A 56,859-nucleotide genomic window follows, 5' to 3' on the forward strand; every position below is an offset into this window, starting at 1 on the left:
GGATGAAGGGCGCCTTCATCCACACCAGGTGGAGGAAGGCGCCCTTCATCCACCTAACTGACCGGCAGGCGGGTTACGGGCAAGACCTCTGGCGAGGCGCTTGGAACTTCAGGTCGGCGAGCACGGCGCGCGCCGCCCGGCGGCCGGAGTGCAGCGCGCCCTGGATCGAACTGGTGTCGCGGTGGTCGCCGCACACGTACCGGCGGCCGCCCGCGCGGACCGACCGGCGCAGCGGGTGAGGTGCGTCCATCGCCGGCAGTGCTCGCGGGATCTCGTACCGCCGCAGGACCTCCCATCGGCTGGTGTCCGTGCCGTACAAACGGTTCAGGTGGGCGCGAACGTCCTGTTCGGACGCCTGGTCCAGCACGGTGGCCTGCACCAGCGGGGCGCGCGGCGAGTACGGGCGGGAGACCTCCGACATCACCGCGGTGTTCACGACCGGGCCGCCGTTCGCGTCGACGACCAGGCACCCGTCGCGCAACGGGGAGCGGGGCGGCCGGAAGTACCAGGTGGTCACGCCGTTCCACCGCGGCTCGGCCAGGCCGGGCAGCAAGCGCGACGCCGTTGTGCCGTCCGTCGCCACCACGACCGCGTCGGCGTCCACTCGCCCGCCTTCCTCCAGATCGACCCCGTTGTCGTGCACTGCCCGCACTGCGCTCTGCAGCTGCACGGTCCCGTCGGGCAACCGCGCTGCCATCGCCTTGGGCAGCTCACCCATGCCCAGCGCCGGGACCGCCGCTCCCCCGCGCGCGAAGCTGCGCCACACCAGGTGGAAGAACCGCGACGACGTCCTCAGCTCCCGTTCCAGGAACACCCCGGACAGGAACGGCCGGCACACCTTCTCCACCGCGCGCTCGGTGATCCCGAGGCTGCGCAGCTCGTCGTACGCCGGGCGGTCAGGCGCGGTGAGCAACGGCCGGACCGGGCCGAACGCGTCGCGTGCCGAGAACCCGGCCAGTGCCGTCAGGTCACGCGCGCCCAGGACGTGCTGCAACAGCAGCCCGTTCCACGCCGAACGCCCGCTGCGCGGGTCGGCGAGCAGGTCGTGCCTGCCGTGGTCGTGCACGAACACACCGGATCTCAGGCGGCGCAGCGGAAACGGCCCGAGGTCGAGGCGTTCCAGTTCCGGGTAGGCCGGCAACAGGATCTGGAAGCCCCGGTCGAACCGCACGCCGTCCTCGACGTCCGTCCGCACCCTGCCGCCGACCTCGTCCGCCGCCTCCAGCACGGTGACCTCGGCACCGGCGGCGGTCAGCTCCAGCGCGGCGCTCAGCCCCGCCAGGCCTGCTCCCACCACCACGATCACAACGTCCTCCAACGGCGGGCCACCCCGCGCAACAACGGCACGCGGCCCTGCCGAGGCACGGTCCACAGGTCGGTGCCCGCGACACCCCATTGCCCCAGGAGGTGGTTGGCCGCCGCGAAGCCCGTGGTGGCGGCCCGTTCCATCAGCGCGACCGGGAGATCGACGCGCACCAGGTCGCCGGCGAGGACCAGGAAGTCGTCCGGGGTGCGCACGCCCGGCCGGTCCCGGTAGCCGCCCGCGGGGAAGAGCGGGCAGTCCTCGCGCAGCTCGTGCCGTTCGTCGACCACGCCGGCCGGTTTGGTCTCCGGGTACACCTCGGTGAGCTGCTCCCAGAGCCGGGCACGGGCTTCCGCCTCGCTCACGTCGGAAGGGAGCGCGTACCCGTGCAGCTCCACCACCGCGCCGCCGGTGCGCGCGGCCCACGCCCGCGCCTCGTGCTCGTAGTGGTTGAGCACGCTGATGTTGTCGAGCAGGTCGTGCCCGCTCGTGCCGAGGAACCCCGGCCGGTCCGGGTCCACCGGCCGGTCCAGCCAGTACCGCGACACCAGGAACCGCGGTGCCGTGCGCAGTTCGGCGACCTGCCCGCGCCACCGCGCGTCGCCGAGTGCGGGTGAGGCGCCGATGATCGCGCGCAGGCCGGACACGTCGGTGGCGAGCACCACGGCGTCCGCCTCGATCGAGCCGCCGCCGATGGTCACCGCGAACCGCTTCTGCTCACCCGGCCGCACGGACCGGACGTCCACGCCGGTGCACACCGCGGCGCCCAGCGAGGTGAGGTGGCGGCCGAGCGGTTCCCACAGGCCGTGCGGGAACGGGTCCGCCGCCACGTCGAACAGCAGCCCCTCGCTCGATCCGAGGAAGTAGATGTGGAACATCACCGCGAGCTCCGCGGCCGACATCCGGCTGGGGTGCGCGAAGAAGCTGCGCGAGAACACCTCGAACGCGAGCGCGTGCGCCGGGCGGGGAAAGCGGAGCCGTTGCAGGTAGGAGGCGGCGTCGAGGCCGTCCAGCTCCTCGTAGACCCGCGGCACCGACACGTCCAGCAACGACAACGCCGCCCGTGCGTCGACGCCCGGCAGGTCGCGCCACCGGAACGTCGGGCTGTCGCGCAGGAACGCGAGCGCGTTCCACGGCACGGAAGTCGGCAACCCGGCGAAACCGTCCCGATGCCCGGAGGCGTGCAGCAGCGGGTAGTCCGGCAGGCCGACGAGCGCGCGGCCGGCCGGATCGACCCGCCGCAGCAGCGCCCTCAGGTTGTAGTACTGGCGGAAGAACGCGTGAAAGCCGCGGGTCATCGTGACCTCGCTGCCGTCGGCGAGCCGCGTGCTCCAGCCCCCGACCCGGCCGCCGAGGTACTTCTCCCGTTCGCACAGCACGACCCGCGCACCGCGCTCGGCCAGCAGCGTCGCCGCGGACAGGCCCGCGATCCCGCCACCCACCACGACCACGACCGGCGCCTCGCCGCTGAACTGCGCACGTCCCCGCGGCGCGGGGACCCGCACCGCCCTGCGATCCCTCACCGCTGCTCCCGTTCCGGCCTGCGGCCGACGAAGGTGTGCACCATCCCGAGCTGCAGACCCGGCACCGGTGCGCTGCGCACGCCCACGAAACCGTTGCGCCGCAAACGGTCGCGCAACGCACCGGCACCGTCGAAGTCCATCACGCTGCGCCACAGGTAGGTGTAGAGCGAACGGTCACCGGTGGCCAGCCACCCCGCGGGCACGATGAACCCGCACAACACCGTCCACAGTGCCGTGCTCACCACCGAGTCGCGTACCGAATACTCGTGCAGCACCAACGGTCCGCCTGGTTTCAACAGGTCCCGCACGCGCCGCAACGCACCATCCGGCTCGGGCAGGTTGCGCACCAGGTAGGCGGCGAACACCGCGTCGAACTCTCCCTCGTCGACGTCCTCGGCGCGGCTGTGCACGAACCGCACGGTGGCCGGCCAGCGCTTGTCCCGCGCCCGCGCGAGCATGCCCTCCGACGCGTCCACCGCGACGATCTCCACCCCCGGCGCGGCCGCCACCAGAGCCGCGGTCGACGCGCCCGTGCCACAGCCGAGGTCGAGCACCCGCATGCCCGGCCGCAGCCCGAGCGCACGGGCCGAACGGCGCAAAGCCTCGTGATAGCCCGGATTCAGCCCGACGAGCAGGTCGTAGCCTCGGGCGGCCCGGTCGAACTTCCCCGGCACCTCAAGCTTGTTCACGTGCCGCCCTTCCCCGCTCCCACAGCAACAACACGGCGGTGACCATCGCGAAGCCGTAGAGGAAGTCCTCGACCGGGATGTCCCAAGGCATCCGCACCCCGCTGATCGCCCAGTCCGCGTACACCACGACCGGCGCCTCGAGCTTGGTCAGCCACCCGTCCACCGGCACCTGGAACGCCAGCACGATCGCCATCGTGACCCAGTACGCGGGCCGGAGGAACAGCCCGGTGCGCAACACCAACAACTCCAGAGCGACCACGAGCAGCACCGCCGCGCACGCGGCCACCAGGTACTCCTCAACCATCGCTCGACCAACGCGCCGAACGTCCGCGCACAGCCTCGTAGGTCAGCACCGCACAGATCGGAATGGCAAGGAAGAACAGGACTTCCTCCACCGGCAGCAGTCCGCCGATCGCCACGCCCGTGATGGCCTCGGGGTGAAAACTCCAATGCCCGCGCGCAATCGCGATGACGTCCCAGACCACGAGAACGGTCATCACGGGAGCGACAGCGCGCACCAGCTCCCCGGCACGCCGGTAGACGCCACTGCCCAGCCACTCCAGCGGCACCGTGATGAGCACGGACACCGCCAACACGGCGAGGTACTCGTACTGGCTTCGCATCTCGACCTCCCGCATTGACCGTATGGGCGGGGCGGCGGGTCTGCACAACGGCAGCGCGTCAGACCGGCAGAGGGGAACGTCGGCGGAACCGCGCCGTCGCCACGGCGGTGAGCAGGAGCGCCACCGCCGCGATCGCCGACAGCACGGGTTGCCGCGCCTCCGCGGTGCCGACCACCACCGCGATGAGCGCCCAAGCGACCGCGAGCCCGTACGGCAGCAATCCGGACGTGCGGCGCAGCAACGCCACGGCGGTCGCGGTGGCTCCGGCGAGGATCGCGATCTGACCGGCCAGGCCGGCAGGTCCGTCAACGGGCGCTCCGCTGCCGACGAGGGCGGTGGTCAGGTTCACCCAGATCGCCACGCTGCTCCACCCGGTGTACACGCCCAGCATCGACCACAACAGCAACCGGGGTGCGCGCGCCCACCGCGCGATCTCGGCGCGGTGGTCCAGCGCGATGAAGAGGGCTCCGAGCAACCCGGCGAGCATCACGGCGAAGATCACGACTGTCGTCCACAGCGGTTCGAGCTCGGCGGCGATCAGCCAGGCGGTGAAACCGGCGAACACCAACGACAGCGGCCGTGCCAACCGGTCGCGCAGCTGCTGTCCGGAAGTCCGGGTCGCCAGCGCCCACACCGCGTACGCGAGGCACAAAACCTCGACCAGGCCCCAGATCGAGAACGCGTACCCGGCCGGCACGATCGGAGGCTCCCCGGCGCGGTTCGCCGTGGTGAACTCACCTCCGCCCACCGCGGCCACGACCAGCGGGCTCACCACCTGTCCCAGCGCCGTCACCACCAGCAGCACCCGTCGTGCCAGACCCGACTTCCCACCAGGCAACACGTGCTCACTCCTCTGCTCCCGTGACCGCACAGCGCGACGACATCCATGTTGGGAGGGCAGAAGACGGGCCGCATGACAGACGACCGATCAGCGGTGTTCTCCCCGGAAACACCTCGCTACAAACGAAAGGTGAGCGGTACGACGCACATCGATCCCGTCACCTACCCGTTCGGCTCGGCGGCGGGGCTGGAGGTTCACCCGGCTTACGCACAGGCGCGCGACGCGCCCGGAATGATGCGGATCCAGCTCCCCTACGGCGAGCCGGCGTGGCTGGCGGTCCGCTACGACGACGTCCGGTTCGTGCTGGGCGACCGGAGGTTCAGCCGGGCGATGGCCGTCGCGGCCGACGTGCCGAGGATGACACCGGGCAAGCTCGACAGCGGGATGATCGTGAAGGACCCGCCGGACCACACCCGGCTGCGCAAGCTCGTGGCGAAGGCGTTCACCGTGCGCCGGGTGGCGCAGCTGCGGCCGCGGATCCGGCGGCTGGCCGAGGAGCTCGTGGCCGAGATGGTGGCCAGGGGCCAACCGGTGGACCTGGTGGAGCACTTCGCGTTGTCGCTGCCGGTCGTGGTGATCTGCGAGCTGCTCGGCGTGCCGGTGGCCGACCGGCCGAAGTTCCGGGCGTGGAGCGACGCGTTCCTGTCCACGAACAAGACCACCGCCGAGCAGTTCGCCGCGAACCGCGAGGGTTTCCGCGAGTACATGAGCGGACTCATCGCCGCACGGCGCGCCGCGCCCGCCGACGACCTCATGACCGCGTTGATCGAGGCTCGCGACGAGCACGACCGGCTCTCCGAGCTGGAACTGATCGACATGTGCAACGGGCTGCTGGTCGCCGGGCACGAGACCACCGCCTCGCACCTGCCCAACTTCGTCGTGGTGCTGCTGGCCCACCCCGAACGGCTGGCCGAGCTGCGCGCCGACCTCGACCTGATGCCCGCCGCGGTCGAGGAGCTCATGCGGTTCACGCCGCTGAGCTACGGACCCGGTTTCCCGCGTTACGCCACCGAGGACGTCGAGGTCGGCGGCGTGCTGGTGCGCGCGGGCGAACCCGTGGTGGTCGACTTCGCGTCGGCCAACCGGGATCCCCGGCAGTTCCCCGGCCCCGACGTGCTGCGCTTCGACCGGGGCGAGAACCCGCACCTCGGCTTCGGGCACGGCGTGCACCACTGCCTCGGGTCGCAGCTCGCCAGGATCGAGCTGCAGGAAGGCCTGCGCGCGCTGCTCGGCGGCCTGCCCGGCCTGCACGTCGCCGGGGAGGTCGTGTGGAAGACAGAGATGCCGGTGCGCGGCGCCCAGCGCATGCCGGTCGGGTGGTGAGACGCTCCCGGGTTGCGATTGTCGTTTGAACGGCTAAAGTTCAGGGTGAGCAGTTGAGCCTGCAGCTGTGTTCTGCTTCCGACGTCCGGTCGTGAGGGGCTCAGCGATGGCGAACACCTTCCACCTTCCACTGCACGTGCAACGCGAAGTGCACGGGCTCGCGATCGTCGTGCGCGCCGCCGGTAACCTGGACCAGGACACCGTGCCCGCGCTGCGGCTCGAACTGCGGACCGCGCTGGCGATGGCGACACCACCGTTCCCGGTCGTCGTCGACCTGTCCGAGATCACGTTCTTCGGGTCGGCCGGGCTCAACGAGCTCCTGAAGCACCAGCGCCGCGCCCGCGAGGCGCGGATCCCGTTGCGGATCGCGGCGTCGCATCGTGCGGTGCTGCGCACGATCACGGCATCCGGGCTCGACCAGGTGCTGGAGCTGTACCCGGACGTGGAGCAGGCCCTGCACGCGGCTCGGAGCGCCAGGTCGGCCGGCTGAGGAACGCGTCAGGCCGGGTGCGGCGAGTCGAACGAGAACTCGGCCCAGACCGTCTTGCGGTCACCGCGGTTCAGCACACCCCACCGGCTCGCGATGCACTCGACCAGCGTCAGGCCGCGCCCGCGGAACGCCCCGGCCGACGACCTGCCCGGTGCGGGCAGCGCCTGCGGGCTGCCGTCGTCGACCTCCACGCGGACCACCCGGCCGCCCGCCTCCAGCTCGACCCGGACATCACGCGGACCGCGGGCGTGGTCGTAGGCGTTGCTGACGAGCTCCGTGCACACGAGCAGGATGTCGCCGAGGAGGTCGTCCGGAAAGCTCACGAGCTTCGCCCGCAGCCACCGCCTGATCTGCACCAACGGGGGCGACACGTCGGGGAGCCCGTGGCTCGTCATGTCACCTGCTTCCGACGGCTTCTTCTCACCTGACTCACACGTGTCCAATGCCCCGCCCCGCTGTTCTCCGCAGATGGAGGAAGCAACCGGGTACCCGGTGCGCAGGCGGGCAAACGGAGCAGCGTCAGTCCTCGTCGTGCACCTGGCGAAGGGTGCTCCTGGTCTCGCGGTCGATCTCGGCCTGTTCACGATCAGTGCGGCGCTCGGCGCGCCGCAGCGCGGCGTCCGCCCGCTCCAGCCGCTGCTGGGACCGGTGGATCGCGGCGCGGGCGAGATCCAGGGTGTCCTTGCTCCGGTCGATGTGGCTGTCGGCGGCGAGGCGCATCCGGCGGCCGCGTTCGTCCAGTTCGGCCTGCCGTTCGGTGAGCCGGTGCTCGCGGACGTCCGCTCTGTTCTCGCGCTCGTCAGCGGTCTGCTCGCGCACGTCGGCGAGCCGCTCCCGCTCGTCCGCCATCCACTCTCGCAGGTCGGCCGCGCGTTCACGGCTGTCCGCCGCGTGTTCGCGGTCGACCAGTTCCCGCTCCCGCCGATCTTGGGCGTTGTCACCATTCACTCAGAGCTACCGCCCGTCAGTGCCACAAGACACCTGACCTTACCCGCTCGGTCCGGCACCGGTCTGAAATTCCCGCCCGACGAGGAGCAAAACCCGACGTGGATGAAGGGCTCCTTCATCCACCTGGCGTGGATGAAGGGCGCCTTCATCCACGTCACCGCGCGCCTGGCGAGGCCCGAGCCTGCCCGCGAAGGCCGGCGCAACGTGTCGCCGCTTGAGTTCCTGGCATTGCACCCCAGGTGGAGGAAGGAGCCCTTCATCGAGCACCGGCGACGCCGCGGCGGACTCAACGGCACAGTTCGAGCTGGTGCCGCAGTTCGTCGACGTCCGCGCCGGGCAGCGCGAGCGCCGCGTCGAAGTCCCGCATCGCCAGCTCCGCCTGTGCGCACGCGAGGTAGGCCATGCCGCGGTTGAGCAGGACGTCCGGGTCGGCGCCGACCACGTCCAACGCCACGGTGAGGTCGTCGACGGCGGTCGCGGCGTTGCCCAGCCGGAAGTGCGCGACCGCGCGGTTGACCAGCGCGGCGGGATAGCGCGGGTCACCGGCGAGCGCGGCGTCCAGATGCGGCAGCGCCTGTTCCGGCTGGTCCTGTTCGAGCTCGATGGTGCCGAGCATGGCGAGCAGCCGCGGCTCGTCGGGGGCCAGCCGGAGCCCCGCCACGACGTCGGCGTGTGCCGCCGCCACGTCACCACCGGCGAGCAGCAGTTCCGCGCGGGTGAGGCGGGTGTCGACGTCACCGGGCTCCATCTCCAGCACGTAGTCGAAGTCGGCGAACGCGCCCTCGACGTCGTCGACCGCGAGCCGCGCGGTTCCCCGGTTGTAGTACAGCTCGGGGAACGGCGGGCCGATCTGCACGGCGCGGTCGTAGTCCGCGAGCGCGGCCTGGAGGTCACCGCGTTTGCGGGAGATCTTGGCCCGCTCGCTCAGGTAGTCGGTGTAGAGCGGGTCGAGCTCGATGAGCTCGGAGAACTCGGCGTAGGCCTCGTCGGTGCGGCCGAGCGCGGCGTGCAGGCGCGCGCGGTTGTAGAACAGCTGCGAGCGGTGCAGCACCCACTCCTGGTCGTCGAGCTCCTCGTCGAGCCGGGCGATGCCGCCGTCGACGAGCTCCAGCGCCCGCGCCAGGTTGCCGCGGTGCATCTCGACCAGCGCCAGCCCGTTGGCCTGGAACACCGAGTACGTGCGGCGCTCGTCGGGGTCGGGCAGCAGCGACGCCAGCGTGTAGGCGTTGTTCTGCCAGCCGACCGCGGCCTCGTGGTCGCGCGGGACGAAGAACCTGGTGTGCAGCATGGCGATGCTGTAGCTGGCCGTCATGTGCACCTTGGCGTCGGTGTACCGGGCGCGCAGGTCCAGGTACAGCTCAAGAGACTCGGTCAGCCGGTCCAGCGCCACCAGCGCGGAGGCCGCGTGCTGGGTGAACCGCAGGAACAGCTTGCGCTCCCGCACCGGGTCGATGACCGCGCGGCCACGCAGGCCCAGGTCCACCACGGCGGCGGAGAACCCGGTCTCGACGCAGAACTGGAACGCCCGGTCGAGCGCGTCCCGGCCGCGGCCGTGCGGGTCCGCGCCGCGTTCGCGGTGGTAGGTGACCGCGCCGATCAGCGTCCCCCAGCCGGCACCGGGTTCCAGCTCGTCCGCGCGTTCGTCGTGCAGCCGTTGCAGCACAACGGGATCAGCTGCGTGGTAAGCGTCGATCTCCGCCTGGTTGTCGCTGGTTCCGTCGGACCGGACGTAAGCGGCGACCAGCTGATGTCGACCGCGGTCATCATGCTCCGGCTCGGCGTCGCAGCACTCGTCGTCGGCGACTCGGTCCAGCACCTCGGCCAGTTCCGGCGCGACTTCGTCCGCAGTGGACACGACGACCCGCAGGGTGGCGGGGTCGCAGCGGCGGGCCAGCAGTGCGACGAACTCGCTCGTGGTCGGCTCGGCGGCGTGCATGTCCTCGAACACCAGGCACAGCGGCGCTTCCCCGGCCGCGGACCGGCCGCGGGCCAGCTCGATCAGGAACGTGACCACGCCCTGGCTCATGCACCGGATCATCTGCGCGCCGTAGAAGCGGGTGCGCTGGGCGAACGGCCCGGCCGACGCCAGCGTCGAGGGCGCGGGCCCGATCAGGTCGGCCAGCTCCGGGATTCCGTACAGCAGCTCCACCCGGTGGCGGGCGACCAGCTCGGGCCGGCGCCGCTGGGCGTCCGGCAGCACCTCGCGCAGGACCGTGTCCACGCCCGTGTACGGGCCGCGCAGCCGGTGGTGGCAGATCGCCGTGATCACGTGGGCGTCGCCGTCCCGCAGTGCCGCGAGGTGCCGCTGACGGTCGGCGCGCCGGCCGCCGCGCAGTCGCAGATGCCGTTGTGGTGAAGGCATGTCAGCTCACTTCTCTTCCGATCCGGCGCTTGCGCCGGGCGAGATGGGCGACCAGCGCGAGCTGGCCGACGTTGATCACCAGGGAGACCACCGCGTCCCAGAAGTAGAGGTCCAGCCGTCCGCTGGAGAGGTTGCGGCCGACGATCTCCACGTACTGCACGACGACCGGCAGCGAGCCGAACACCGCCAGCGCCAGCATCACCGCGATGCCCACCACGACGAACGGCCCGTACCAGCGGCCGGCCTTGCGGTCGTGCTCGGTCCACCGCCCTTCGTCCACCACGCGCTCCGGGCGGCCCAGCACCCGCCACATCCTGTTGCGCAGCAACGTGACGCTGGCGTCGTGCAGGTCGTGGCAGTGCAACGCGGTGGCGAACACGTAGTAGAGGTCGGTGCGCAGGTAGAGCTGGAACTGCCAGACCAGGCGCATCACGACGGTGAACCCCAGCGCGATCGCGACCCCGCCGGTCAGCGACAGCGCGCCGCTCGCGTCGCGGGTCACGTGCGCGAGCAGCCCCAGCAGGCCGAGCACGACGACGTCGGCGAGCATGCCGGACAGGAACGGCAGGTACCGCTTCCCGCTCGGGACGCTGAACAGGCCGTTCATCCGCGTCTCGAACACCACGTACATGAACCGGTTGCTCATGCCGAGCTTGCTGGGCAGGCCGAGCCGCCGTCCCGCGAGGGTGTGGAAGCCCTCGTGCAGGAAGATCAGCGGCAGCTGGCCGAAGGTGATCACCACCTGCACCACCAGCGCGGACTTCACGAAGAAGAACTGGCTCGGGTCGGGCAGCAGGTCGTCGTGCCGGGCACCGAGCAGCAGCCACGTCACCGTGATCGCGAGGTAGGCCACCCAGGCCACCGGTGAGAACGCCGCCGCGCCGAGCCGCTGGAACCGGACCGGGCGCGCCTGCGCGACCGGCTCGCCGGTCCGCACGAAACCCAGGTCCCGCAACGTCTCCAGGAAGTCCTCGATGTCGATCGGTTCGCCGAACTCCGTCTCGTACCACTGGGCGGCGCGCTCCGGCGACATGCCGTCGGCCATCCTGCCCAGCAGGGCCGCGCCGTCGGCGGGCAGCACCGCGTAGGACCCGGTGTCGAGGCGGCCGACGACGGTCTCGTCGCCTTCGGGGACGAAGCTGAGGTCGTGGAAAAGCACCGGCGTGTCGCCGCTCATTGACGCCTCCTGGTGGCCGGGGACCGCGCACGGCGGCGCGGTCCCCGACTGGCTCAGCCGATCAGGCCTCGACGCTGTACGGACACTTGCAGGTGGCCGTGGTCAGGCGGACGTCTCCGGTCCGGCGGACGGTGATCTTCTTCATCTTGGTCGTCGTCTTCACGGTTTCCTCCCTGAGAATTAACGCGGCGGGAATTTCGGCCGCACCAAATTCCTAACACGCCGCCGACCGCGTTCTGCGGCAACAGAACAAGTTCAGAACAGCAGGAGAACACCTCGATACGACCGCTGAACAGTACCCATAGGAGATCCTGCTACCTCGTAGCCCGTTCGGCTGATGCAGCATCCGACGGCCCGCGTCAGTATCAGACGCGGCGAACGGGGGAGGGAGAAAGAAATTGGGGGGCGCCTACAAACTGCTCGGCCAGGAATTGCTCCGCCTGCGGCTCGAACGCGGACTTTCACTGCGCAAGCTCGCCCGGCAGCTCGGGATGACCGCGCACAGCGGAATGGTGGACTACGAGCGAGGAATTCGAATTCCGCCGCCGGATCTCATGTCTTCGTACGTGCAGGTTCTGCAGCCGGACGGCAACCACCTGACGCAACTGTACGAATCCGCCATGGCCGATCGCGCACAACAGCGGATCCACAACTCGGTCCCCACCGGCGCTCCGCCGGGCACCGCCGACCTGGAACAGGTGGCCCGGCAGTACGCAGAGCAGATCGCGGCGCTCAACGACGTCGTGCGCGCGTTGGAGGAACTCACGCGCAAGCTCTGCACCGCCATCACCTGAGCGTTCTGCCACCCTTTGTGCGCACGCTGTCAGCGCCTGATGCGCGCCGTGCCAGCGATCCGGACCAATCTCGGAGTGTCGCCGAGATTCGGCTTCGGAAAGGGATTTCGAGATGCATGACGTGGTGATCGCGGGCGCGGGCCCGGTCGGCCTGCTGCTCGCCTGCGAGCTCGGCCTCAGGGGCTGTTCCGTCCTCGTGCTCGAACGCGAGCCCGACTCCGGCTCCCCGTGGCGGGCCGCACCCCTGGGCATGCGGGGCCTGTCCACCGCCTCTGTCGACCTGTTCCACCGTCGCGGAGTGCTGGACCCGCTGCTCGACCGCGGACACGCCGATTTCGGCATGGAGGGGCCGGGAAGGCCGCGCGGGGCGGGCCACTTCGCCGGCATCGTGCTCGATCCGGCCGACGCCGATCTCGACGCGCTGCCGTTCCGGCTGCCCAGCACGACGCCGGAGATCGTGATGACGAGCCTCGCCGCGGTCGAGGAGGTGCTGTCCGAGCGGGCCGTCAAGCTCGGCGTCGAGATTCGGTACGGCGTCACGGTTTCCGGTATCACCCAGGACGAGGAGACCGTGGTCGTGAGCGACGGCCGGCACGAGTACCCGGCGCGGTGGGCCGTGGGCTGCGACGGCGGGCGCAGCGCGGTGCGCAGGCTCGCGGGCTTCGACTTCAGCGGCACGGAACCGAACTTCACCGGTTACGTCATGCTCGCCACCGTCGCGGAGCCCGAGCTGCTCAAGCCGGGGTTCAACCTCACGCCGACGGGCATGTACCTGCAGATGCCCGCCACCGGGCACATCGGGATGATGGACTTCGACGGCGGGGCGTTCGACCGCTCGCAGGAGCTGACCCGCGACCACCTGCAGACGGTGTTGCGCCGCGTGTCCGGCATCGACGTGACGCTCACCGACGTCCGGCTCGCCTCCAGCTTCACCGACCGCGCGAAGCAGGCGACGACCTACCGGCGGGGACGCGTCCTGCTCGCGGGCGACGCGGCGCACATCATGTCCCCGTTGGGCGGGCAGGGCCTCAACACCGGCATCGGCGACGCCGTGAACCTGGGCTGGAAGCTCGCCGCGACCGTGCGGGGAAACGCACCGGAGGGTCTCCTCGACACCTACGACCGGGAACGCCGCCCGGTCGGCGCCCTGGCGCTCGACTGGACCCGCGCCCAGGTGGCGATCATGCGACCGGACCCGCACGGTCAGGCGATCCAGGCGGTGGTCAGGGAGCTGCTCGCGACCGGTGCGGGGACGAACTACGTGATCGCGAGGATCACGGGGTTGTCGACCAGGTACGACCTCGGCAGCGAGCAGCCGCTGGTCGGGCGCAACGCCCCGCGCTGGCGCCTCGAGGACGGCACGCACCTCGGCGAGTTGATGCGGGACGGGCGCGGGGTCGTGCTCGACTTCAGCGCCGACCGGCGGCTGGCGGGTCCGGTCGCGGCCTGGGAGCACGAGCTGCGGTACGCGGCCGGTGCCGCCGTCGACGACCTCGGAGCCGGGGCCGTGCTGATCCGGCCCGACGGCGTCGTCGCCTGGGCGGGCGAGCGCACACCTGACCTGGAATCGTTCGAACAGGCCGTCCTCCGGTGGTTCGGGAGTGAACGCGAAAATAGTTCAACTGCGTGAGGCCGGATTCTTCGCATGGCTCAGTGAAATCACCCAATTGGACCCAAACATCGTAGTTCGGCGAACCGGGGCGCGATTGGTTCGGACCACTTGAGCCTCAATTCCGCAGGCCACGACGGCGCCTTCCACCTAGCGGGAGTGGAATACCGGACGTCGTTGCTCCATCCGATCTCCTTTGCTGCGGGCGGAAGGGGTTGCGCGCACAGCTAGGCTTGGCGACCTCGATTGCACCTGGGATTGACGAACCTTTTCGTCCAGATGCATGACAAAAGACACGGAGTCACGGGGACCTCCGCATTTAGGCACGTCAAAAATGCGTACAGGAAGTGTTCACACCCGATGACCGAGGCCAGCGGCATACGCTCCGTTGTCGAACCCGGGCTGCCTCCGATCTGAGGGTCGTCAACCCCTCCCCCACAACGGAAACTCACAGGAGTTCGGTTTGTTCTCCCGCCGCATCAACCGTTTTCTGGTCGCACTGGTGTTGTTGTTGCTGTGCGGCACGGCCTGCACCTCCTCCCCCGCGACCGCGGGCAAGATCACGCTGGGATTCAGCGCGTGGCCCGGCTGGTTCCCGTGGCAGGTCGCGCAGGACCAGGGGTTCTTCCGCCAGAACGGCGTCGACGTCGAGCTGAAGTACTTCGACAGCTACACCGACAGCCTCAACGCGTTGTCGAGCGGCGCCATCGACGCCAACAGCCAGACGCTCAACGACACCCTCGCCTCGGTCAGCGGTGGCGCGCAGCAGACGGTCATCCTGGTCAACGACAACTCCACGGGCAACGACCAGGTGATCGCCCGTGAGGGCATCTCGGGGGTCGCCGACCTGAAGGGCAAGAAGGTCGCCGTCGAGCAGGGCACCGTCGACCACTACCTGCTGCTGCTCGCGCTGACCGAGGCCGGTCTGTCGCAGAAGGACGTCGAGCTGGTGCCGCTCGCCACCGACGCGGCGGCAGCCGCCTTCGTCGCGGGCAAGGTCGACGCGGTCGGCGCCTTCGCGCCGTTCACCACCACCGCCCTGCAACGCGCGGGCAGCCGCGCGATCGCGACCTCCGCCGAGTTCCCCGGCGCCATCCCCGACCACCTCGTCGTCTCCGGCGCGTTCGCGAAGAACCGCCCGGAGGCGGCGCAGGCGCTGGTGAACACGTGGTTCGACACGCTCGACTGGATCAAGCAGAACCACGACCAGGCCGTCGAGATCATGGCCAAGCGCGGCGGGGTGAGCACCGGCGACTACCGGACCTACGACGCCGGCACCACCATCTTCACGTTGCGGCAGAACATCGACGCGTTCACGCCGGGCGTCACCCCGACGCATCTCAACCACCAGGCCGGGCAGATCGCGGACTTCATGACGAGCACCGGTCTCACGCCGAAGCGACCGTCCCTGGACGGGCTGTTCGACGACAAGTTCGTCAAGGCGGTGCAACGATGAGCGCCGCGCTGGCCGACCGCGCGCCGGGCGTGCGCGCCGCGTGGCCACCGCTGCCGCGCCGGACCCGTCCGCCCCGCACGGTGCTCACCATCCGCACGCCGATCTCGCGCCGGGCCGCGACCGTGCTCGCCGCCGGATCGCTGGCCGTGCCGTTCGCCTGCTGGGTCGTGCTCAGCGCGAGCGGTGCCGTGCCCGCCACGTTCCTGCCGTCGCCGGGCGCCGTGCTGGCCGCGGGCTGGGAGATGGCGCGTTCGGGCGAGCTCGCGGTCGACGTGGGGACGACCACCCTGCGGGTGCTGGAGGGCTTCGGCCTCGCGGTGCTGGTGTCCGTGCCGCTCGGGATCGTGATGGGCACGTTCCACGCGGGGCAGGCGTTGTTCGAACCGGTGATCGGGTTGCTGCGGTACCTGCCCGCGAGCGCGTTCATCCCGTTGCTCATCATCTGGCTCGGGCTGGGTGAACCCTCCAAGATCGCGATCCTGTTCCTGGGCACGGTCTTCTTCAACACGCTGATGACCGCCGACGTCGTCCGCGGTGTGCCGCGCTCGCTCGTCGACGTCTCGTACACGCTCGGCGCACGCCGCGGTGAGGTGCTGCGCAAGGTGGTGGTGCCGCACTCGGTGCCGGGCGTGATCGACGCGGTGCGGGTCAACGCCGCGGCGGCGTGGAACTTCGTGGTGGTGGCGGAGCTCGTCAACTCCACGGCCGGACTCGGCTACCGGATCGTTCGCGCGCAACGCTTCCTGCAGACGGACAGGATCTTCGCGGTGCTCGTCGTGATCGGCGTCATCGGCGTGATGATCGACGTTGCCCTGCGGCTGGTGCGCGCCCTGGTGGGGCGGTGGGCCGCGTGACGCTGGAACTGGTCGACGTCTGCAAGGACTACCGGGTGCGCGGTCAGCGGAAACGCGCGCTCGACGGCGTGAGCCTCACGGTGTCCCCGCGCGAGTTCCTCTGCGTGGTCGGCGCGAGCGGCTCCGGGAAGTCCACCCTGCTGTCGCTGGTCGCGGGCCTCACGACGCCGACGAGCGGCGAGATCACCGTCGAGGGCCGTCCGATCACCGGCCCGGGACCTGACCGCGGGCTGGTCTTCCAGACCGGATCGCTCTACCCGTGGCGCACCGTGGAGCGCAACGTCGCTTTTGGACTCGAGCTGCTCGCGCTGGACACCGCGGAACGCCGCCGCAGGGTCGACTGGTACCTCGCGGAGACCGGACTCGCGGCCGTGCGGCGGTCGCTGCCGCGCCAGCTCTCCGGCGGCCAGCAGCAGCGCGTCGCGATCGCCAGGGCGCTGGTGTGCGAGCCGGACGTGCTGCTGCTCGACGAACCGTTCGGCGCGCTCGACGTGCAGACCAAGGAGGACATGCAGCTGTTGATCAGGCAGATCTGGCGCGACACCGGCACCACGGTGCTCATGGTCACCCACGACGTCGAGGAGGCGGTGTTCCTGGGCACCAGGGTGGTCGTGCTCGCCAGCGACCCCGGTCGCGTCGCCGCCGAGACCCGCATCCCGCTCGCGGACGACAGGGACCTCACCGCCAAGCGGACACCGGTGTTCCACGAGCTGCGCGCGTCCGTCGAGGATCTCGTGCGCGCATCGCACCGCCGTGAGGTGATCAGATGAGACGGGTACGAAGCCTGCTCCACGGGCACTCCATCGGCCGGAAGCTGAACCTGCTGATCGTGCCGGGACTGGTCGCGGCCGTGCTCGTGGCGGTGCCGTTCCTCCTCGGCCAGGCCGGGGACGCGCGGTCGTCCGCGACCACCGCCGAGTCCGCGCGGCAGGCACGCGAGCTGGGCAACCTGATCTGGGAGCTGCAACGGGAACGCGTGCTCACCGCCGCGCACCTCTCGTCGCCCTCCGACGACGGTGCGGACCTGAAGCGCCAGCAGAGCGCGGTGGACTCCGCGGCACAGAGCGTGCGCACCGAGCTCGGGTCCGACATGTCCGACGAGCTCGCGAACGCGTTGGTGCGCCTGGGTTCGCTGACCGGGCTGCGGCAGAACGCCCTGCGCGGCAGCGCCTCGTCCGACAGCGTCACGCGGACCTACCACGCCGCCGTCAGCGGGATCATCGACGCGCTGCGGCTGGTGCCGCAGCGGACCGGCGACGCGGAGGGCACGAGACAGCTGACCGCGCTCGAAGCGCTGCTGCGCGCCACCGAGCAGCAGTCGTTGCGCGACACCGGCCTGATCATCGCCGCGACGAGGCGGCAGACCGGGCAGGAGCTGCTCGGCGACGCGGTGATGCAGGCCCGCGCGTTCACCGAGCGGTTCGTGCAGCAGGCCGACCCGGACCACGCGGCCCTCGTCGTCGCGGTGGAGGAAGGCACCGAGGGACGCCGGGTCGACGAGCTCGCCGCCCGGCTGCCTGGCCAGCCGAGCCCGGCGTTCGCGGCGGAGGCGCTCGCCGCGGTGAGCGCGCAGGCCAAACTGCGCAAGGCGGCGCAGGACGAGGTCACCGACGAGATCACCGCCGAGGCCGCGGCACGGGCGAGCCACGCCAACGCCGTCGCGTGGGCGGTGGGCATCGGCGGCGCCCTGCTGTTCGCGCTGGTGGCGTGGCTCGCGATCGTCGTCCGCCGCTCGATCTCGCACCCGTTGCGCAGCCTCACCGACGCGGCGGGCGCGGTGGCCGACCTCGCCGGCCGGGAGCTGGTGCGCGTGACCGACACCGAGGAGGCCGACGACCAGGTGCCGCGGTTGCGCGACATCGACGTGGCGTCCGGCGACGAGCTGGGCAGGCTCGCCGAGGCGTTCAACCGCGTGCAGGGCACGGCCGCGCAGCTCGTGGAACGGCAGGCGATCACGCGGCGCAACGTCAGCCTGATGTTCGCCAACGTCGCCAAGCGCACGCGCAGCCTCGTCGGCAGACAGCTCGCCCTCGTCGACGAGCTGGAGCGCGACGAGCAGAACGAGAAGCTGCTCGCCGGCCTGTACCAGCTCGACCACCTCTCCACCCGGTTGCGGCGCACCGCGGACAGCCTGCTCGTGATCGCGGGCACGCGCGAGGACAGCAAGATCTCCGGCCCGATGGAGGTCGGCACCGCCCTGCGCTCGGCACTCGCGGAGATCGAGGACTACCAACGGGTCCGGCTCGGTGCCGTCGGCAAGATCGCGGTCGCCCCCGCGCTCGGGGCGGACCTGATCCAGCTGTTCGCCGAGCTGCTGGACAACGCGACCTCGTTCTCGCCGCCGCAGTCCTCCGTGGAGGTCGAGCTCGCCCGCGGAGCCGACGGGTCCTGCGTCGTGGCGATCGCCGACCACGGCATCGGCATGACCGAGGCCAGGCTCGCCGAGGAGAACCTGCGGCTGGTGGAGCGCGAGCGGCTGGACATCACGCCGACCAGCGTCCTCGGCCTCTTCGTGGTGGGACGACTGGCACGCAGGCACTCGCTCACCGTCGAGCTGCTGCCGACGACGGGTGGCGGCGTGACCGCGCGGGTGACGGTGCCACCCGCGCTGCTGACGCGGGAGAGCCTCACCGCGCCACCACCGGCCGCGCCGCCGAAACCGGTGCGGGACCCGGACTTCGGCTGGTTCATGGGCGACGACGAACCCACGATCACGCTGGCGAGCGTGCCCGCGGAGCCCGACCACCTCTCCGGCGAGCTCTCCACGGAGATCACGCTGGTGACGTCGGCCATCGCCCGCGTGGCGGTTCTGCCGCAACCCGCCGCACCGTCGGCGATCGCGCCGGAACGGGAAGGCCGCGCGGGGCTCACCCGGCGGGTGCCTGGTGCCAGCCTCGCACCGAGCCTGCGCGCCGACACCCCCGCGCCGCCGGCGAAACACGCTCTCGAGAACACCGCCTCCTGGCAGCAGCGCGACCCCGCCGCCGAACGCGCGTCGCTCGACGCGTTCGCGAACGGTGTGGCGCTGGGCGCCGCCGCCGGAGCAGGCACGCAACCGACGAAAGAGGACAGTGAATGAGCGCCCTCCCCGCAGCACGGACCAGCGTCGAGGCACAGAACTTCAACTGGCTCGTGACCCGTTTCGCGCAAGGCACTCCCGGTGCGCTGGCCGCGATCGCCGTGTCCTCCGACGGTCTGCTCATCGCGATGTCGTCGGACCTGGTGCGGGAGAACGCCGACCGGCTGGCGGCGATCGCGTCGGCCGTGCTGAGCCTCGCGGGCGGTGTGTCCGACTGCCACCCGCTCGGCGCGCCGGACAAGGTCATCGTCGAGCTGGCGCACGGTTACCTGGTCGTCTGCACCATCAGCGTCGGCTGCGCGCTGGGCGTGCTGGCGTCCAAACAGGCCAGTCTCGGCACGATCGGCTACGAGATGGCGATGTTCGCCAACCGCGCCAGCGCCGTCCTCAGTCCGCAGGTGATCGAGGAACTCAAGTTCACGGTCGGGCGGTAGGGCATGCCGGACCGAGACGTCTCACTGCTGCGGCCGTACCTGCTCACGTCCGGGCGGACCGAGCCGATCGACCGCAACCTCGAGCTCGAGGCCCAGGTTCAGACCAGTGAGCTCGGCGCGGCATCTCACCCGAGCCTGACGTTCGAGCGCCGCGACATCGTGGCGCTGTGCCGCAGGACGATGTCGGTGGCCGAGGTCGCCGCGATGCTCGGGCTGCACCTCGGTGTGGCCCGGGTCCTCGTGGCGGACCTGGCCGCGCTCGGCTACGTCGTCGTCCACCGGCCGCCCGCCGCCCTCACCGGTGACCCCGCCATGATCGAGAGGATCATCCGCCGCCTTGAAGCCATCAGCTGAGCCCCGCACCCCGACGCCGGTCAAGATCATCATCGCCGGTGGTTTCGGGGTCGGCAAGACGACCGCGGTGTCGTCCATCTCCGAGATCACCCCGCTGCGCACCGAGGCGGCCATCACCACCGCGTCCGAGGAGGCGGACCGCACCGGCCTCATCCCGGACAAGACCACCACCACGGTGGCGCTGGACTTCGGCTGCATCACGATCGACGACGACATCAAGCTGTACCTGTTCGGCACGCCGGGACAGGACCGGTTCGGCTTCATGTGGCGCGACCTGGTGCTGGGGGCGTTGGGAGCGCTCGTGATCGTCGACACCCGCCGCATCGACGAGTGCTACCCCGCCGTGGACTACTTCGAGAAGGCGGGCCTGCCGTTCGTCGTCGCCGTCAACCTCTTCGAGGGCAAGCTCAGCCACGCCGTCGCGGACATCCGCTGGGCGCTCGCGATCGGCGACCACGTCCCGCTGGTCACCTTCGACGCCCGCGTGAAGCTGTCGGTCCGCGACGCGCTGCTGACCGTCCTGCGCACCACGCTGGAACGAGCGACCACCGCTACCTGAGGGCATCCGTTGATCTCCATGAAGGGCGCCTTCATCCACGTGAGGTGGAGTAAGGCGCCCTTCATGGAGATCAACTAGAGCTGCGCGCGGTCAGCCCTGTTCCGCGCGGCGCTCCCGGAACGCGATCATGTTCATCCGGTTGCCGCACCGCACGCTGCAGAACCGCTTGAGGCCGTTGCGGGACAGGTCCACCAGCAGGCCGGCGCAGTCGTCGGCCGCGCAGATCCGCAGGCGGTCCATCTCGTTCATGCGGATCACGTCGATGAGGGCGAGCGCGGACTCGACCCGGATCCGTTCGGCCAGCGGTGAGTCCGGCTCGGTGGCGTGGATGTGCCAGTCGAGGCCGTCGTGCCGCGCGAGGTACGGCAGCGCCTTGGCGTCGCGCAGCATCTTGTTCACGACGTCGACGGCGTCATCGCGATCAAGGGTCCACACGTGCCGGAGCAGCGCACGTGTGCGATGAACGTCGCGCAGTTCCGCCTCGTCGTAGTCGATGCGGCCCGTGTACGGGTAGCGGCCGAGCAACGCCTTGAGCTCCTCGACCGTGGCCAGCTCGTCCTCACCACTGCGCGAGGCCGACGGATCGGTGTTGCACAGCACCACGACGAAGGCGAGCGACTCCTCCGTGTCAGGGGCAAAACGCAAATTGACTCCTTACGTCGACCCGCCTAGCGTCAGGGGTGTCGATCAGGTTAGGCCATGACACGGCTGGAGGCGCGAGCATGGGGATCCCGTCCAAGTCCACCGGTCTGTTAGCCGCCGTGGTGTCGTTCACCTCGTTCGGCACCTCCGGGGCGTTCGTCAAACCGCTGCTGGAAGCGGGCTGGTCTCCCACGGCCGCCGTCACGGCCCGCGCGCTCACCGCCGGACTCGTGCTGCTCCCGTTCGTCGTCCTGTCGCTGCGCGGCCGGTGGTCCGTGCTCCGGCAGGCCGGGTGGCCGGTGCTGGGCATGGGCCTGGTGGGCGTGGCGATCACCCAGGTCCTCTACTTCGCGGCCATCCAGCGCATCCCGGTGGCGACCGCGCTGCTCATCGAGTTCCTCGCGCCTCTGCTGCTGGTGGGCTTCACCTGGGCGACCACCAGGCGCACGCCCGCCCCCGTCGTCCTGGCCGGCTCGGTGCTCGCGGCCGGCGGCCTGGTGCTCGTGATCGGTCCCGGCGCGATCCGGGCCGTCGACCCGATCGGCCTGGCGGCGGCCTTCGGAGCCGCCATCGGCTGCGCCGGGTACTTCGTGATCGCCGCACGCCCCAACAACGGCCTGCCGCCCGTCGCCCTCGCCGGAGGCGGACTGCTGCTCGCCGCGCCCGTACTCGCGCTCGTCGGGCTGACCGGCCTGCTGCCGTTCACCGCCAGGTTCGACGATCTGCCTCTGCTCGGCACCACCGCGCCCTGGTGGGTGCCGCTGCTCGTCGTCGCGGTCTTCGGCACGGCGCTCGCCTACGCGACCGGCATCACCGCCTCCGGGATCCTCGGGTCGAGGGTCGCGTCGTTCATCGCGCTGCTGGAGGTCGTGTCCGCCTCCCTGTTCGCCTGGCTCCTGCTGGGCGAGGCGCTCTCCCCGCTGCAGCTCGCGGGCGGCGCGCTGATCCTGGCGGGCATCGCCGCGGTCCGGGCCGAACGACAGCCGGCCGAACCGTCCATCTCCGTTGCCCACCTCGCAACCACCGCGGATCGCTAGTGCGCGCCCGACGTGGATGAAGGGCTCCTTCATCCACGTGAGGTGGAGGAAGGAGCCCTTCATCGAGCCAGGCCAGGCCTCAGGCGAACGGGCTCTTGTCGATCCCGCACGTCTTCTGCGTCGGCAGCACACCGGTGAAGAGGTAGTCCCGCTTCACCTTCTCCGCGCACGTGCTGTGCACGAACATGGTGCTGTGGCCGTAGCCCTCGACGGTGAGGAACCCGGTGCGGGCCATCTCCGCCGCACCGTCGTGCGCACCGTGCAGCGGCGTCGACGGGTCGTACCTGTTGTTGATGAACAGGATCGGCGCCGACGTCCAGCGGTTCCACGGGCCGGTGTAGCGGTCTTCGTCACGGGCCTGCCAGAACGCGCAGGCCATCATGTCGAAGACCACGGGACGGCCCCAGTACGGCACGCGCTCGTCCTCGCTCTTGCCGTACTTGGTGTACGCGGCGGTGTCGCGCGGGAAGTCGCTGTCCGCGCACTGGATCGCGTTGAACGCCTCGGTGCGGTTGGTGATGTAGGGCTCGGACGCCGCGCGCAGCGACGCCGGCGCCTCCCACACGCCCTGCAGGATCCTGGCGGTGTCCTGCCAGGTCTCCGGCTGCGCGAGCGCGTCAGAGACGGTGCTGATCAGCGCGACGCGGTCGAAGGTGCCGTCCGGCGTGGTGACGGGCGACGCCGCCACCTTGGCCACCAGGTCCGCCCACTTCTTGTGCAGATCGCCACCGGCGAACGCGCACTTCGCTCCCGGGGCCGCGCACAGCCGCAGGAACTGCTCGAACGTCTCGGCGATCCCGCGCGGCACGTCCTGGCGGGTGTCCAGCGGCACGGTCGTGCCCTGGTCGCCGTGCCCGGTGGCGTTGCCGACGAAGTCGAGCGAGCCGTCGAACGCCATCGCGCGAACCTTGTCCGGGAACAGGTTCGCGTAGATCGCGCCGAGGTGCGTGCCGTACGAGATGCCGTGGTACGTCAGCTTCTTGTCGCCGACGGCCTTGCGCAGCAGGTCGAGGTCACGCGCCGTGTTGGCGGACGAGACGTGGTTCAGCAGGTCGCCGGACTTCGCCTGGCAGCGCCGGACGAACTCCCGGTAGGAGTCGTAGAACGCCGGCTCCTGCGCGGCGGTGTCCGGGTAGACCGGGATCGAGTTGAGGAAGTTCTGCTGCTCCTCAACGGTGTCGAAGCACCGCACGGTCGCGGACCGCCCGATGCCGCGCGGATCCCAGGACACCAGGTCGAACCGTGCCCTCAGTTCCGGCGAGAACAGCCACTCCCACTTGCCGCGGCCCCGCAGCCGGTCGACGCCGGACGCGCCGGGACCGCCGAAGTTCACGAACAGCGAGCCGATCTTCTTGGACGGGTCGGTCGCGGGCAGCCGGATGACCGCCAGGTCGATCTTCGCGCCGGACGGCTGGTCGTAGTCGAGCGGCACCTTCGCCGTCGAGCACTGGAAACCGTCCTGGCAGTCCTGCCACGTCAGGACGGGTGTCGCCGCGTCCTCGGCCGCGCCGGCCGCCGGGGCCAGCCCGATCAGCAGCGCGGCCGTGACCAGTATTGATCTCAAATAACACTCCCCAGTTCAGACCTCTCGATCAGGCAAGACGCCGGCGAGGTCCACCGGGTTGCTTCGCAACAGCGATCAGCTCAGCCCGTGCGGCAGGCGTCGGAGCTCGGGCACCGCACGTACGGGCCTCCGAGCAGCATGAAGAAGTTCTGCGGATCGTCCCTCACCGTGACGTGATCACTGTCGGAGACGTCCAGTCCGATGCCGTAGGAGCCGGAACCGTCGTTGGTGCACGCGAGCTGGACCTGACCCACCCCGACCTTGGCGGCCGGTACCGTGCACGCCTCCTGTCTGAAGCCCGTGCCGACCCCGAGGTTCTGCGGGGTCGCGACGACGACCCAGTGGAAGACGAGCTGCCCCGCGTCCTCCTCGACGATCATGACCGCGTGCTCGTTCTTCCACTTGCCCGTGATCACGGCGGCGCCGGGGGCCGGTGGGAGCACCGCGTCGCGGTCCTGCGGTCCGGTCGTCCCGGCGGGCCGGTCGAACGCCGTGTTCGTCTTCGGGTCGACCATGGTGAAGGTCGTGATCTCGGCCTTCGCCGCCCGCACGACCGTCACGCCGCCCGCGGAGAAGCCCGGCCAGCTCGGCCCCGTGTAGCGGCGGATCCGGTTCTCGACCGGTGGGCTCAACGGGTTGCCGCAGAAGCACTTCGCGACCGGCAGGCCACGCCGGTCCACGAGCACCGCCGTGCCGGCCTGGAGCACGGCGGGCACGGGCGTCGCCTTGCCGTCGCCGAACCCGTGGTTGGTGACGTAGGTGTCGGAGCGCAGGACGGCAGGCGTCAACCGCGAGACGAACTCGGGGATCTGCTCCGGCCGGATGCCCGCCACGCCCGCCCAGGCCACCGCCTTGTCCGGATGCTGCTGGAGGAACTGCACCATCTTCCCGGGATCGCAGGACGACTCGCTGCGCGTCCCGCCGTACAGCCCCGGCTGGTTGCCGGCGAACGCGCCACCGGTGTCCGACGGCGCGGTGACTCCCGCCCGGTCGGTCCCCACCGAAGCCATGAACGGCTGGTCACCGGTCGTGCCACCCGGTTCACGGGTCACGGGGATCGACAGCACGTTGAGATAGAGCCAGGTTCCGGCGACCACGAGAACGGCGACCAGTGCGGCCGCGAACCAGATCCGTCCCGTTCTCCGACGCACTCGGGCCCCGGCGGCATCGGGCTTCGGCTCCTGGCCCAGCACCTCCGCGGCGACGGCGAGACCGAACTTCACCGCGCGTTCGGCGGCGACGGCCTGCCAGCCGGTGTCGTCGGCGTAGGTCGCCCCGTCCGCCTTGTCGCTGATGCCGCGAACGGTCAGCACGGGCAGCGACCGGTTCAGATGGCCCGCCTGGGACACCCCGGCGCTTTCCATCTCGACCGCCACGGCGTCGTTGTAGTTGCGGCGCAACTGGCGGGCGAGCGGCGTCTCCCTCGAGTTGAGCACGACCTCCCCGGCCGCGACCGGTTTGAAGTGCACCTGCGTCGCCCAGGTGCCCGCTCTGGCGACGTGCCGGGCGATCTGCTCCAGTTCGTGCGGTGCCTGCCAGGCCTCCGGCCGTGCCCCGAACCCGTCGTCGCCTTCCGCACCACCGTGGTAGCCGTAGACCTTCGTCGCCACAACGACATCGCCGAGGCCGATGTCCTCGTTCAGCGCACCGCCGACGCCGACGAACAACAGTGCGCGTGGCCCGAACATCGCGATCGCCCGCTCGGCCAGCACCGCGGCACCGGGATTGCCCTTGCCCGTGATCGCGACAGCGATCTCGCCCGTGCCGTCGGCCAGATCGCCGACCTCGAACCAGGTACCGGCGCGGTGGCGCTGGACTCGGACGTGCGCGAGCCGATCACGCACCGCCCGGTACTCGAGTTCCAACGCGGTCAGCACCACCACCGTGGCCATCGGCACAGGCTTCCGGAGACGTCCGGCCGAATCAATGACAACTGGTGGCCAACTCGTCGCTCACCCGATCAGCTCAGCGCGTGCGTGGCGGTCGCCCCTCCGTCCACGACGAACTCGGCGCCGGTGCAGTACGCGCTGTCGTCACTGGCGAGGAACAGCACGACGTTCGCGACGTCGTCGGGCTGGCCGACCCGCCGCAGCGCCACCTTCTTGCCGATCGGGGAGATGTCGATCGGACGGCCCAGCGCCTCACCGATCATCGGCGTGTCGATCGCGCCCGGATGCACCGAGTTGACCCGGATCCCGTGCTGGCCGAGCTCCATCGCGGCCACCTTCGTCATACCGCGGATGGCGAACTTGCTCGCCGTGTAGGCGACCAGGTACGGCATGCCGCCCAGACCCTCCACAGAGGACACGTTCACGATGGAACCACCACCGGCGCGCGTCATCGGCTCCACGACGGCGCGCATGCCGAGGAACGTGCCGACCTGGTTGATGCCGATCACCCGCTGGTAGTCGGCGAGTGCGGTGTCCGCCAGCGCCGAGAAGTGCAGAACGCCCGCGTTGTTCACGAGAACCGTGATGTCGCCGAACGTGCTGACCGTGAACGCGACCGCCTCCGCCCACTCGTCCTCGTTCGAGACGTCGAGGTGGCAGTACTCCGCACCCAGCTCGGCGGCCAGTTCCTTGCCCTGGTCGTCGAGCACGTCCGTGATCATCACCCGTGCGCCCTCGGCGACGAACCGGCGCGCCGCCGCCGCGCCCTGACCACGCGCCGCGCCGGTGATCAGGGCGACCTTCCCGTCGAGTCGCATCTACATCAGCTCGTCGGTCAGCGGCATCATCACGGTCTTGAGCTCGGTGTAGGCCTCGTAGGCGCTCTGCCCGCCCTCGCGGCCCAGACCGGACTGCTTGTAGCCGCCGAACGGCACGTGCGGTTCGAGCTGGAAACCGTTGACGCCGACCATGCCCACGCGCAGCCTCTTCGACACGCGGAACGCGCGCCGGACGTCGTTCGTGTAGACGCCCGCGCCCAGGCCGTACTCGGTGTCGTTGGCGAGCCGGATCGCTTCTTCTTCGTCGTCGAACGGCACCACCGTGAGCACCGGACCGAAGATCTCGTCACGGGCGATGGTCATGTCGTTGCTCGCGTCGGCGAAGATCGTGGGGGCGACGAAGTTCCCGGACGCCAGGTCGCCTTCGAGCCGGGTGCCGCCGGTCACCAGGCGTGCGCCGTCCTCCTGGCCGCGCTCGATGTAGCCGAGCACGCGGTCGAGCTGCTTGGAGTTGATCAACGGGCTGGCGAGCACGGCCGGGTCGAACGGGTCGCCGAACGTCACGGCGCTCGCGAGCATCGACGCCATGTTGACGAACTCGTCCTGCACCTCCCGTGCGACCAGCGCCCGCGTGTGCGCGACGCAGGCCTGGCCGGAGAGCCCCATCGTGACCATGCCCATGCAGGTCATCGCGGCGAGGCCGACGTTCGGCGCGTCCGCGAACACGATGGCGGGCGATTTTCCGCCCAGTTCCAGGGAAACGCGCTTCATCGTGCCCGCGGAGGCCTCGACGATCCGGCGGCCGACCGCGCGGCTGCCGGTGAAGCTGATCTTGTCGACGCCGGGGTGGGTGATCAGCGCTTCGCCGGTCGGGTCGCCGGGGCCGGTGACCAGGTTGATCGCGCCCTCGGGCAGGCCCGCCTCGAGCAGCAGCTCGACCATGCGGATCACGCAGAACGACGCGTACTCCGAGGGTTTCACCACGACCGTGCACCCGGCGGCGAGTGCGGGCGCCAGCTTCTGCGCGAACAGCACGAACGGCGCGTTCCACGGCAGGATCGCCGCGACGACGCCGACCGGTTCGCGGAACGTCATCGCCAGGTGGTCACCGCCCTGGTACGGCGGCAGGGTCTGGCCGCCGACCTTGTCGATCCAGCCCGCGTGGTGGTCGAAGATGTCGGCGGCGATGCCGACCGACGTGGCGTAGATCTGCCCGAACGACAGCGGTACGCCGTTGTCCAGCGCCTGCAGGCCGCGCAGCTCGTCGGAGTGCTCCCGGAGCAGGTCGCTGTACTTCCGCAGGACCCTGATGCGGTCGGCCGCCCTCGACCGTCCCCACGTGCCCTCGTCGAACGCCTTGCGCGCGGCCTTGACCGCGGCGTCGACGTCCGCGGCCGACGCGACGGCGAAGTGACCGATCTCCTCGCCGGTCGCGGGGTGGTGGTGGGTCCAGGTCTCGTCCGTCTCGCGGAACTCGCCGCCGATGAGGAGCCGGCCGTCCTTCAGGCCCAGCGTCTCGCGATGCGGTTGGACGGTGAGCGTCACAACTCCTCCTACAGGGCCATCGTTTCGGTACACGAGAACGTCTTCTGCGGATCGCGGTCGGCGAAGTAGCCGTCGAGTTCGCTCAGCGCGTCGAACTTCCGCTCGACGGTGGGCGGCGCCATCAGCGCGACCATGCCGCCGTGCACGACGAAGACCTGTCCGTTGATCTTGTCGCCGGACGGGCCTGCCAGGTGCGCCACGAACTTCGCGACGTGTTCGGGTGCCAGCGAGTCGTCGCCTTCCGGTGCCTCACCGAACACGTGCGCGGTCATGCCGGTGCGGGCACGCGGGCAGATCGCGTTGGCACGAACGCCGTAACGCGACGTGCCGCGCGCGGTGGCGACCGTCAGCGCGGCGATCCCGGCCTTCGCCGCGGCGTAGTTCGCCTGACCTTCCGACCCGAGCAGGAACGCCTCGGACGCGGTGTTGACGATCCGGCCGTAGACCGGCTCACCGGCGGACTTCGACTGCTGCCGCCACAGCGAGACCGCGTTGCGCGACAACAGGAAGTGACCGCGCAGGTGGACCTTGACCACGAGGTCCCAGTCCTCGTCGGACATGTTGAACAGCATCCGGTCGCGCAGCACGCCGGCGTTGTTCACGACCACGTGCAGCCCGCCGAACTGCTCCAGTGCCGCGGTGACGAGGGCGTCGGCGGTGCTCCGCTCCCCCACGTCACCCTCGACCACCACGCACTTCGCGCCGAGCTCCTCGATCTCGGCCGCGACGGCCTGCGCCGAGCCCGGCAGGTCGTTCAGCACGAGCGACGCGCCGGCTCTCGCGAGCTCCAGCGCTTCGGCCCGGCCGAGCCCGGCACCCGCGCCGGTGACGACGGCGACCTTCCCCGCAAGGTCCACTTGAGACTCCCCAAAGGAATGTGTCAGTCGAAGAGAACGACCTGGCGGATCAGGGATCCACCGCCGCGCAGGGCCTGCAGACCCTCGTTGACGTCCTCGAGGCGGATCCGCTTGCTGATCATGCCTTCGAGGTCGAGCCGGCCCTGCCGCCACAGCGCGATCATGCGCGGCACGTCCCGGCGGAAGTTCGCCGTCCCGTAGAACGACCCGTGCAACGTCTTGTCGTGCAGGAACAGCTCCTGCGCGCTGAACGACACCATCGCGTCCGCCCGGCCGGCGCCGACGACGACCGTGTGGCCACCGCGGCGGGTCAGGTCCCACGCCTGCCGGATCGTCGCCGGAATGCCGACCACGTCGAAGACGTAGTCGAAGCCCATGCCGAAGTTGAGTTGGTTGTTCAGATCCGCGATGCCGTCGGGTGTCGTCGCGTGCGTCGCCCCGAACCGCTGCGCCACCTCGTGCTTCTCGACGACCGGGTCCACGGCCACGATCCGCGCCGCGGCGGCGAGCCGCGCGCCCTGGATCACCGCGATCCCGACACCGCCGCAGCCGATCACCGCGACGCTGGAGCCCGCTTCGACCTTCGCGGTGTTCAGCACGGCACCGACGCCGGTCAGGATGCCGCACGACAGCAGCGCCGCGATCTCCCACGGCACGTCGTCGTCGATCTTCATCGCGGCATCGGCCGGAACGACCATCTCCTCGGCGAACGCGCCCAGGCCCGCGTAGCCGAACGCGGGGTTGCCGCCGACCACGAACCTCGGTGACGTGAAGGCGGAAATGGTGTGCACGAGGCACAAATGCGCCTGACCGGTCACGCACTGCGCGCACTTCCCGCACGGCGGTACGAACGTGATCGCCACGTGGTCGCCCACCGCCAGTGACGTCACGGCACTGCCGATCTCGACCACCTCACCGGCGCCTTCGTGCCCGATGACACCGGGTGCGAGCGCGGGCAGCGTTCCGTCCATGGCGGACAGATCGCTGTGGCACACCCCGCACGCCCTGATCTTGATCTTGACTTCCTGCGGCCCCGGCGCGGTGGTCGTCACGTCGTCCCGGAGCTCGAGCTTGTCGTCGCCTACCTGGTTGAGCACGGCAGCCTTCACCGGTATCACTCCTCGCTGAGCTCACGGCCGAACTACCCGTCGGACACTAGAATCTGTTCCTGTTCTTGACAAGGTCCATCAGCGTGAGAGCCGCAGCGCGCCCATCGGGCACGACGCGACGGCACGTTCGGCGCGCGCCACCTCGTCCGCGGCCAGCTCACCCTCCCGGATCTGCAGCACCTCATCGTCATCGAGGTCGAAAACCTCGGGCAGGATCGACACGCACTCGCCGTGCGCCTCACACACGGCCGGGTCGACCTCGACCTTCATCGCAACCTCCTGACATCAAGTAGAACTTGTTCTAGAGTAGCGGCCATGCGCATCGGTTTCACGCCCGAACAGGAGCAGTTGCGCCAGGAGCTGCGGGCGTACTTCGCCGCGCTCATGACGCCGGAACGCCGGGAGCGACTCGCCGGCAGCAGCGACTACGGCGACGCCGAGGTGTACAAGGACACCGTCCGCCAGATGGGCAAAGACGGATGGCTCACCATCGGCTGGCCAGAGGAGTACGGCGGCCGCGACCGGCCGATGATCGAGCAGTTGATCTTCCTGGACGAGGCCTCCGCCGCCGGCGCACCGGTGCCGTTCCTGACGCTGAACTCGATCGGGCCGACCATCATGGCGTTCGGCACGCCCGAGCAAAAGGCCTTCTACCTCCCGAAAATCGCCTCCGGGGAGATCCACTTCGCGATCGGTTACTCCGAGCCGGAAGCGGGCACCGACCTGGCCGCGCTGCGCACTCGGGCGGTGCGCGACGGGTCCGACTACGTGGTCAACGGCCAGAAGATGTGGACCAGCCTCATCCAGTACGCGGACTACGTGTGGCTGGCGTGCCGCACCGATCAGGAGTCGCAGCGGCACCGGGGTCTGAGCATCATCATCGTGCCGACCACCGCGTCCGGTTTCTCCTGGACGCCGGTGCCGACGATGTCCGGGCCGACCACCAGCGCCACCTTCTACGACAACGTCCGCGTGCCGGCCGCGAACCTGATCGGCGAGGAGCACAAGGGCTGGAAGCTCATCACCAACCAGCTCAACCACGAACGCGTCGCCCTGTGCTCGGCCGCGCCCCTGCAGACGGCGTTGCGCGAGGTTCGACAATGGGCGGAGGAAACCGGTGCGCTGCAACAGGAGTGGGTGCGGTTGCACCTCGCCCGCGTGCACGCGAAGACCGAGTTCCTCAAGCTGATCAACTGGCGGATCGCCTCCGGTGGCGACGAGGCGCCCTCGCCCGCGGAAGCCTCGGCCACCAAGGTGTTCGGCACCGAGTTCGCGACCGAGGGCTACCGGCTGCTGATGGAAGTGCTGGGCGCCAACGGAATCGTCCGCACCGGATCGCCGGGGGCGTTGCTGCACGGCCGGGTGGAGCGCATGCACCGGTCGTCGCTGATCCTGACGTTCGGCGGCGGCACCAACGAGATCCAGCGGGACATCATCGCGCGGGCAGGCCTCGGGCTGCCCGCCGTGCCGCGGTGAGGGAGAGCTGAAGTGGACTTCACGCTGACCGAGACACAACGGGAACTGGCCGCGCTGACCCGCAAGATCCTCGACTCGTCCGACTCGCCGTGGGCCGACCTGGTCAAGTCGGGCGTCGTCCCGGAGGACCCGGCCGAGTTCGGCGTCCTGGAGCACTGCGCGGTCCAGGTCGAGCTGGGCCGTGCCGTCGCGGCCGTCCCGTACCTGCCGACCGTGCTCGCCCAGCAGGCGCTGGCGCAGTTCGACACCCCACAACCCGGAACCGTGCTCTCGGTGGCCCTCGCCGAGGACCAGAACGGCGCGAAGACGACGGTCCCGTTCGCGACGACGGCCTCGGCGTTCCTGGTGGCGCACCACGGCCAGGTCTTCCTCGTCGAGGCCGGCCAGCTCGACGTCACCGCGCAGGAACTGGTCGACGGCACCGAAGCGGGCACGTTCGAGTTCTCCGGCGGCCGGCTGATCGAGGGGCTCACGCCCGAGTGGCTCAGCACGCGCTACACGGTGGGGCTGTGCGCTTTCCAGCTCGGCGTGACCGAACGCGCGTTGGAGCTCACGGCCGAGTACGCGCGCACCCGCGTGCAGTTCGACCGGCCGATCGGCAGCTTCCAGGCCGTGGCGCAACGGCTCGCTGACGCGTACATCGACGTGGCGGCGATCCGGTTGACGCTGTGGCAGGCGGCCTGGCGGCTCTCCGAAGGCCTGGACGCGGACGCCGAGGTGGCGACGGCGAAGTTCTGGGCCGCTGATGCCGGGCACCGTGTGGCGCACACGGCCGTGCACGTTCACGGCGGTACCGGCATCGACATGAGCCACGAGGTGCACCGGTACTTCACGGCGGCGAAGCGGGCCGAGTTCGAGCTGGGCGGGGCGACCGCCCAGCTCCTGAAGCTCAGCGCGGTGCTCTGATCGGCAGCACCAGCGAGCCGCCTGCCGCACTCGAAAGGCAGACAGGCCCTCACAACCTGTGATTGTCAGTAAAGGACACCCCACCAGCCAGTGCACCTGGCAGCAGCCGTGCAGGCCCCGAGAGGTCGGCAGCGGACAACCGCTCGCCAAGCTGACGTAGCACCGTTTTCGACTGTTCGGCGTCCAAGCTCACCCGGTCGAGCGAGTGGACAACCTCCTGGTAGGCCTCGACCGCTGCTTTCTGCTCTTCGATGAGCGTGGAGCTCTGGTGTTCCAGGAAGACCAGCGGCTCGTACGCCGGGAAGGTCAGCCGGGTGAACGCCCCGCTCATGCCCGCGTGCGCACCGACCACTGTCGGCAAGATCCTGATCGTGACGTTCCTGCGGACCGCCATCAGCAACAGGTGATGCACCTGGCCGACGTGAACCTCGTGACCCCCGACCGGCAGCTGCAGCGCCTGCTCGTGGAGGAAGAACGTGCACCGCAGGCCACGGCCGAACAGCAGCTCCTGCAACTCCTGAGCGGCTTTGACACGTCGGTCCATCTCGACGTCCGGCACGTTCGGAGACGCCTCGATCACCGCACGCAGGTACTCCGCCGACTGCAGAAACACTGGAAGCCCATGGGGGTTCCATGTCGTCAAGGTCTTCGCCGCCACAACGTTCTGGATGAGCGTGCGAAGCCGTGCGGGCGCGCACGAGCCGTGCTGCTGCCACCAACCTTGGACGTGCGTCTCGGGCACGAGCTTCAACAGCCGGTCGCGTTCCTCAACGGGCGTGCGGCAGATGCCCAGCAGAAGCGCGAGTTCTGTCCTCGAACATCCAATCTTGCCGTTGAGGAAATCCGACAGCTTCGCTTCCTGCCAGCCGACGAGCTCAGCAACCCGTCGCGCGGTCATGCCGGAGGCGTTGATCGCCGCCCGCACTCCTTCGCCGAACTCGCGGCCGCGAGCCGTGGAGATTCTCTGCGGCATGGGAATTCCTTGCTGTAGCTGGGATCTGTTGTGCCTGGCACAATCAGCCAACTGCCCCAGCACAGTTCAGACCAGCTCATCAATCGCGCAGCGACCTAGCACGAATCACGCAGCTACTACGTCTCGCCTGCGGAGATGCCGCAGCATGCAGAGGTGGCCCGATCGGGTGTTTGCGTCACAGCCAGGACGCTTCACAGAAGCGTTTCGGCGTGGGCAGAGAGCGCCCCAGCGAGGTCTGGGTGATCACCCTTGTCCATCCGGCGGAAGAGCCTGGCGACGACGTAGAGCTGAGCAAGCCGCCCTGACTCACACTCAAGGACATCGGCGAAGATGGAACGGATCCGCTCGACCACTTCCGGCACGAGGAGGCTGTAGCAGAGCAAGGTCGCGGCGTCTGTGCCCGCCAGACCGCGCCCCCACCACTCCCAGTCGAGCAGGCCGAAGCTCGGCCGCATGAGGTTCGCCCAGTGCAGGTCGCCGTGCACGGTTTCCCACTGAGCGACGGCAGGATCCGCGGCGTTCCCGAATCGCTGACGGATCCGGCTGACGACCAACTCCTCGTCGGCATTGACGCGTTCTGTGGGCATGGAGGCCACGGCGTTGACCGTGCGACGGAGTTCGCCCCACCACGCGTCGGGTAGGTCGATTGGCTCGCGGAGCGCGTCAGTCTGAGAGCACGGCGAGCCTGGCAGCAAGGTGAGGACCTCGGCGCGCTGTTGCCGGCTCTCCTCCCACTCGTAGATGTCCAGCACACGCGGTTTGGCCAGGCCGGTAAAGACGTTGGCGTCGAGGTTGCCGGTCCAGAAGTTGCCGCCGATCCACCGTTTGTTCTCGGACACGACCCGCAACCAGAACTGCTCCCCACCGCGGCCGGCGAGCGCGCCGATCGAACGGTCCATCCAGCCGAGCTGGGGCTCGGCGGCGAGTTCGAGCCCGAAGTGCGCCGCGGCTCGCCGCAGGTTCTCGCGCATCCATTCGCGGAACTGGGCGTCGGCGTCGCTGAGGTCTTCGTGCACCGCTACTCCTCGGTGACGTGGCGCAGGTAGGCCTCGGGCGTGGCCATGTACCGGCGCCAGTGGTCGACCAGCGCCAGATCCTCCCACTTGGACCGGCGGAAACCGTGCTCCCCCACTTCGATGATGTCCGCGTCCGGTGTGGACGCCAGGATCGGCGAGTGCGTCGCGCAGATGATCTGCGCACCTGACTTGCCGAGCTCGTACATCAGGTGCATCAACCGCAGACAGGACTGGAACGACAGCGCCGCCTCGGGCTCGTCCATCAGGTAGAAGCCCGGCTCGCGGAACATCGCGGCGAACACGGTGAGGAACCCCTCGCCGTGGCTCATCTCGCTGGTGTCCTCGTCCCAATAGCCGCGCATGCCGCTGACCGCGTTCATGAACCCGAACGCGGTCTCCGCGCGCAGGAAGTAGCCCTTGCGCTTGGTCCGCGGACCGCTCCGGTGCCGGGCACCGGCTGCGGTGGTCTCGAACCGCACCATCTCGCCCAGCGCGGACTTCGGCCGGTCGTTGACGTACTTCCGCCCAGCCCGCCCACCCTGCGCGTCCAGCCCCCACGCCTCGGCGAAGGCCTCCACCAGCGTGGACTTCCCGGAGCCGTTCTCGCCGACCAGGAAGGTCACCGGCCGCTCGAACGTCATCCCCTCGTCCGCCAGCTGGGCGACGCACGGCACGTCAAGCGGCCATGTCCTGCGTGAGCCACGAGGCAGCAGCTCGTCAGGGATGTACGCGCGGCGGGCGAGCATGAGCGAAAGGTTCCCTCGATCAGTCGTAGTCCGGAGCGCAGGCTCCCGTAGGTGTGCAGTTGCCGGCCGGTCGACACGCCGGGCTGCAGCTCGGCCCGCACTGCGGATCACACATCTTGGGCACGCACGGGTTGGCAGGTCGCCGGGCGAACTCCGTCGCGAGCACTGCCGCGGTCTCCGTCATCCTCGATCCCGTCAGGATGTCGGCGAGCGACTCCTCCCGCACGTTGCCCACCGGCAACCACCGGGAGAACACGCACGGCCACACCGACCCGTCCGGTGCGATCGCGACCCTACCGTCACCGCACTGCCCACACAGTTCACCCAGGTCAGGACGCCGGTCCCGGACACCGCGGCCGACCTGCCGCAGACGGTCGACCCGCACCTCGCCCCCGATGTCGAGACCCTTCAACTGGGCCACCGCCTCCTCGACGCGCTGTCCCTCGCCGACATCGATCACGCCTACCCGCACCGGGATCGAGCGTCGGATGGCTTCGACGAGGTTCTGCCTTGTGCGCTCGTAGCTGCGTCGGCCTCGTGTGATCCGCTCATGCTGCTCGACGTCATCGGAGTAGTAGCTGGTGGCGAGCTGAACGCCGGACCGCGAGAAGATCTCCCACAGCCCGGGACGGACGTGCACCAGATTCGTGAACACCTCGACTGCCAGCCCGCGGTCAAGAGCGTGATGGATGAGCCCTGGCAGCGCGTGGTGCAGCGTCGGCTCACCTCCGATGAACTGAACCATCCTCGTGCCGAGATCGGCGAGTTGGTCGATCGACCTCTCCCAGTCCTCGGCCGTCATCGCGCCGTGCGAACCAGCCGGACCGGAGTCGGCATAGCAGTGATCACACCGCAGCTGGCATTTCCCAGTCAATTCAAGCCACGCGAACGTCACCCGCGCCCGCAGGTCGAATTGAGCCCCCACCGTCTTCCCCTCACTTCTCGAACTCCGCCGTACTACCTGCGTAGTTCTTGGAGGCCCTCCAAGCCAGAGAACCTGAACGAGGTTCGCCTGTCTGCCGCTGAAGTCGATCAACCAGCGGATGAGTCATCACCATGACCGCACGGTCTGCGACCAGCTGCGGTCGCGTTGCCCCCTGAGTGAGCCGATCAGGTGATCAGAGATCAGACGCCGGGCGCCGAGCCGCCCGCGTGGCAAGGGCAGGAATGGCGGCGATCTTCGCCGAGTCCAGCTCTGACCACTGGATCCCCGCCGGTCGTCGAGGCGGTCCGCACTCGATAACCTGGGTCGGGGTGACGATCACGTCGACGGAGAAGTCGTGGCTGGTCTCCGGGAGATCGCCATCGACGACCTGGAGGTCGTGGACCGTCGTGACGATCGTCGTCGCCGCACTGATCAGCCCGGCCTCCTGCAGCAAGGCGACTTCGATGTCGGCGTATCCCGCGCCCTTGCCCAGCCTCACACCCCGACGGTTCACCGCGACCGTTCCGCAGACGAGCAGATCGATCTTCGGCATCTCGTCCGTGTCGACGGTCCTCGCGAACAACGCGGCCTTCTTCGGTATCGCCGCTTCCTCAGGCGAAACAGGCAACTTCTCGGGGTCGAGTTCGTAGAACGGCTTCGCGGACGCGATCTTGGGCACCGCCACGTACAGCAGCTTGCCTTGCTGGAGACCGAGCACTCTGACCGGAGCCTGCGGCTTGTCCGGTACCGCCTTCACCACGCGCGCCTGCTTCCAGGCTGGAAGCTCGGCGAGCCTCTGCGCGGCCAGCTCGGCACCCTCGAAGTTCGGGATCGAGCCGTGCACGTCCGGCGGAGCAGCGCGGTGTTCGGCGAGCAGATCCCAGACGCGGTGACGAACCTCGTTCTTGGCCTCGTCCGGATTCGCCACAGGGCAACCCTCTCTACGACGCCGCCATCATGGTGAACAGGCGGTCATACACCTGATCTACCACAGGTTCCTGCCGCCAACGACGGAGTTCCCGCGCCGCGCCGAAGATCACTTTGAGGCCACCGCCGCCCCATGTTGTCTCAACGCAGTCAATCGCGGCGTGCAGCACCGCCGCAGCGTTCTCGAGCTCTCGCTGCTGGATGTGCGCCAAGCTCAAGTTCGCCAGCACGATGCTGCGGGACTTCGAACGAGACGAAGCCTGCGAAGCGACCCGTTCCAGCGTCGCCTGGGCCCGCGCGGCGTCGTTCAGACGCAGATAGCAAGATCCGGCGAGGCGGTCGTACTGCGTCTCCGAGAACATCTCCACGACCGGCTCATCGCCCGATATTCGTCCAAAGTGGTCCAGCGCCCTGCCCAGTGAACGCTCGCAGGCAACACGTTCGCCGATCATCGCGTGGGCCTCGGCTGAATGCAGTTCTGCCAGCCCCGTCAACACCTCACTGTGCCCCCGAGCCACGCCGGCAGCACGCTCGGTCAGGACGAGGCCGTCTGCTGGGTTCTCGGTGCCGTACAGCTCAACGTAGGAGGTTCGCAGGAGTGCGACAGCTTCAAGAACAGGATCGTTGACACTGCGCGCTGCCGCCGCTGCTGCAGTGAAGTGCTCTTTTGCTGTGTCGTGATCACGGCGCTGAGACGCGTCCCAGACGAACTGCCCCATCACGGTGGAGGCTTCTGCTTCCGCCGCGAGCAGATCCCGCTTCACGCGATACTCGCGTGCGTGTTCACGCAGCAGTCGAGTCTGCCCCAGCGCCTGCCCTGCCTCAGCCAGCAACCCGGTTGATCGTTCAGCGTCGTAACGGACGCTCAGCAGTGATACACGCTGACGAAATTCTGCCACCGTGACGAGATCCACCTTCGACGGGTTCGCCAGTGCACGCTCCAAACGATCAGCGTCCACCGTCTCAGCGGCCAGCGTCCCGCTGCACGGCCGCAGGAGATCGATGAGCTCCTGAACAGACAGGCCAAGGACCTTCGCGAGGCGCGGCTGAAGCCAGGCTTCTGGAGTCGACTTGCGCTGTTCCCAGCGACCGACGGTTCCAGGTGTGACTCCGAGGGTCTCGGCCAGGCGCTCCTGCGAATACCCCATTGCCTTGCGGCGGGCGGCCAGCCCTTCCCTCGGCGTAGCCATCGCTCTCCCCTGACGCGAATTCAGCGCATTGTGCCTGCACAGGCTAGCTCGAAACATCTGCCGAACAACCGTTCCACCAAAGAAGACTTTCGTTTCACCCAATTGGGGCATCCCGGCGTTTGCGCAGGCAGGAGCGTCAGCTGACAGATTCTTGCTGGGTCATGGATAGATCCTCGCCCTGGTTCTTCGCCGTCATGTCGATTTCCGTGGATCACTGCCGACATCACGTGCGCTGGTCGCGCACACGTTCACGGAAAGTGATCGAGCATGGCCCGAACCTACAAGTGGCAGCCACATAAGGGAGGGCGCCACGCAATCCCTCAGGCGCTCGCCGTCAACGACGCCGGACACACCCTCTGCGGCATCGAGGTGACGGCGGGTTCTGACAGGTGGCCGGACGAATCCCGCTACTGGCCGACCTGCGACGAATGCGATCTGGCGTGGCGGGATCATGAAGGCCTCCCGCCGTGGCCGCGGAAGGGCAAGAACGTCGCAGCCTTGTCTCCACATAGCCCCGGAGCTTCCGAAACCGACAACCCGGTCGACGTGCTTGCGCTCGTCATCGACACGTTGATCAGTCAGACCGCCCACCAGCAGACGCAGGACGGCGACACGTCGACGCCCCTCAGCATCTCCCAACTTCTGTCAGCTCGGCGATGAAGATCACCGATCGGGTCTCCAAGGACAAGCGCCTCTCCTGGGCCTGCAAAGGCGGCATCGTCCTGGTGGCCTTCCTCGAACGCGTGGAGGTCGAGCACACCGTTGCCCGTCTCGCCGACCTGACCCGCCTCGCTGACATCGACCTGCTCAAGCAACTGCGTCGGTTCACGAAGGTGTGCGTGCTCAGTCGGCGCACGGACGTCGACGCCATCCCCGCCGAGGATCACTTCTGGTTGCTGGCGGAGCACGTCGACCGCGCACGTGCCCTGGTCCAACACGCGGACAACACAGACCTACGGGAGCTGGTGGCCGAGCGCGGACTCGACATCGACCGCGCGTTGGGCGACTTCTCGACCCAGCAGCCGTATGCAGTCGCGTTGGGCCAGGCACTACGCGACGCGCGCATCGCGTTGGGACCGAGTCAGGCCGAGGTCGCGGAGAAGGTGTCGACGGTCTCGAACACAGAGCTGTCGCAGTTCGAGAACGGCCACGCCCTACCGACCTTGATCACGCTCGCCGAGCTCGCGCACCTCTACCAGGTCGACGCCGCGGATCTGATCATCCAGGCCGCGTGCCGCTCGAAGCCCGACAAGCAGGTGCTGGCGTTGCGAGTTGCCGAACCGGCGTTCCGCGCCGTGCTCACGCACAAGTTCGCGGAAAGCCGCGTCCGAGAACTCACTCGGAAGAAGCCGATGCGCTCGAAGCCCACCACATTTCGGTGATCCAGAACCTTCTATCAGACCTTTGGTTTCCAGCCAGTTGCAGAGGCGAAGATGAGAAGTGGCGACCTCGTCCTGGTTGATGTGCCGGCAAGTTCGCACCTGTTTCCGAATCACTCCAAGAACCTGGCAACCGAACACATGTCAACAGAACGGTCAGCTCGCGGGAACAAACCACCGTCGGGCGGTCCGCGTTTCAGCGCAGCTTGGTGAGCCTTTCGAGGGTCTCGTCGAACTCCCGCAGCAGGTCCGCCATCACCTCGGCGACCGGACGCACCTGGTTCATCCGCCCGACGACCTGCCCGACCGGCATCGACACCACGGACGGGTCGTCGGACCGGGCGATCCGCAGGTGCGCCTCGCTGACCAGCAGGTTCTGCAGCGGCATCGGCAGCGGTTCCGGCGCGTCGTCGGACGTCCAGGCCTCGGTCCACCGCGTCTTCAGCAGCCGTGCCGGCTTGCCCGTGTAGATCCGGGTGCGCACGGTGTCGCTGGACCCGGCGGCGAGCAACGCCTGCTGGGTGCTGGAGTTGCCCAGGGCGTACTCGGCGGCGGTGAGCCAGTACGAACCCATCCACACGCCCGAGGCGCCCAGCGCCAGCGCCGCCGCGGCCTGGCGTCCCGAACCGATGCCGCCCGCGGCGAGCACCGGCACGTCCACCGCGTCGGCGATCTCCGGGACCAGCACCATCGTGGCGACCTCGCCGGTGTGGCCGCCGGCCTCGTAGCCCTGCGCCACCACGATGTCGACGCCGTTGGCCACGTGGCGGCGGGCGTGCTCGGCCTTGCCCGCGAGGGCGGCGACCGGCACTCCGGCCGCGTGTGCCCGTTCGATGACATCGGCGGGTGGTGAGCCCAGTGCGTTGGCGATCAGGCGGATCGGGTGTTCCAGCGCCACGTCGACGTGCGAGCGCGCCACGGAGTGCAGCCACCCCAGGACACCCTCGCCACCTTCGCCGTCCGGCAGTGGCGGCACGCCGAGCTCCAGCAGGGTCTGCTGGACGAAGTCCTTGTGGCCCTGAGGGATGAGCGCGGACAGGTCGAGCTGGGTGCCCTCGGTCGGCACCTTGGCGGGCATGACGATGTCGACGCCGTACGGCTTGCCGTCGGTGTTCTCGTCCATCCACGTCAACGCGCGGTCGAGGTCCTCCGCGTCGTTGAACCGCACGCATCCCAGGACACCGAACCCGCCCGCCCGGCTGATCGCCGCCGCCACGTGCTCGGACGGGGTGAAGCCGAAGATCGGGTGCTCGATGCCGAACTGGTCACACAGGCTGGTGCGCATGATCCTCCACGTGGCGCTTCGCCCACTGGTAGTCGGGTTTTCCACTCGGCGTCCGGCCGATCTCGTCGACCAGCCAGAGCGACCGCGGCACCTTGTAGCCGGCGAGCGCCTGCCGCACGTGGGCGTCCAGTTCGGACAGTGTCGGCGTGGCGCCGTCACGCGGCCGCACGATCGCGCCGACGCGTTGCCCCAGCAGGTCGTCGGGAATGCCGATCACGAGGGCGTCGAACACGTCCGGGTGCGACTTCAGCACGCCCTCGACCTCCTCCGGGAACACCTTCTCGCCACCGGTGTTCACGCAGGTGTTGCCGCGGCCGAGCAACGTGATGTCGCCGTCCTCCTCGAAGCGCGCGTAGTCGCCGGGCACGGTGAAGCGCCTGCCGTCGACCTCGACGAACATCCGCGCGGTCTTCTCCGGGTCCTTGTAGTAGCCGAGCGGGATGTGGCCGCCGCGCGCGAGCTTGCCGATGACGCCCGGCACGGGTTCGAGCTTGTTGCCGTCGTCGTCGATGACGATGGTGTCCTCGTTGAGCTTCACCTTGGTGCCGTCGGTCTGCACGATCTCCTTGGGCACCGCGCCGATGCCGGTGGACCCGGTCTCGCTCGACCCGATCGACTCCAGCAGCGTCGTGTGCGGCAGGAGCTCCTGGTACTTCTTCTTCACCGGGTAGGAGAACAGCGCGGCACTGCTGTTGATGACGAACAGCGACGAGCCGTCGTACTGGCCGCGCTCGAACTCCTCGATCAACGGGCGGCCCATCGCGTCGCCGGTGATCGCCGCGACCTGGACCTTCTCCCGCTCGATCGCCCGCCAGATCTCGGCCGGGTCGAACTTCGGCACGAGCACCACGGTGCTGCCGCAGAACAACGCGCCGAGCACGGCCCACTGCGCGGCGCCGTGGATCAGCGGCGGCAGGCAGAGCCGGACCAGGCCGTAGTCCTTGCCCGACCTCGCCTGCTGCCACTCGTCGGTGAGCCGTTCGCCGGTCACGAAGTCGATGCCGCCGCCGAGCGTGCGCCACACGTCCTCGTGCCGCCACATCACGCCCTTGGGCATGCCGGTCGTGCCGCCGGTGAACAGGATGTAGAGGTCGTCCGGGCTGCGCGGCCCGAAGTCGCGGTCGCCCGACTCCCCGGCGAGAGCCGTCTCGTACTCGGTACCGGTGAACTCCTCGTCGGACTCGTCGTCGATCACGACGGTGTGCCCGGGAACGCCGACCTCCGCGACCAACGGCGAGTACCGCCGTTCGTGTACGAGAGCGACCAGGTCCGCTTCGCCGAACAAGTACTGCAACTCGTTCTTGGTGTAGCGGTAGTTGACGTTGATGGCCACCGCGCGCAGCTTGTACACGGCGAGCATCGCCTCGACGAGCTCGATCGAGTTGCGTGCGTACAGCCCGACGTGCGCACCCGCTGTCACGCCGTTCTTTGCCAGGTGGTGAGCCAGTTTGTTGGCTCGGGACTCCAGTTCGGCGTAGGTGACCCGGCGGTCGCCGCACACGATGGCGGTCCGGTCGGGCACGGTGTCTGCGGCGTGTTCAACGAGGTCTGCGACGTTGAGGGCCATGCAAGGAAAGTAGAACGTGTTACTGTTTTGGACAATCCCCCGTGCGGTCAATCTCGATCCAGGAGGCGCTGGAATGACGACCACGACGGAACCGCACGCGTTGGTGGACCTGGTCGGCAACGTTCTCGTCGTCACGATGAACCGGCCAGAGGTCCGCAACGCGTTGTCCGGACCCATGATGGCGATCATGCGCGAGGCCTGGGACCGCGTGGACAACGACCCGGACGTGCGCGTTTGCATCCTGACCGGCGCCGGCGGCTCGTTCTGCGCGGGCGCCGACCTGAAGGCGATGACGGCCAACCACCCCAGCGAGTCCGACGGCAAGTTCGACTTCTCCGTCATCGAACCGCTGCTCAAAGGTCGTCGATTGACGAAACCGCTCATCGCCGCGGTGGAGGGACCCGCGGTCGCCGGCGGCACGGAAATCCTTCAGGCGACCGACATCCGCGTGGCCGGCGAGAGCGCGCGGTTCGGCGTCTCCGAGGCGCGGTGGGGGCTGTTCCCGCTCGGCGGGTCGGCGGTGCGGCTGCCGCGCCAGATCCCCTACACGGTCGCGGCGGACCTGCTGCTGACCGGACGGCACATCAGAGCCGCCGAGGCCAAGGAGATCGGCCTGATCGGACACGTGGTCCCGGACGGGCAGGCGCTCGACAAGGCGATGGAGCTGGCCGAGCTGATCACCGCCAACGGGCCGCTGGCGGTGCGGGCGATCCTGCGGACCATGCGGGAGACCGAGGCCATGCACGAGAACGAGGCGTTCACTGTGGACGCTCGGCTCGGCATGGAGGTGTTCCGCAGCGAGGACGCGAAAGAAGGCCCGCGTGCCTTCGCCGAGAAGCGCAAGCCGGAGTTCAAGGGCCGCTGAAACACCTTCTCGCACACCTTCAGGGAAGCCGGACGACCTGAGCGACGTAGCCGAGGCCGAGAGCCGGCGGGATCGACGCGGAGCTCGGGTTGGATGCCCGCCGCGTGGTACGAGTCACGAGTGTGGAGCGGCTCGATCCGTGGGAGCGATCCCATCGAGAATTCCGGACGTGTCCGCAGGTGTTGATCTTCATGAAGGGACCCTTCCTGAACCTGGGGTGGATGAAGGAGCCCTTCATAAAGATCAACTGGAGTCTGCGGGGCGATCACCACCGGCCGACGCCTTCGGTGGCTCGGCTCACGTGGTGGCCGACGCCACCAAGACCGTACGGGTTTCGCTCTGCCCCAGCAGACAGCACGTCACCGGGGCCTCCGGTGAGACAGCTCCCGCTCGGCTTCGCGGCGAAGGACTGCTTTCGCGCCTTCGCCGCGAAACGCGAGCCTCAGGGCGAGACGGCCGGACAGCTGCCGGCAGGCACCTTCAGGTCGAGCAGATAGGCGTCGACGCCACCGCGCGTGCAGTCGCTGCGCGGGTAGGTGATGTGGCCCCAGCCCTCGTAGGTCAGCAACGCGGTGTTGCGCGGCGCCATCCGGTGGATGTTCGCCGCCCATTCGTACGGGGTGGTGGGATCGTGCTTCGCGTTGATCACCAGGATCTTCGGCGCGTCCGGGATGTTCAGGCGATGCGGAGGGTTCGCGGGCGCTCCGGGAACGCCGGCGCACGCGACCGCCTCGTCGTGGCCGAGGGGACTGCCGTGCATGATCGACGACAGGCGGAGCTCCTCGGCGCGCATCCGCGAGTACTCCTGGAAGTTCTTGATGCGCAAGGAGAAGTCCTGACAGACGGACGTCAACCGGACCGACTCGTAGTTCGGCGTGAAGTCCAGGGTCGCCGCCGCCCTGGCGGTGGTGCCGGCACCGGCGATGAGGCGCGCGGACCAGTTCCAGTCCGGGTCGCGCAACGACAGGTACATCGAGTAGATCAGCCGTTCCCTGCCGAGCGGTTCGCCGTCGGCGCGGACGAGCGCGGCCTCCCAGGCCTGGTAGACGTCCTGTCCGTGCAGTGAGCAGGATTCCGTGCGATCGCACCACTTGACGAACTCGGCGAACGAGTCGTCGGAGGCCACGGCCCGGTCACCCACGAAACGGCTGGCGTCCGCGCTGTGGTCGACGACGCTGTCGAGCACCATCGCGCGCAGGTGGCCGCCGAACTTCTCGGCGTACAGCTGGCCGAACACGGTGCCGTAGGACAGGCCGAAGTAGCTGATCTTCCGTTCGCCCAGCGCCCGCCGCACCGCGTCCATGTCCTGCGTCACGGTGGCGCTGTCCGCGTGGTCGAAGATCGGCCCGCTGCGCGCACGGCACTTCTCGAGCACACCTCGGTTGAAGCTCAGCAGCGTGTCGAAGGCCGCGGCGTCGGCGGGGTAGCTCGACGGCGGGTTGGTCATGAGGTCGGCACAGCGGATCGGCAGGCTGTTCCCGGTGCCCCGCGAGTCGAGGCCGACGATGTCGAACCGTGTCCGGATCTCCGGGCTGAACAGGCGGGACAGGGCGAACGCCGCCGCCGAGCCGCCGGGACCACCGGGGTCGACCATCAGCACGCCCACCCGGCGCGCCGGGTCGGACGCCCTGTGCCGGGCCACGGCGACGTCGATGCGCGGGCCCCGCGGTTTGCTCCAGTCCAGCGGCACGTTCAGGGTGCCGCAATCACCTTCGGGATTGTCCTCGCACGGTGCCCATGCGATGGACCGGGCGGGTTCGGCGTCGGCCGGACCCGCCCAGCTCACCAGCATCGCGGCGGCCACGAGGGTGGCCAGTGCTCGTCTCGTCGAGCGCAAGGTGTCTCCAGTTCTGGGTGTGGGAACGTTCCCCTACCCGTACTGACGCACCCTGATCAGATGTCGTTGCCTGCGACGTAGCCGAACGTCATGGCGGGGCCGATCGTCGACCCGGCCCCGGCGTAGCTGTGCCCCATCACGGCCGAGCTCACGTTGCCCGCCGCGTACAGGCCGGGAATCACCGAACCGTCCGGGCGCAGGACCCGCGCACGGGCGTCGGTGACCATGCCGCCCTTGGTGCCGAGGTCGCCCGGCACGATCTTGAACGCGTAGTACGGCGCCACCCAGAGCGGGGCGAGGCACGAGTTCGGGAAGACCGCCGGGTCGGTGTAGTAGTGGTCGTAGGCGCTGTCGCCGCGCTTGAAGTCCGTGTCCCTGCCCGAGAGCGCCTGGTTGTTGAACCGGCTGACGGTGGCCTTCAACGCGGCCGCCGGCACGCCGATCGCCGACGCCAGACCGTCGAGCGACCAGTTCTTCACGACCGCGCCCGACTGGTACCACGCGTCCGGCAGCGGCAGGGCGGGCGCCACGTCGGAGAACAGGTACCGGTTGCGGTAGTTCTGGTCGACGATCAGCCACGCCGGGATGCACGGGTTCGCGGGGTTCTTGTCGTACATGACGTGCACGACGTCGCTGTAGGGCGCGGCCTCGTTGACGAACCGCTGACCCGCCGCGTTGATCATCAGGCCGCCGGGCAGCGTGCGTTCGGCCAGGCAGAAGTACGGTGAGCCCGGGGTCGGGATGACCGGCCCCCACCAGGCGTCGTCCATCAGGTCGAGGGCGGCACCCACGCGCAGGCCCGCGCGGTGGCCGTCGCCGGTGTTCTCCTTCGCGCCGACCGTCCATTGTGTACCGATCGGCTGGCGCTGGTACTGCGCGCGCATTTCCGCGTTGTGCTCGAAGCCGCCGGAGCCCATGATCACGCCGCGGCGCGCCCGGACGAGACCGCGTGACGTCAGCACGCCCTTCACCGCGCCGTTCTCCACGTGCAGGTCTTCCAGGCCGGTGTTCAGCCACACCGGCACGTTCGCCTGCATCAGGCCCGCGCGCAGACCACCGGCGAGCGCCTGGCCCATCGTCAACGGCTTCTGCCCCGCGAGCGCGGCCGCCGTTCCCCGTGCCAGGGCGGCCGCGGCCGTCGCGGCGCCCTTCGCGTTGACCAGGGCGAGGGCGAGCCACTTGTAGTCGGCGCCGTAGATGACCATGCCCGCGGGCACGGCGAGGTAGGGCGGGTTGAGGTTCGCGAGCTCGGCTCCGAGGATCCGGCCGTCGAGCACCTCCGGCTCGATCGAGCGGCCTCTCGCGATGCCGCCGGGGTACTCGGGGTAGTAGTCGCTGTAGCCGTCCATGTACCGGAAGTTCAGCGGGCTGTTCCGCATGACGAACGAGATCATCTGCGGCCCGTGGGTCAGATACGCCTGCTGCCGCGACACCGGGATGTCACCGACGACGGCCGCGAGGTACTGCCGCGCCTTCTCCGGCGTGTCCGGCACACCGGCGGCGAGGATGATCTCGTTGTTGGGGATCCAGATGCCGGCACCGGACCGCGCGGCCGAGCCGCCGAACGTGGGTGCCTTCTCCAGCACGACGCAGCTCAGGCCGCGTTTGGCCGCGGTGAGCGCGGCGGTCATGCCGGCCGCACCGGCGCCGACCACGACGACGTCGAACTCACCGAGCGGGTCCGCACTCGCCGGCGACGTTCTGACCAGGCCGGAAGCCAGTGCGAGACCGGCTCCGGCGATCACCTGACGGCGGTTCAGGGTCATGGGGTCACTCCCGACATCAGCTTCCGGTGGTCCCAGCTGGCCGTCCTGGTGGGACGGAAGATCACGGCGACGCGCCGGGACATGGCCTTCTTCACGGCCTCCCGTGCTTCGTCGTTGTCGCCGACCTCGCCGAAGTTGCGCGCCACCACGGCGTCGACGACCCGGCCCAGGTCCGGCGTGAACTCGGCGACGCCCTCCATGTGGACGCCGCGCAGCTGGTCGTACGTCTCCCCCGCCTCCGCGAGCACGCTGCAGCGCGGGTCGCGCCGGAGGTTCACGATCTTCTGCGACTTGCGGTCCGTGCAGAACACGATCTCGCCGTCCAGCACCGCGAACCACATCGGGACGAGGTGCGGCAGGCCGTTCCGGCCGATGGTGGCCACGATCAACGTCTTCTGCTCACCCAGGAAGGCCTCGACCTCGGCGGGCGTCATCCTGATGAGATCACGCACGGTCCCTCAGCTTTCGCTTGTACAGCTTGCCGTTCGGATCACGCGGCAGCTCGGGGAGGTACTCGATCGTGCGCGGCAGCTTGAACTTCGCGAGCCTCGTGCCGGCGAACGCGAGCAGCTCCTCGGTCAGAGCGTCGTCCGGCTCGACGCCGTCGGCGGGCTGAACGACCGCCTTGATCTCCTCGCCCCAGTCCGGATGCGGCACGCCGAACACCGCCACGTCCGCGACCTTGGGGTGGCACACGAGCTCTCCCTCGATCTCCGCCGGGTAGATGTTCACGCCACCGGAGATGATCATGTCGTTCTTCCGGTCGCACAGGAACAGGTAGCCGTCCTCGTCGAGATAGCCGATGTCCTGCAACGTGAAGAGCTTGCCGACGCGCGCGGCCTTCGTCTTCTCGGTGTCCTTGTGGTACTCGAACGTGGAGTCACCCATCCGCATGTAGACCAGGCCGCGTTCGCCCGCCGGCAGCTCGTTGCCGTCCTCGTCCAGGATCTTGATCTCCGACGTCGGCCAGGGCAGGCCGACGGATCCGGGTTTGCGCAGCCACTCCTGCGCGGAGATCGCGGTGCCGCCGCCCTCGGTCGCCGCGTAGTACTCGATCACGACCGGTCCCCACCAGTCGAGCATCCGGCGCTTGACCTCCAGCGGGCACGGTGCCGCGCCGTGGATCATCGCGCGCAACGACGACAGGTCGTACTTGTTCCGGACGTCGTCCGGCAGCGCGAGCAGGCGGTGGAACTGGGTCGGCACCATGTGGCTGTGGGTGACCTTGTACCGCTCGATCAGCCGCAGCATCTCCTCCGGCGACCAGTGGTCCATCAGCACCGCGGTGTGGCCGAGCTGGATGGAGATGACGACGAAGTTGAGCACCGCCGTGTGGTAGAGCGGCGACCCGCACAGGTGCACGTGCCCGTCATGCGGCTTGATCCCGAAGATGCCGAAGAACCAAGGGGCTGACGCGGGAACCACGTCCGGATCCGCGCCGGTCAGCGGCCTGCGCACGCCCTTCGGCCGGCCGGTGGTGCCCGAGGTGTAGAGCATCGGCGAGCCGGCCGTGCGGACGTCCGGCCTGCCTTGCTCGCCTTTGCCGAGCGTGCTCAGCTGTTCGAAACCGGCGATGTCCCCGACGGCGAACCGGGCGTTCGCGGGCAGGCTCGCGGCGGCCTCCGTCGCGGCCTGCGCGAACCGCTCGTGCCCCACGAAGGCCTTGGCACCGCTGTCCCGCACGAGGTACGCGACCTCGGTGCCGGTCAGGTGCCAGTTGGCCATCACGACGTAGAGGCCGGTCTGGTAGGCGGCGAAGTACACCGCCACCAGTTCGGCGCTGTTGGGCAGCATCAGCACGATGCTGTCGCCGGGTGCCAGCCCCAGTGCCTGGAACCCGCGCCCGTACCTGTCGGCCTCCGCCGCGAGCTCGGAGTAGGTGATCTCGCGACCGCTCGGATCGACCAGCGCGGTCAGGTCCGGGCGGTCGGCGGCGATGTTCCAGAGTCCAGTGACCACCCGCTCAAAGTAGAACGCGTTTCACCTACTGACAAGCCTCCGCGACGGCCTTGATCGAGGCAACGTCGCGGCATCCGACGAGCAGCATGGTGACGCCGGCCTTCTCCCACCGCCGCACCTCGTCGCGGACGTGCTCGGCCGTGCCGACGATGGTGATCTCGGCGACCAGCTCGTCCGGAACCACCTGTGCCGCCTCGTCTTTGCGCCCTGACTGGAACAACCTGCCGATGTCCTTCACCGCTTCGCCGTATCCCATGCGGGTGAAGACCTCGGCGTGGAAGTTCATGCCGGGCGCACCCATTCCGCCGATGTACAAAGCGACGAAGGGCTTGAGCATGGCCCGCACGCCCACCGGATCGTCCGTCACGACGACCTGACAAGTCGCCGCGACCTCGAAGTTCTCCCTGCTCCGGCCGGATTTCGCGAACCCGTCGGCCAGCCACTCGTCGTACATCCCGGCGAGCCTGGGCGCGTAGTAGATCGCGAGCCAGCCGTCGGCGATCTCCGAGGTCAGCGCGACGTTCTTCGGGCCTTCCGCGCCGAGCCAGATCGGCAGGTCGGCGCGCAGCGGGTGGGTGATGGGCTTGAGCGGCTTGCCCAGCCCGAGCGCGCCCGGCCCCTGGTACGGCAACGGGTAGTGCGGACCGTCGTTGGTGACCGGCGCCTCGCGAGCCAGCACCTGCCGCAGGATCGAGACGTATTCCCTGGTCCTGGCAAGGGGTTTGGCGAACGGCAGGCCGTACCAGCCCTCCACCACCTGCGGTCCGGACACGCCCAGACCGAGCACGAAACGCCCGCCGGACAGGTGGTCGAGGGTGAGTGCGTGCATGGCGCACGCGGCCGGTGTACGGGCCGACATCTGCACGACGGACGTGCCCAGCCGGACCCGTCGTGTCCCGGATCCCCACCACGCCAACGGGGTGAAGGCGTCCGAGCCCCACGCCTCGGCCGCGAACACCGCGTCGAAGCCGGATTCTTCCGCCGCCGCCACGAGTTCGGCGGCGTTCGAGGGTGGCGCGGCACCCCAGTACCCGAGCTGCAGACCGAGCTTCATGGCACCCATCTTGCCACCATTTCGAGAACCTGTTTCACTTTGATCTGTGACTCGGCCACCCGAGATAAAGCCGCTCAGCGCTCCGCTCGACGTGGGCTTCGACTACACGCGCTCGCTCGGCCCGACACTGGGCCGGTTCCTCACGGATCTGCGCCGCCGCAAGGTGACCGGGATCCGCGGTTCCGACGGCCGCGTGCACGTGCCGCCGCTCGAGTACGACCCGGTGACGGCGCAGAGGTTGACGGACTTCGTCGACGTGGCGTCGACCGGTGTGGTGCGCGGGTGGTCGTGGATCCCCGAACCCCTGGAAGGCCAGCCGCTGGACCGCCCGTTCGCGTGGGCGCTGATCCAGCTCGACGGCGCGGACACCTCGCTGCTGCACGCCGTGGACGCGGGCTCACCGGACCGGATGTCGACCGGCGCGCGCGTACGGGTGCGCTGGCGTGACGACCGCGTCGGCGCGATCACCGACATCGAGTGCTTCGAGCTCTCCGACGAACCTGCCGCCGGCCCGGTCGAGGCCGACGAGGTCACGATGGTGACGACGCCCGTGCACCTGCACTACACGCATTCCGCGTCGCCGACCGAGGACCCGTTCCTGCGCGGCCTGATGGAGGGGCGGCTGATCGCCCAGCGGTGCCCGGCGTGCTCGAAGGTCTACTTCCCGCCGCGGCCCGCCTGCCCGACCGACGGCGTGCCGACCACCGACCAGGTCGAGCTGCCCGACCGCGGCACCGTCACGACGTTCTGCGTGGTCAACGTGCCGTTCCTCGGCCAGCGCATCCCACCGCCGTACGTCTCGGCCTACGTGCTGCTGGACGGCGCGGACATCGCGTTCCTGCACCTGCTGCTCGGCGTCGCGCCCGAGGACGTGCGGATGGGCATGCGCGTGGAGGCGGTGTGGAAGCCGCGCGAGGAGTGGGGCCCGACCATGCAGAACATCGACCACTTCAAACCCTCCGGCGAGCCGGACGCGCCGTTCGACTCCTACTCCCAGCACCTGTGAGGCTCGCATGCGTGACGCCGCGCCAGAAATTGCAGTAGTCGGTTTCGCGCAGACGCCCTGCGTGCGCGAGACCGACGGCACCACCAACGGTGTCGAGATGCTGGTGCCGATCTTCCACGAGGTGCTCGGCTCGCTCGGCCTCACCAAGTCCGACATCGGGTTCTGGTGCTCGGGCTCGTCGGACTACCTGGCGGGCCGCGCGTTCTCGTTCGTCTCCGCGGTCGACGCGATCGGTGCCTTCCCCCCGATCATGGAGTCGCACGTCGAGATGGACGCGGCCTGGGCTTTGTACGAGGCGTGGGTGAAGCTGCTGTGCGGTGAGGTCGACACGGCACTGGTCTACGGCTTCGGCAAGTCGTCGGCCGGTCAGCTGCGGCGGGTGATGGCGATGCAGCTCGATCCGTACGTCGTGACGCCGCTGTGGCCGGATTCCGTCGGCCTGGCCGGGATTCAGGCGCGCATGGGCATCGAGGCCGGGCTGTGGGACGAGCGGGAGATGGCGTCCGTTGCCGTGCGGAGCCGTGCCGCGGCCATGTCGAACCCCTTGGCGCAGCTGTCCGGATCGTTCGACGTCGACGACCTGCTCGCGTCCGGCTACGTGGCGGACCCGTTGCGGCGGCACGACTGCGCGCCGATCACCGACGGCGCGGCGACGATCGTGCTGGCCGCGGGCGACCGCGCGCGGGAGCTGTGCGAACGGCCGGCGTGGATCACCGGGTTCGCGCACCGGGTGGACTCGCCGTCGTTCGGCACCCGCGACCTGACCACTTCACCGTCGACCGTGGCCGCGGGCAAGGCGGCCGGGGCCGAGGGCGTGGAGGTCGCCGAGTTGCACGCGCCGTTCAGCCATCAGGAGATCCTGCTGCGCCAGGCGCTCGGCCTCGGGGACGACGTGCTGGTGAACCCGTCCGGCGGGGTGCTGGCGGGCAACCCGATGTTCGCGGCCGGGCTGGCGCGGATCGGTGAGGCCGCGCGGCGGGTGCACGACGGGTCGGCGTCGAAGGTGCTGGGGCACGCCACGAGCGGGCCGCTGCTGCAGCAGAACCTGGTGTGCGTGATGGAAGGGCGAGACTGATGCGACCAGCAGCCGTCGTCGGCACCGGCCAGACGCACCACGCCGCGAAACGCCTCGACGTGTCCATGGCCGGCCTGTGCCGCGAGGCCATCGACCGCGCGATGGCCGACGCGGGCGTGGACTGGCCGGACATCGACGCCGTGGTCCTCGGCAAGGCACCGGACCTGTTCGAGGGCGTGATGATGCCCGAACTGTTCCTGGCGGACGCACTGGGCGCCGTCGGGAAACCGTTGCTGCGCGTGCACACCGCGGGCTCGGTCGGCGGCAGCACCGGCAACGTCGCCGCGTCGCTCGTCCAGTCCGGCGTGCACGACCGCGTGCTGGCGGTGGCGTTCGAGAAGCAGTCCGAGTCCAACGCGATGTGGGCGCTGTCCGTGCCGACGCCGTTCACCATGCCGGTGCACGCCGGCGCGGGCGGCTACTTCGCGCCGCACGTGCGCGCCTACATCCGCCGCGCGGGCGCTCCCGAGCACGTGGGCGCGATGGTCGCGGCCAAGGACCGGCGCAACGGCGCGTTGAACCCGTACGCCCACCTGAAGCAACCGGACATCACCGTCGAGTCGGTGCGCGCGTCCACCATGCTGTGGGACCCGATCCGGTACGACGAAACGTGTCCGTCGTCCGACGGCGCGTGCGCCGTGGTGATCTCGGCCGAGCCCACGTCGAGCAAAGCCGCGTGGATCCACGCGACCGCGATGCGCACCGAACCGACGACGTTCGCCGGACGTGACCAGGTCAACCCGCAGGCCGGCCGCGACGCGGCACGGGCGTTGTGGCGGCAGGCGGGGATCACCGACCCGCTGTCCGAAGTGGACGCCGCCGAGATCTACGTGCCGTTCTCCTGGTTCGAGCCGATGTGGCTGGAGAACCTCGGCTTCACCGACGTCGGGCAGGGCTGGAAGCTCACCGAGGCGGGCGAGACCGAGATCGGCGGACGGCTGCCGGTGAACCCGAGCGGTGGCGTGCTGTCGTCCAACCCGATCGGCGCGTCCGGGCTGCTGCGGTTCGCCGAGGCGGCCATGCAGGTCATGGGCACCGCCGGTGAGCACCAGGTGGACGGCGCGCGGGTCGCGCTCGGGCACGCGTACGGCGGTGGGTCGCAGTTCTTCGCCATGTGGGTCGTCGGATCGGAGAGGCCATGAAGTTCACCGTCGGCATCGCGATGAGCCCGCTCGACCAGCTGACCGAACTGGCGCGGTGCGCCGAGGAGTGCGGGTACGCGTCGATCGCGCTGCCGGACTCGTTGTTCTTCTCGGAGAAGGTGTCCGCCGACTACCCCTACACGCCCGACGGCTCCCGCATGTGGAACGCCGACACCCCGTGGGTCGACCCGTTCGTCGCCGCCGCCGCGATGGGCGCCGTGACGTCGCGGATCCACTTCTACACCCAGGTCCTGAAACTGGGCTCCCGCAACCCGTTGCTGCTGGCGCGTCAGGTCGGTTCGGTCGCGCACCTGACCGGCAACCGCTTCGGGCTCGGCGTCGGGCTGGGGTGGTCGCCGGAGGAGTTCGAGTGGTGCGGCGCGCCGTACAAGAACCGCGGCCCTCGCGTCGACGAGATGATCGACGTGCTGAAGCTCGTGCTCGGCGGCGGGATGGTCGAGTACCACGGCGAGTACTTCGACTTCGACCGGCTGCAGATGTCGCCCGCGCCGACCCGGCCGGTGCCGTTCTACGTCGGCGGCCACTCCCCCGCCGCGTTGAAGCGCGCCGCGCGCGTCGGTGACGGCTGGACGTCCGCGATGATCAAGTTCGCGGACCTGAAGTCGGTGATCGCGCAGCTGAAGGACCTGGGGGCGTTCGAGCGGCCGTTCGAGATCCAGGCCGTGTGCGTCGACCGGTTCGGGTTCGACGGCTACCGGCAGCTCGCCGAGATCGGCGTGACGGACGTGATCGTGGTGCCGTGGCTGTTCTACGGCGTCGGGTTCGACGGCGGGCTGCAGGCCAAGAAGGACGGGCTTCGGCGCTTCGCCGACGAGGTGATCGGAGAGTTCTCATGACCGCCGTGACCTGGAAGGCTTCCCGCACCGAAACTCCCGCTCGCGTGGCGTCGTGGCGCTCGATGGACGCCGTGACGCGCGGTGCCAAGGACGAGTGGCTGGCGTTGTTCGCCGAGGACGCCGTGGTCGAGGACCCGGTGGGCCCGTCGATGTTCGACGCCGAGGGCAAAGGACATCACGGCAAGGAGGCGATCGCGGCGTTCTGGGATCTCGCGATCGCGAACGTGGAACGGTTCGAGTTCGCGATGCACGACTCGTTCGCGGCGGGTTCCGAATGCGCGAACGTCGGTGTGATCACCGCGTTCCTGCCCGGTGGCGCCCGTGTCGACACCGAAGGCGTGTTCGTCTACCACGTCGGCGAGGACGGGCTGATCAGGTCGATGCGCGCGTTCTGGGAGATCGAACGCGCGATGGCCACCTTCCGCCAGGTCGGCTGACGGACTGGCACGACCCCCTGTGCGTGCCAGTCCGTGCGTTCAGTGTGTGCCATCGTTTCCGTGAATCCTCAGCGGTTCTCAACAATCCGCAGCTCAGAGCTGATATACCGGGGCAGGTACCCCGTCACCTTCGCTGAAACGAGCAGATGGAACTCGTCCTTCTCGGCGGAACGGCAGTGCTCGTCGACGGCACGGCGCTCGACCTCGGACCGCCACGGCAGCGATGTGTGCTGGTCGCGCTCGCGGTCGACGCGGGCCAGGTGGTGTCGGTCGACCGGCTGACGCACCGGGTGTGGGGCGACGACCCACCGCTGCGGGCCAGGGCGACGTTGCTGAACTACCTGTCCCGCCTGCGTCTGCTGCTCGGTGGAGCCGTCGTCCGGCGTCCTGGCGGCTACGCGCTGGAGGTCGAACGGTCGGCCGTCGACCTGTTGCGGTTCCGCACCCTGTGCGGTCAGGCCCGTGCCGCGGACGACCGGCGGGCGGTGGCGCTGCTGCGGCAGGCGCTGGAACTGTGGCGGGGAGAGGCCCTGACCGGTGTCGAGGGCGACTGGGCGGCGGCCGAACGCGACCGGCTGCACCAGGAACTCCTGGAGGCCGAGTGCGACCTGACCGACGTCCAGCTGCGCCTGGGTCACGGGGACGACCTCGTGGCCGCGCTGACCACGCGCAGCGCCCAATGGCCGTTGGACGAACGCGTGGCCGCCCAGTTGATGCTCGCCCTGCACCGCGCCGGACGCACCGCCGACGCCCTGGCCCACTACCGGCGGCTGCGCGAGCGGCTGGTCGGCGAGCTCGGCACCGATCCCGGCGCCGCCCTGCGGGAACTGCATCAACAGATCCTCGACGACGACCCGGCCCTCACACCGTCGTCGCGCAAGGCCGGCGGCGGAGATCCGGTTCCCCGGCAGCTGCCGGCGCCGCCGCGGTGGTTCACCGGCCGCGGCACCGAACTGGCGAGCCTGGACAAGGCGCTGGCGGACGCGAACACCGTGATGATCTCGGCGATCGGCGGGGCGGGTGGAATCGGCAAGACCTGGCTGGCGCTGGCGTGGGCGCACCGGAACGCCGAGCGGTTCCCCGACGGGCAGCTGTTCACCGACCTGCGCGGGTTCAGCCCCACCGAACAACCCGTCGCGCCCGACACCGCGCTCCTCGGTTTCCTCACCGCGCTGGGTGTCGCCCCGAACCGCGTCCCCGCTGAGCTGGACGCCAGAGCCGCGCTGTACCGCAGCCTGACCGCCGATCGGCGGATGCTGGTCGTGCTCGACAACGCCGCCACCGCCGACCAGGTGACGCCGCTGCTGCCCGGTGGCCCGAACTGCACGGTGCTGGTCACCGGCCGCGGCGTGCTCGCCTCCCTGATCGACCGGCACGGCGCCGGCCAGCTGCGGCTGGACGTCCTGGACCGCACCGAAGCCCGCGACCTGCTGACCGCACGCCTGGGCGCCGATCGCCTCGCCGCCGAGCCCGACTCCGTCGACGAGCTGATCGACCTGTGCGGGGGCTACCCGCTCGCCCTGGCGATCACCGCCCGTCACGCCGCCGGCCGCTCCCTGGCCGAGGTGGCCGCCGAGTTGCGCGAGCTGGGGCTGGACATGCTCAGCCACGACACCGACCCGGCCGCCAGCCTGCCCGCCGTGCTGTCCTGGTCACTGCGGCGGCTCACCGGCGAACAACGCACGGTGTTCGCGCTGCTGGGCACCGCACCCGGCCCCGACACGACCCTGCCCGCCGTGGCCGCCCTCACCGCGCTGCCGCCGGAACAGGCGCGCAAGGCCTTGTCGGCGTTGGAAGAGGCGTCTCTGCTCGAACGGCGGCCGGACGACCGGTACGCGATGCACGACCTCGTCCGCGCCTACGCCGCCACCATCGCCCACGACCTGCCCGACGACACGCGCGAGACAGCTCTTGTGCGGGTGATGGACTTCCACCTGCACACCACCATCGCCGCCGACCGCCTCCTGAACCCCCATCGCCAGCTCATGCCGGTCGATCCGCCCGCATCCGGTGTTCACCCGCACCCGCTGCCCGATGCCGCCGCCGCGGCGGCCTGGCTGGAGGCGGAGTACGTCACCCTGCTGGCCACGCAACGCGCCGCCGCCGAGTCGGGCCACCACCACGTCGTCTGGCATTTCGCCTGGGCCCTGGGCACTTTCCAGCACTGGCGAGGGCTCCTGCGCGACGCGCTCGCCTCGTGGCAGGCCGGGCTGGACGCCGCGGCTCACCTGCCCGAGTCCACCTTCCGGTTGCACGCCCACCGGCTGCTCGGCACCGAGTACTCGTTGCTCGGCCTGCACGGGGAGGCGACCGGCCACCTGAACGAGGCCCTGGCCCTGGCGGTGGGTCATCCTCCCGCCGACCAGATGCACACACACCTGTCGGTCATGCAGGCGTGGCAGCTGCAGGGTGACGACAGGCGGGCGCTGGAGCACGGCCGGCAGGCCCTCGACCTCTGCCGCACCCTCGACCACCCGGTGTGGGAAGCTCTCGCGCTCAACGCGGTGGGCTGGCTCGCCGCGCGCCTGGGTGACTTCGACACCGCCCGCGACCACTGCCTGGCCGCGCTTTCCCTGCACCGGCGGCACCACAGCCCCACCGCCGAGGCGGCCACCCTGGACAGCCTGGGGT

Annotated in this window: 54 protein-coding genes (1 of these 54 only partly in view); 23 read left to right on the forward strand and 31 right to left on the reverse strand. The window is 69.6% G+C overall.

The genetic code is table 11. The features are described 5' to 3' along the window. Positions 1-73: 73 nt before the first annotated feature. The 6 genes from ABZV40_RS36405 to ABZV40_RS36430 are packed head-to-tail and all read right to left on the reverse strand — an operon-like array spanning position 74 to position 4,979. Entirely contained in the window at positions 74-1,318 is a 1,245-nt protein-coding gene (locus ABZV40_RS36405; RefSeq protein ID WP_355452412.1) for an NAD(P)/FAD-dependent oxidoreductase, read from the reverse strand. Further along, positions 1,303-2,826 (reverse strand): FAD-dependent oxidoreductase, encoded by a 1,524-nt coding sequence (locus ABZV40_RS36410; protein WP_355452415.1) that lies wholly within the window; start codon positions 2,824-2,826, stop codon positions 1,303-1,305. Before ABZV40_RS36410 ends, ABZV40_RS36405 begins: the two co-directional genes overlap by 16 nt. Then, positions 2,823-3,515, reverse strand: coding sequence for a class I SAM-dependent methyltransferase (locus ABZV40_RS36415; RefSeq protein WP_355452418.1), 693 nt, complete (start codon positions 3,513-3,515; stop codon positions 2,823-2,825). The genes ABZV40_RS36410 and ABZV40_RS36415 overlap by 4 nt, the downstream gene beginning before the upstream one ends. Then, complete coding sequence (locus ABZV40_RS36420; protein ID WP_355452421.1) at positions 3,502-3,819, reverse strand: lycopene cyclase domain-containing protein; 318 nt, start codon at positions 3,817-3,819, stop codon at positions 3,502-3,504. Before ABZV40_RS36420 ends, ABZV40_RS36415 begins: the two co-directional genes overlap by 14 nt. Next, on the reverse strand, positions 3,812-4,153 hold the full coding sequence (locus ABZV40_RS36425) for a lycopene cyclase domain-containing protein (RefSeq protein ID WP_355452424.1): 342 nt from the start codon (positions 4,151-4,153) through the stop codon (positions 3,812-3,814). The genes ABZV40_RS36420 and ABZV40_RS36425 overlap by 8 nt, the downstream gene beginning before the upstream one ends. Positions 4,154-4,196: 43 nt before the next feature. Continuing rightward, positions 4,197-4,979 (reverse strand): hypothetical protein, encoded by a 783-nt coding sequence (locus ABZV40_RS36430; RefSeq protein ID WP_355452427.1) that lies wholly within the window; start codon positions 4,977-4,979, stop codon positions 4,197-4,199. 129 nt (positions 4,980-5,108) lie between these two features. On the opposite strand from ABZV40_RS36430, the gene ABZV40_RS36435 reads away from it, so the two are divergent. Further along, on the forward strand, positions 5,109-6,302 hold the full coding sequence (locus tag ABZV40_RS36435) for a cytochrome P450 (RefSeq protein ID WP_355452429.1): 1,194 nt from the start codon (positions 5,109-5,111) through the stop codon (positions 6,300-6,302). Between the two features lie 106 nt (positions 6,303-6,408). Next, positions 6,409-6,792, forward strand: a complete 384-nt coding sequence (locus tag ABZV40_RS36440) for an STAS domain-containing protein (RefSeq protein ID WP_355452432.1) — start codon at positions 6,409-6,411, stop codon at positions 6,790-6,792. Positions 6,793-6,800: 8 nt separating this feature from the next. Here the strand turns inward: ABZV40_RS36440 and ABZV40_RS36445 are convergent, their stop codons facing one another. The 4 genes from ABZV40_RS36445 to ABZV40_RS36460 form a co-directional block, all read right to left on the reverse strand. Then, entirely contained in the window at positions 6,801-7,187 is a 387-nt protein-coding gene (locus ABZV40_RS36445) for an ATP-binding protein (protein WP_355452435.1), read from the reverse strand. A gap of 124 nt (positions 7,188-7,311) precedes the next feature. Then, a complete protein-coding gene (locus ABZV40_RS36450) occupies positions 7,312-7,740 on the reverse strand; it encodes a hypothetical protein (protein WP_355452438.1) in 429 nt (142 codons plus the stop codon). A 286-nt stretch (positions 7,741-8,026) separates the two neighbouring features. Then, entirely contained in the window at positions 8,027-10,102 is a 2,076-nt protein-coding gene (locus ABZV40_RS36455) for a tetratricopeptide repeat protein (RefSeq protein ID WP_355452441.1), read from the reverse strand. 1 nt (position 10,103) lies between these two features. Then, positions 10,104-11,279 carry a hypothetical protein gene (locus tag ABZV40_RS36460; protein WP_355452444.1) on the reverse strand — a complete coding sequence of 392 codons (1,176 nt, stop codon included), beginning with the start codon at positions 11,277-11,279 and terminating at the stop codon, positions 10,104-10,106. A 398-nt stretch (positions 11,280-11,677) separates the two neighbouring features. Here ABZV40_RS36460 and ABZV40_RS36465 point away from each other — a divergent pair, with 398 nt between their 5' ends. From ABZV40_RS36465 to ABZV40_RS36505, 9 genes are all read left to right on the forward strand, one after another. Next, the gene (locus ABZV40_RS36465) at positions 11,678-12,073 is read left to right on the forward strand and encodes a helix-turn-helix domain-containing protein (RefSeq protein WP_355452447.1); all 396 of its coding nucleotides are present in this window, start codon (positions 11,678-11,680) and stop codon (positions 12,071-12,073) included. 112 nt (positions 12,074-12,185) lie between these two features. Beyond that, positions 12,186-13,703, forward strand: coding sequence for an FAD-dependent monooxygenase (locus ABZV40_RS36470; protein WP_355452450.1), 1,518 nt, complete (start codon positions 12,186-12,188; stop codon positions 13,701-13,703). A gap of 442 nt (positions 13,704-14,145) precedes the next feature. Continuing rightward, positions 14,146-15,138 (forward strand): ABC transporter substrate-binding protein, encoded by a 993-nt coding sequence (locus ABZV40_RS36475; protein WP_355452452.1) that lies wholly within the window; start codon positions 14,146-14,148, stop codon positions 15,136-15,138. Beyond that, a complete protein-coding gene (locus tag ABZV40_RS36480) occupies positions 15,135-15,992 on the forward strand; it encodes an ABC transporter permease (RefSeq protein WP_355452455.1) in 858 nt (285 codons plus the stop codon). The genes ABZV40_RS36475 and ABZV40_RS36480 overlap by 4 nt, the downstream gene beginning before the upstream one ends. Further along, positions 15,989-16,762, forward strand: coding sequence for an ABC transporter ATP-binding protein (locus tag ABZV40_RS36485; protein WP_355452458.1), 774 nt, complete (start codon positions 15,989-15,991; stop codon positions 16,760-16,762). Before ABZV40_RS36480 ends, ABZV40_RS36485 begins: the two co-directional genes overlap by 4 nt. Beyond that, a complete protein-coding gene (locus ABZV40_RS36490; protein ID WP_355452461.1) occupies positions 16,759-19,071 on the forward strand; it encodes a nitrate- and nitrite sensing domain-containing protein in 2,313 nt (770 codons plus the stop codon). The genes ABZV40_RS36485 and ABZV40_RS36490 overlap by 4 nt, the downstream gene beginning before the upstream one ends. Then, positions 19,068-19,505 carry a roadblock/LC7 domain-containing protein gene (locus ABZV40_RS36495; protein ID WP_355452464.1) on the forward strand — a complete coding sequence of 146 codons (438 nt, stop codon included), beginning with the start codon at positions 19,068-19,070 and terminating at the stop codon, positions 19,503-19,505. The genes ABZV40_RS36490 and ABZV40_RS36495 overlap by 4 nt, the downstream gene beginning before the upstream one ends. Before the next feature lie 3 nt (positions 19,506-19,508). Continuing rightward, positions 19,509-19,859, forward strand: a complete 351-nt coding sequence (locus ABZV40_RS36500; protein ID WP_355452467.1) for a DUF742 domain-containing protein — start codon at positions 19,509-19,511, stop codon at positions 19,857-19,859. After that, complete coding sequence (locus tag ABZV40_RS36505; RefSeq protein WP_355452470.1) at positions 19,843-20,418, forward strand: ATP/GTP-binding protein; 576 nt, start codon at positions 19,843-19,845, stop codon at positions 20,416-20,418. Before ABZV40_RS36500 ends, ABZV40_RS36505 begins: the two co-directional genes overlap by 17 nt. Before the next feature lie 90 nt (positions 20,419-20,508). Here ABZV40_RS36505 and ABZV40_RS36510 read toward each other — a convergent pair whose 3' ends face one another. Next, positions 20,509-21,063, reverse strand: coding sequence for a CGNR zinc finger domain-containing protein (locus ABZV40_RS36510; protein ID WP_355452473.1), 555 nt, complete (start codon positions 21,061-21,063; stop codon positions 20,509-20,511). A gap of 77 nt (positions 21,064-21,140) precedes the next feature. Between ABZV40_RS36510 and ABZV40_RS36515 the strand changes: the two genes are divergently transcribed. Next, complete coding sequence (locus ABZV40_RS36515; protein WP_355452476.1) at positions 21,141-22,097, forward strand: EamA family transporter; 957 nt, start codon at positions 21,141-21,143, stop codon at positions 22,095-22,097. A 79-nt stretch (positions 22,098-22,176) separates the two neighbouring features. Here the strand turns inward: ABZV40_RS36515 and ABZV40_RS36520 are convergent, their stop codons facing one another. The 7 genes from ABZV40_RS36520 to ABZV40_RS36550 form a co-directional block, all read right to left on the reverse strand. Further along, positions 22,177-23,661, reverse strand: coding sequence for an alpha/beta fold hydrolase (locus ABZV40_RS36520; protein ID WP_355452479.1), 1,485 nt, complete (start codon positions 23,659-23,661; stop codon positions 22,177-22,179). Positions 23,662-23,741: 80 nt separating this feature from the next. Further along, positions 23,742-25,553, reverse strand: coding sequence for a 5'-methylthioadenosine/S-adenosylhomocysteine nucleosidase (locus tag ABZV40_RS36525; RefSeq protein WP_355452482.1), 1,812 nt, complete (start codon positions 25,551-25,553; stop codon positions 23,742-23,744). Between the two features lie 68 nt (positions 25,554-25,621). Beyond that, positions 25,622-26,368 (reverse strand): glucose 1-dehydrogenase, encoded by a 747-nt coding sequence (locus ABZV40_RS36530; RefSeq protein ID WP_355452485.1) that lies wholly within the window; start codon positions 26,366-26,368, stop codon positions 25,622-25,624. Beyond that, the gene (locus tag ABZV40_RS36535; RefSeq protein ID WP_355452488.1) at positions 26,369-27,874 is read right to left on the reverse strand and encodes an aldehyde dehydrogenase family protein; all 1,506 of its coding nucleotides are present in this window, start codon (positions 27,872-27,874) and stop codon (positions 26,369-26,371) included. Positions 27,875-27,882: 8 nt separating this feature from the next. Next, positions 27,883-28,731, reverse strand: coding sequence for a 3-oxoacyl-ACP reductase (locus ABZV40_RS36540; protein ID WP_355452490.1), 849 nt, complete (start codon positions 28,729-28,731; stop codon positions 27,883-27,885). A 23-nt stretch (positions 28,732-28,754) separates the two neighbouring features. Beyond that, the gene (locus tag ABZV40_RS36545; protein WP_355452493.1) at positions 28,755-29,840 is read right to left on the reverse strand and encodes a Zn-dependent alcohol dehydrogenase; all 1,086 of its coding nucleotides are present in this window, start codon (positions 29,838-29,840) and stop codon (positions 28,755-28,757) included. A gap of 78 nt (positions 29,841-29,918) precedes the next feature. Further along, positions 29,919-30,110, reverse strand: coding sequence for a ferredoxin (locus tag ABZV40_RS36550; RefSeq protein ID WP_355452496.1), 192 nt, complete (start codon positions 30,108-30,110; stop codon positions 29,919-29,921). Positions 30,111-30,155: 45 nt separating this feature from the next. Here ABZV40_RS36550 and ABZV40_RS36555 point away from each other — a divergent pair, with 45 nt between their 5' ends. Then, the gene (locus tag ABZV40_RS36555; RefSeq protein WP_355452498.1) at positions 30,156-31,316 is read left to right on the forward strand and encodes an acyl-CoA dehydrogenase family protein; all 1,161 of its coding nucleotides are present in this window, start codon (positions 30,156-30,158) and stop codon (positions 31,314-31,316) included. Between the two features lie 12 nt (positions 31,317-31,328). Continuing rightward, the gene (locus ABZV40_RS36560; protein WP_355452501.1) at positions 31,329-32,222 is read left to right on the forward strand and encodes an acyl-CoA dehydrogenase; all 894 of its coding nucleotides are present in this window, start codon (positions 31,329-31,331) and stop codon (positions 32,220-32,222) included. Positions 32,223-32,271: 49 nt separating this feature from the next. Here the strand turns inward: ABZV40_RS36560 and ABZV40_RS36565 are convergent, their stop codons facing one another. From ABZV40_RS36565 to ABZV40_RS36590, 6 genes are all read right to left on the reverse strand, one after another. Continuing rightward, positions 32,272-33,195: a helix-turn-helix transcriptional regulator gene (locus ABZV40_RS36565; protein ID WP_355452504.1), complete on the reverse strand. Its 924-nt coding sequence runs from the start codon at positions 33,193-33,195 to the stop codon at positions 32,272-32,274. A gap of 191 nt (positions 33,196-33,386) precedes the next feature. Continuing rightward, on the reverse strand, positions 33,387-34,211 hold the full coding sequence (locus ABZV40_RS36570; protein ID WP_355452507.1) for an aminoglycoside phosphotransferase: 825 nt from the start codon (positions 34,209-34,211) through the stop codon (positions 33,387-33,389). 2 nt (positions 34,212-34,213) lie between these two features. Then, positions 34,214-34,957 carry an AAA family ATPase gene (locus tag ABZV40_RS36575; protein WP_355452510.1) on the reverse strand — a complete coding sequence of 248 codons (744 nt, stop codon included), beginning with the start codon at positions 34,955-34,957 and terminating at the stop codon, positions 34,214-34,216. Positions 34,958-34,976: 19 nt separating this feature from the next. Then, positions 34,977-35,882, reverse strand: coding sequence for a radical SAM/SPASM domain-containing protein (locus tag ABZV40_RS36580; protein ID WP_355452513.1), 906 nt, complete (start codon positions 35,880-35,882; stop codon positions 34,977-34,979). A 193-nt stretch (positions 35,883-36,075) separates the two neighbouring features. Beyond that, positions 36,076-36,810: a 5-formyltetrahydrofolate cyclo-ligase gene (locus ABZV40_RS36585; RefSeq protein ID WP_355452516.1), complete on the reverse strand. Its 735-nt coding sequence runs from the start codon at positions 36,808-36,810 to the stop codon at positions 36,076-36,078. Positions 36,811-36,823: 13 nt separating this feature from the next. Further along, complete coding sequence (locus tag ABZV40_RS36590) at positions 36,824-37,999, reverse strand: helix-turn-helix transcriptional regulator (RefSeq protein WP_355452519.1); 1,176 nt, start codon at positions 37,997-37,999, stop codon at positions 36,824-36,826. A gap of 267 nt (positions 38,000-38,266) precedes the next feature. On the opposite strand from ABZV40_RS36590, the gene ABZV40_RS36595 reads away from it, so the two are divergent. Next, positions 38,267-38,659, forward strand: coding sequence for a zinc finger protein (locus tag ABZV40_RS36595; protein ID WP_355452522.1), 393 nt, complete (start codon positions 38,267-38,269; stop codon positions 38,657-38,659). Further along, positions 38,656-39,381: a helix-turn-helix transcriptional regulator gene (locus ABZV40_RS36600; protein ID WP_355452525.1), complete on the forward strand. Its 726-nt coding sequence runs from the start codon at positions 38,656-38,658 to the stop codon at positions 39,379-39,381. The genes ABZV40_RS36595 and ABZV40_RS36600 overlap by 4 nt, the downstream gene beginning before the upstream one ends. 193 nt (positions 39,382-39,574) lie before the next feature. Here the strand turns inward: ABZV40_RS36600 and ABZV40_RS36605 are convergent, their stop codons facing one another. Continuing rightward, on the reverse strand, positions 39,575-40,663 hold the full coding sequence (locus tag ABZV40_RS36605; RefSeq protein ID WP_355452528.1) for a nitronate monooxygenase family protein: 1,089 nt from the start codon (positions 40,661-40,663) through the stop codon (positions 39,575-39,577). After that, positions 40,644-42,230, reverse strand: coding sequence for an acyl-CoA synthetase (locus ABZV40_RS36610; protein WP_355452531.1), 1,587 nt, complete (start codon positions 42,228-42,230; stop codon positions 40,644-40,646). Before ABZV40_RS36610 ends, ABZV40_RS36605 begins: the two co-directional genes overlap by 20 nt. Before the next feature lie 73 nt (positions 42,231-42,303). On the opposite strand from ABZV40_RS36610, the gene ABZV40_RS36615 reads away from it, so the two are divergent. Then, entirely contained in the window at positions 42,304-43,095 is a 792-nt protein-coding gene (locus ABZV40_RS36615) for a crotonase/enoyl-CoA hydratase family protein (RefSeq protein WP_355452534.1), read from the forward strand. A 442-nt stretch (positions 43,096-43,537) separates the two neighbouring features. On the opposite strand, the gene ABZV40_RS36620 is transcribed toward ABZV40_RS36615, so the two are convergent. From ABZV40_RS36620 to ABZV40_RS36640, 5 genes are read right to left on the reverse strand one after another with little or no spacing between them, the layout of a single operon-like run. Further along, positions 43,538-44,932: an alpha/beta hydrolase gene (locus tag ABZV40_RS36620; protein WP_355452537.1), complete on the reverse strand. Its 1,395-nt coding sequence runs from the start codon at positions 44,930-44,932 to the stop codon at positions 43,538-43,540. A 56-nt stretch (positions 44,933-44,988) separates the two neighbouring features. Beyond that, a complete protein-coding gene (gene kstD, locus ABZV40_RS36625; protein WP_355452540.1) occupies positions 44,989-46,698 on the reverse strand; it encodes a 3-oxosteroid 1-dehydrogenase in 1,710 nt (569 codons plus the stop codon). Then, a complete protein-coding gene (locus ABZV40_RS36630) occupies positions 46,695-47,150 on the reverse strand; it encodes a TIGR03618 family F420-dependent PPOX class oxidoreductase (protein ID WP_355452543.1) in 456 nt (151 codons plus the stop codon). Before ABZV40_RS36630 ends, kstD begins: the two co-directional genes overlap by 4 nt. Beyond that, positions 47,143-48,657, reverse strand: a complete 1,515-nt coding sequence (locus tag ABZV40_RS36635) for an acyl-CoA synthetase (RefSeq protein WP_355452546.1) — start codon at positions 48,655-48,657, stop codon at positions 47,143-47,145. Before ABZV40_RS36635 ends, ABZV40_RS36630 begins: the two co-directional genes overlap by 8 nt. Before the next feature lie 25 nt (positions 48,658-48,682). After that, positions 48,683-49,711: an LLM class F420-dependent oxidoreductase gene (locus ABZV40_RS36640; protein ID WP_355452549.1), complete on the reverse strand. Its 1,029-nt coding sequence runs from the start codon at positions 49,709-49,711 to the stop codon at positions 48,683-48,685. 46 nt (positions 49,712-49,757) lie between these two features. Between ABZV40_RS36640 and ABZV40_RS36645 the strand changes: the two genes are divergently transcribed. The 6 genes from ABZV40_RS36645 to ABZV40_RS36670 form a co-directional block, all read left to right on the forward strand. Beyond that, positions 49,758-50,717: an OB-fold domain-containing protein gene (locus ABZV40_RS36645; RefSeq protein ID WP_355452552.1), complete on the forward strand. Its 960-nt coding sequence runs from the start codon at positions 49,758-49,760 to the stop codon at positions 50,715-50,717. A 7-nt stretch (positions 50,718-50,724) separates the two neighbouring features. Then, the gene (locus tag ABZV40_RS36650) at positions 50,725-51,792 is read left to right on the forward strand and encodes a thiolase domain-containing protein (RefSeq protein ID WP_355452555.1); all 1,068 of its coding nucleotides are present in this window, start codon (positions 50,725-50,727) and stop codon (positions 51,790-51,792) included. After that, positions 51,792-52,934 carry a thiolase domain-containing protein gene (locus ABZV40_RS36655; RefSeq protein WP_355452557.1) on the forward strand — a complete coding sequence of 381 codons (1,143 nt, stop codon included), beginning with the start codon at positions 51,792-51,794 and terminating at the stop codon, positions 52,932-52,934. Before ABZV40_RS36650 ends, ABZV40_RS36655 begins: the two co-directional genes overlap by 1 nt. Beyond that, positions 52,931-53,791 carry a TIGR03619 family F420-dependent LLM class oxidoreductase gene (locus tag ABZV40_RS36660; protein ID WP_355452560.1) on the forward strand — a complete coding sequence of 287 codons (861 nt, stop codon included), beginning with the start codon at positions 52,931-52,933 and terminating at the stop codon, positions 53,789-53,791. Before ABZV40_RS36655 ends, ABZV40_RS36660 begins: the two co-directional genes overlap by 4 nt. Beyond that, positions 53,788-54,228 (forward strand): nuclear transport factor 2 family protein, encoded by a 441-nt coding sequence (locus ABZV40_RS36665; protein WP_355452563.1) that lies wholly within the window; start codon positions 53,788-53,790, stop codon positions 54,226-54,228. The genes ABZV40_RS36660 and ABZV40_RS36665 overlap by 4 nt, the downstream gene beginning before the upstream one ends. Positions 54,229-54,374: 146 nt before the next feature. Next, positions 54,375-56,859 carry the 5' portion of a BTAD domain-containing putative transcriptional regulator gene (locus tag ABZV40_RS36670; protein ID WP_355452566.1) on the forward strand. The gene runs 272 nt beyond the window's last position, so only the first 2,485 of its 2,757 coding nucleotides appear in the window; it begins with the start codon at positions 54,375-54,377; its stop codon lies beyond the right edge, outside the window.

This window comes from Lentzea sp. NPDC004782 (assembly GCF_040609115.1).
Taxonomy (GTDB): domain Bacteria; phylum Actinomycetota; class Actinomycetes; order Mycobacteriales; family Pseudonocardiaceae; genus Lentzea.

Bases quoted from the DNA above. Each gene is read 5' to 3' on its own strand.
- ABZV40_RS36445 (WP_355452435.1), bottom strand. From the start codon at position 7,187: ATGACGAGCCACGGGCTCCCCGACGTGTCGCCCCCGTTGGTGCAGATC.
- ABZV40_RS36420 (WP_355452421.1), bottom strand. From the start codon at position 3,819: ATGGTTGAGGAGTACCTGGTGGCCGCGTGCGCGGCGGTGCTGCTCGTG.
- ABZV40_RS36650 (WP_355452555.1), top strand. From the start codon at position 50,725: ATGCGTGACGCCGCGCCAGAAATTGCAGTAGTCGGTTTCGCGCAGACG.
- ABZV40_RS36440 (WP_355452432.1), top strand. From the start codon at position 6,409: ATGGCGAACACCTTCCACCTTCCACTGCACGTGCAACGCGAAGTGCAC.
- kstD (WP_355452540.1), bottom strand. From the start codon at position 46,698: ATGACCCTGAACCGCCGTCAGGTGATCGCCGGAGCCGGTCTCGCACTG.
- ABZV40_RS36555 (WP_355452498.1), top strand. From the start codon at position 30,156: ATGCGCATCGGTTTCACGCCCGAACAGGAGCAGTTGCGCCAGGAGCTG.
- ABZV40_RS36425 (WP_355452424.1), bottom strand. From the start codon at position 4,153: ATGCGGGAGGTCGAGATGCGAAGCCAGTACGAGTACCTCGCCGTGTTG.
- ABZV40_RS36610 (WP_355452531.1), bottom strand. From the start codon at position 42,230: ATGGCCCTCAACGTCGCAGACCTCGTTGAACACGCCGCAGACACCGTG.
- ABZV40_RS36595 (WP_355452522.1), top strand. From the start codon at position 38,267: ATGGCCCGAACCTACAAGTGGCAGCCACATAAGGGAGGGCGCCACGCA.
- ABZV40_RS36565 (WP_355452504.1), bottom strand. From the start codon at position 33,195: ATGCCGCAGAGAATCTCCACGGCTCGCGGCCGCGAGTTCGGCGAAGGA.
- ABZV40_RS36530 (WP_355452485.1), bottom strand. From the start codon at position 26,368: ATGCGACTCGACGGGAAGGTCGCCCTGATCACCGGCGCGGCGCGTGGT.
- ABZV40_RS36550 (WP_355452496.1), bottom strand. From the start codon at position 30,110: ATGAAGGTCGAGGTCGACCCGGCCGTGTGTGAGGCGCACGGCGAGTGC.
- ABZV40_RS36665 (WP_355452563.1), top strand. From the start codon at position 53,788: ATGACCGCCGTGACCTGGAAGGCTTCCCGCACCGAAACTCCCGCTCGC.
- ABZV40_RS36590 (WP_355452519.1), bottom strand. From the start codon at position 37,999: ATGGCTACGCCGAGGGAAGGGCTGGCCGCCCGCCGCAAGGCAATGGGG.
- ABZV40_RS36655 (WP_355452557.1), top strand. From the start codon at position 51,792: ATGCGACCAGCAGCCGTCGTCGGCACCGGCCAGACGCACCACGCCGCG.
- ABZV40_RS36515 (WP_355452476.1), top strand. From the start codon at position 21,141: ATGGGGATCCCGTCCAAGTCCACCGGTCTGTTAGCCGCCGTGGTGTCG.
- ABZV40_RS36500 (WP_355452467.1), top strand. From the start codon at position 19,509: ATGCCGGACCGAGACGTCTCACTGCTGCGGCCGTACCTGCTCACGTCC.
- ABZV40_RS36660 (WP_355452560.1), top strand. From the start codon at position 52,931: ATGAAGTTCACCGTCGGCATCGCGATGAGCCCGCTCGACCAGCTGACC.
- ABZV40_RS36640 (WP_355452549.1), bottom strand. From the start codon at position 49,711: ATGAAGCTCGGTCTGCAGCTCGGGTACTGGGGTGCCGCGCCACCCTCG.
- ABZV40_RS36495 (WP_355452464.1), top strand. From the start codon at position 19,068: ATGAGCGCCCTCCCCGCAGCACGGACCAGCGTCGAGGCACAGAACTTC.
- ABZV40_RS36575 (WP_355452510.1), bottom strand. From the start codon at position 34,957: ATGCTCGCCCGCCGCGCGTACATCCCTGACGAGCTGCTGCCTCGTGGC.
- ABZV40_RS36600 (WP_355452525.1), top strand. From the start codon at position 38,656: ATGAAGATCACCGATCGGGTCTCCAAGGACAAGCGCCTCTCCTGGGCC.
- ABZV40_RS36525 (WP_355452482.1), bottom strand. From the start codon at position 25,553: ATGGCCACGGTGGTGGTGCTGACCGCGTTGGAACTCGAGTACCGGGCG.
- ABZV40_RS36615 (WP_355452534.1), top strand. From the start codon at position 42,304: ATGACGACCACGACGGAACCGCACGCGTTGGTGGACCTGGTCGGCAAC.
- ABZV40_RS36455 (WP_355452441.1), bottom strand. From the start codon at position 10,102: ATGCCTTCACCACAACGGCATCTGCGACTGCGCGGCGGCCGGCGCGCC.
- ABZV40_RS36480 (WP_355452455.1), top strand. From the start codon at position 15,135: ATGAGCGCCGCGCTGGCCGACCGCGCGCCGGGCGTGCGCGCCGCGTGG.
- ABZV40_RS36490 (WP_355452461.1), top strand. From the start codon at position 16,759: ATGAGACGGGTACGAAGCCTGCTCCACGGGCACTCCATCGGCCGGAAG.
- ABZV40_RS36470 (WP_355452450.1), top strand. From the start codon at position 12,186: ATGCATGACGTGGTGATCGCGGGCGCGGGCCCGGTCGGCCTGCTGCTC.
- ABZV40_RS36605 (WP_355452528.1), bottom strand. From the start codon at position 40,663: ATGCGCACCAGCCTGTGTGACCAGTTCGGCATCGAGCACCCGATCTTC.
- ABZV40_RS36460 (WP_355452444.1), bottom strand. From the start codon at position 11,279: ATGAGCGGCGACACGCCGGTGCTTTTCCACGACCTCAGCTTCGTCCCC.